The 57,671-nt window shown below is 31.6% G+C and carries 60 protein-coding genes and 1 riboswitch (1 of these 61 cut by a window edge); of the genes, 39 read left to right on the top strand and 21 right to left on the bottom strand.

Annotation, left to right across the window (positions count from 1 at the left end):
* On the top strand, positions 1-1,651 hold the 3' portion of the coding sequence (locus B4A23_RS01825) for an ATP-binding protein (RefSeq protein ID WP_291116152.1). The gene continues 530 nt to the left of window position 1, outside the view; only the last 1,651 of its 2,181 coding nucleotides appear in the window; its start codon lies off the left edge, out of view; it ends in the stop codon at positions 1,649-1,651.
* Positions 1,652-1,654: 3 nt separating this feature from the next.
* Positions 1,655-2,209 carry a biliverdin-producing heme oxygenase gene (locus tag B4A23_RS01820; protein WP_291116149.1) on the top strand — a complete coding sequence of 185 codons (555 nt, stop codon included), beginning with the start codon at positions 1,655-1,657 and terminating at the stop codon, positions 2,207-2,209.
* Positions 2,210-2,308: 99 nt separating this feature from the next.
* On the opposite strand, the gene B4A23_RS01815 is transcribed toward B4A23_RS01820, so the two are convergent.
* The 3 genes from B4A23_RS01815 to B4A23_RS01805 form a co-directional block, all read right to left on the bottom strand.
* A complete protein-coding gene (locus B4A23_RS01815; RefSeq protein WP_291116146.1) occupies positions 2,309-2,647 on the bottom strand; it encodes a DUF6150 family protein in 339 nt (112 codons plus the stop codon).
* Between the two features lie 113 nt (positions 2,648-2,760).
* On the bottom strand, positions 2,761-3,423 hold the full coding sequence (locus B4A23_RS01810; RefSeq protein ID WP_291116144.1) for a DUF2490 domain-containing protein: 663 nt from the start codon (positions 3,421-3,423) through the stop codon (positions 2,761-2,763).
* A gap of 70 nt (positions 3,424-3,493) precedes the next feature.
* Positions 3,494-4,525, bottom strand: a complete 1,032-nt coding sequence (locus B4A23_RS01805) for an LLM class flavin-dependent oxidoreductase (RefSeq protein ID WP_291077747.1) — start codon at positions 4,523-4,525, stop codon at positions 3,494-3,496.
* Between the two features lie 105 nt (positions 4,526-4,630).
* On the opposite strand from B4A23_RS01805, the gene B4A23_RS01800 reads away from it, so the two are divergent.
* Together B4A23_RS01800 and B4A23_RS01795 are read left to right on the top strand one after the other, a co-directional pair.
* Entirely contained in the window at positions 4,631-5,275 is a 645-nt protein-coding gene (locus tag B4A23_RS01800; RefSeq protein ID WP_291077749.1) for an MgtC/SapB family protein, read from the top strand.
* A gap of 5 nt (positions 5,276-5,280) precedes the next feature.
* The gene (locus B4A23_RS01795; protein ID WP_291116142.1) at positions 5,281-5,661 is read left to right on the top strand and encodes a hypothetical protein; all 381 of its coding nucleotides are present in this window, start codon (positions 5,281-5,283) and stop codon (positions 5,659-5,661) included.
* Positions 5,662-5,706: 45 nt separating this feature from the next.
* On the opposite strand, the gene B4A23_RS01790 is transcribed toward B4A23_RS01795, so the two are convergent.
* Positions 5,707-6,288: a tRNA-(ms[2]io[6]A)-hydroxylase gene (locus tag B4A23_RS01790; protein ID WP_115001228.1), complete on the bottom strand. Its 582-nt coding sequence runs from the start codon at positions 6,286-6,288 to the stop codon at positions 5,707-5,709.
* Positions 6,289-6,358: 70 nt separating this feature from the next.
* Positions 6,359-6,760 (bottom strand): hypothetical protein, encoded by a 402-nt coding sequence (locus B4A23_RS01785; RefSeq protein WP_180906228.1) that lies wholly within the window; start codon positions 6,758-6,760, stop codon positions 6,359-6,361.
* 98 nt (positions 6,761-6,858) lie between these two features.
* Between B4A23_RS01785 and B4A23_RS01780 the strand changes: the two genes are divergently transcribed.
* On the top strand, positions 6,859-8,100 hold the full coding sequence (locus B4A23_RS01780; RefSeq protein WP_291116139.1) for a glycosyltransferase: 1,242 nt from the start codon (positions 6,859-6,861) through the stop codon (positions 8,098-8,100).
* Positions 8,101-8,116: 16 nt separating this feature from the next.
* On the opposite strand, the gene B4A23_RS01775 is transcribed toward B4A23_RS01780, so the two are convergent.
* From B4A23_RS01775 to B4A23_RS01760, 4 genes are all read right to left on the bottom strand, one after another.
* Positions 8,117-8,629, bottom strand: a complete 513-nt coding sequence (locus B4A23_RS01775; RefSeq protein ID WP_180906231.1) for a hypothetical protein — start codon at positions 8,627-8,629, stop codon at positions 8,117-8,119.
* Positions 8,630-8,707: 78 nt separating this feature from the next.
* Positions 8,708-10,147 carry an MBL fold metallo-hydrolase gene (locus B4A23_RS01770; protein ID WP_291116136.1) on the bottom strand — a complete coding sequence of 480 codons (1,440 nt, stop codon included), beginning with the start codon at positions 10,145-10,147 and terminating at the stop codon, positions 8,708-8,710.
* A gap of 137 nt (positions 10,148-10,284) precedes the next feature.
* Positions 10,285-10,872, bottom strand: coding sequence for a methyltransferase domain-containing protein (locus B4A23_RS01765; protein WP_291116133.1), 588 nt, complete (start codon positions 10,870-10,872; stop codon positions 10,285-10,287).
* An 8-nt stretch (positions 10,873-10,880) separates the two neighbouring features.
* Entirely contained in the window at positions 10,881-11,684 is an 804-nt protein-coding gene (locus B4A23_RS01760) for a sulfite exporter TauE/SafE family protein (RefSeq protein WP_180906234.1), read from the bottom strand.
* Positions 11,685-11,906: 222 nt separating this feature from the next.
* On the opposite strand from B4A23_RS01760, the gene B4A23_RS01755 reads away from it, so the two are divergent.
* The 9 genes from B4A23_RS01755 to B4A23_RS01715 all read left to right on the top strand — a co-directional run bounded on the left by B4A23_RS01755 (position 11,907) and on the right by B4A23_RS01715 (position 20,343).
* Positions 11,907-13,229, top strand: coding sequence for a M16 family metallopeptidase (locus tag B4A23_RS01755; RefSeq protein WP_180906235.1), 1,323 nt, complete (start codon positions 11,907-11,909; stop codon positions 13,227-13,229).
* A 14-nt stretch (positions 13,230-13,243) separates the two neighbouring features.
* On the top strand, positions 13,244-15,286 hold the full coding sequence (locus tag B4A23_RS01750; RefSeq protein ID WP_291116130.1) for a M16 family metallopeptidase: 2,043 nt from the start codon (positions 13,244-13,246) through the stop codon (positions 15,284-15,286).
* Positions 15,287-15,547: 261 nt separating this feature from the next.
* Positions 15,548-16,381 carry a 1,4-dihydroxy-2-naphthoyl-CoA synthase gene (locus B4A23_RS01745; protein ID WP_125350193.1) on the top strand — a complete coding sequence of 278 codons (834 nt, stop codon included), beginning with the start codon at positions 15,548-15,550 and terminating at the stop codon, positions 16,379-16,381.
* A 94-nt stretch (positions 16,382-16,475) separates the two neighbouring features.
* Complete coding sequence (locus tag B4A23_RS01740) at positions 16,476-17,231, top strand: prolipoprotein diacylglyceryl transferase (protein WP_291116127.1); 756 nt, start codon at positions 16,476-16,478, stop codon at positions 17,229-17,231.
* Positions 17,228-17,461 (top strand): hypothetical protein, encoded by a 234-nt coding sequence (locus B4A23_RS01735; RefSeq protein ID WP_286500865.1) that lies wholly within the window; start codon positions 17,228-17,230, stop codon positions 17,459-17,461. The genes B4A23_RS01740 and B4A23_RS01735 overlap by 4 nt, the downstream gene beginning before the upstream one ends.
* A 269-nt stretch (positions 17,462-17,730) precedes the next feature.
* Positions 17,731-19,140, top strand: coding sequence for a radical SAM protein (locus B4A23_RS01730; RefSeq protein ID WP_291116124.1), 1,410 nt, complete (start codon positions 17,731-17,733; stop codon positions 19,138-19,140).
* A 2-nt stretch (positions 19,141-19,142) separates the two neighbouring features.
* Positions 19,143-19,346 carry a hypothetical protein gene (locus B4A23_RS01725; RefSeq protein WP_291116122.1) on the top strand — a complete coding sequence of 68 codons (204 nt, stop codon included), beginning with the start codon at positions 19,143-19,145 and terminating at the stop codon, positions 19,344-19,346.
* Between the two features lie 53 nt (positions 19,347-19,399).
* On the top strand, positions 19,400-19,720 hold the full coding sequence (locus tag B4A23_RS01720) for a hypothetical protein (RefSeq protein ID WP_291116118.1): 321 nt from the start codon (positions 19,400-19,402) through the stop codon (positions 19,718-19,720).
* 2 nt (positions 19,721-19,722) lie between these two features.
* Entirely contained in the window at positions 19,723-20,343 is a 621-nt protein-coding gene (locus B4A23_RS01715) for an SGNH/GDSL hydrolase family protein (RefSeq protein ID WP_291116115.1), read from the top strand.
* Positions 20,344-20,346: 3 nt separating this feature from the next.
* Here the strand turns inward: B4A23_RS01715 and B4A23_RS01710 are convergent, their stop codons facing one another.
* Positions 20,347-20,550, bottom strand: coding sequence for a hypothetical protein (locus B4A23_RS01710; RefSeq protein WP_291116112.1), 204 nt, complete (start codon positions 20,548-20,550; stop codon positions 20,347-20,349).
* A gap of 148 nt (positions 20,551-20,698) precedes the next feature.
* Positions 20,699-20,826, top strand: a riboswitch (FMN riboswitch).
* A 132-nt stretch (positions 20,827-20,958) separates the two neighbouring features.
* Here B4A23_RS01710 and ribB point away from each other — a divergent pair.
* From ribB to B4A23_RS01690, 4 genes are all read left to right on the top strand, one after another.
* Positions 20,959-21,621: a 3,4-dihydroxy-2-butanone-4-phosphate synthase gene (gene ribB / locus B4A23_RS01705; protein WP_291116109.1), complete on the top strand. Its 663-nt coding sequence runs from the start codon at positions 20,959-20,961 to the stop codon at positions 21,619-21,621.
* 153 nt (positions 21,622-21,774) lie between these two features.
* On the top strand, positions 21,775-23,031 hold the full coding sequence (locus tag B4A23_RS01700; protein ID WP_291116107.1) for an MFS transporter: 1,257 nt from the start codon (positions 21,775-21,777) through the stop codon (positions 23,029-23,031).
* Between the two features lie 45 nt (positions 23,032-23,076).
* On the top strand, positions 23,077-23,892 hold the full coding sequence (locus B4A23_RS01695; protein ID WP_291116104.1) for a hypothetical protein: 816 nt from the start codon (positions 23,077-23,079) through the stop codon (positions 23,890-23,892).
* Positions 23,893-23,947: 55 nt separating this feature from the next.
* Positions 23,948-24,628 (top strand): hypothetical protein, encoded by a 681-nt coding sequence (locus tag B4A23_RS01690; protein ID WP_291116101.1) that lies wholly within the window; start codon positions 23,948-23,950, stop codon positions 24,626-24,628.
* Here B4A23_RS01690 and B4A23_RS01685 read toward each other — a convergent pair.
* Complete coding sequence (locus B4A23_RS01685; RefSeq protein WP_291116098.1) at positions 24,625-25,470, bottom strand: glycoside hydrolase family 25 protein; 846 nt, start codon at positions 25,468-25,470, stop codon at positions 24,625-24,627. The two genes, B4A23_RS01690 and B4A23_RS01685, sit on opposite strands and share 4 nt — an antisense overlap.
* 88 nt (positions 25,471-25,558) lie before the next feature.
* Between B4A23_RS01685 and menA the strand changes: the two genes are divergently transcribed.
* The 5 genes from menA to B4A23_RS01660 all read left to right on the top strand — a co-directional run bounded on the left by menA (position 25,559) and on the right by B4A23_RS01660 (position 30,717).
* Positions 25,559-26,485: a 1,4-dihydroxy-2-naphthoate octaprenyltransferase gene (menA, locus tag B4A23_RS01680; protein ID WP_286511656.1), complete on the top strand. Its 927-nt coding sequence runs from the start codon at positions 25,559-25,561 to the stop codon at positions 26,483-26,485.
* Positions 26,486-26,502: 17 nt separating this feature from the next.
* Entirely contained in the window at positions 26,503-27,183 is a 681-nt protein-coding gene (locus B4A23_RS01675; RefSeq protein ID WP_291074075.1) for a metal-dependent hydrolase, read from the top strand.
* Positions 27,184-27,290: 107 nt separating this feature from the next.
* The gene (locus B4A23_RS01670; protein WP_291116093.1) at positions 27,291-28,922 is read left to right on the top strand and encodes an ABC-F family ATP-binding cassette domain-containing protein; all 1,632 of its coding nucleotides are present in this window, start codon (positions 27,291-27,293) and stop codon (positions 28,920-28,922) included.
* A 101-nt stretch (positions 28,923-29,023) separates the two neighbouring features.
* On the top strand, positions 29,024-29,827 hold the full coding sequence (locus B4A23_RS01665; protein ID WP_291116090.1) for a helix-turn-helix domain-containing protein: 804 nt from the start codon (positions 29,024-29,026) through the stop codon (positions 29,825-29,827).
* Between the two features lie 125 nt (positions 29,828-29,952).
* Positions 29,953-30,717, top strand: a complete 765-nt coding sequence (locus tag B4A23_RS01660; RefSeq protein ID WP_291116087.1) for a hypothetical protein — start codon at positions 29,953-29,955, stop codon at positions 30,715-30,717.
* 33 nt (positions 30,718-30,750) lie between these two features.
* Here the strand turns inward: B4A23_RS01660 and B4A23_RS01655 are convergent, their stop codons facing one another.
* Entirely contained in the window at positions 30,751-31,335 is a 585-nt protein-coding gene (locus B4A23_RS01655; RefSeq protein WP_291116084.1) for a PhnA domain-containing protein, read from the bottom strand.
* A gap of 111 nt (positions 31,336-31,446) precedes the next feature.
* Here B4A23_RS01655 and B4A23_RS01650 point away from each other — a divergent pair, with 111 nt between their 5' ends.
* Positions 31,447-32,298 (top strand): ATP cone domain-containing protein, encoded by an 852-nt coding sequence (locus tag B4A23_RS01650; protein WP_286500854.1) that lies wholly within the window; start codon positions 31,447-31,449, stop codon positions 32,296-32,298.
* A 41-nt stretch (positions 32,299-32,339) separates the two neighbouring features.
* Here B4A23_RS01650 and B4A23_RS01645 read toward each other — a convergent pair whose 3' ends face one another.
* A complete protein-coding gene (locus tag B4A23_RS01645; RefSeq protein ID WP_052217563.1) occupies positions 32,340-32,807 on the bottom strand; it encodes a DUF4268 domain-containing protein in 468 nt (155 codons plus the stop codon).
* Positions 32,808-32,923: 116 nt separating this feature from the next.
* On the opposite strand from B4A23_RS01645, the gene B4A23_RS01640 reads away from it, so the two are divergent.
* The 3 genes from B4A23_RS01640 to B4A23_RS01630 all read left to right on the top strand — a co-directional run bounded on the left by B4A23_RS01640 (position 32,924) and on the right by B4A23_RS01630 (position 34,840).
* Positions 32,924-33,409: a TlpA family protein disulfide reductase gene (locus tag B4A23_RS01640; protein WP_291116080.1), complete on the top strand. Its 486-nt coding sequence runs from the start codon at positions 32,924-32,926 to the stop codon at positions 33,407-33,409.
* Between the two features lie 74 nt (positions 33,410-33,483).
* Positions 33,484-33,939 (top strand): hypothetical protein, encoded by a 456-nt coding sequence (locus tag B4A23_RS01635; RefSeq protein ID WP_291116077.1) that lies wholly within the window; start codon positions 33,484-33,486, stop codon positions 33,937-33,939.
* Position 33,940: 1 nt separating this feature from the next.
* On the top strand, positions 33,941-34,840 hold the full coding sequence (locus B4A23_RS01630; RefSeq protein ID WP_291116074.1) for an MBL fold metallo-hydrolase: 900 nt from the start codon (positions 33,941-33,943) through the stop codon (positions 34,838-34,840).
* 59 nt (positions 34,841-34,899) lie between these two features.
* Here B4A23_RS01630 and B4A23_RS01625 read toward each other — a convergent pair whose 3' ends face one another.
* Positions 34,900-35,841, bottom strand: coding sequence for an NAD(P)H-dependent flavin oxidoreductase (locus tag B4A23_RS01625; RefSeq protein ID WP_291116071.1), 942 nt, complete (start codon positions 35,839-35,841; stop codon positions 34,900-34,902).
* Between the two features lie 170 nt (positions 35,842-36,011).
* Here B4A23_RS01625 and B4A23_RS01620 point away from each other — a divergent pair, with 170 nt between their 5' ends.
* The 3 genes from B4A23_RS01620 (at position 36,012) to B4A23_RS01610 (ending at position 40,100) form a co-directional block, all read left to right on the top strand.
* Complete coding sequence (locus tag B4A23_RS01620; protein ID WP_019976296.1) at positions 36,012-36,233, top strand: DUF2795 domain-containing protein; 222 nt, start codon at positions 36,012-36,014, stop codon at positions 36,231-36,233.
* 128 nt (positions 36,234-36,361) lie between these two features.
* A complete protein-coding gene (secA, locus tag B4A23_RS01615; RefSeq protein ID WP_291116068.1) occupies positions 36,362-39,484 on the top strand; it encodes a preprotein translocase subunit SecA in 3,123 nt (1,040 codons plus the stop codon).
* 115 nt (positions 39,485-39,599) lie between these two features.
* Positions 39,600-40,100, top strand: a complete 501-nt coding sequence (locus tag B4A23_RS01610; protein WP_291116065.1) for a YqiA/YcfP family alpha/beta fold hydrolase — start codon at positions 39,600-39,602, stop codon at positions 40,098-40,100.
* A 45-nt stretch (positions 40,101-40,145) separates the two neighbouring features.
* Here B4A23_RS01610 and B4A23_RS01605 read toward each other — a convergent pair whose 3' ends face one another.
* Positions 40,146-41,504: an acyl-CoA dehydrogenase family protein gene (locus tag B4A23_RS01605; protein ID WP_291116062.1), complete on the bottom strand. Its 1,359-nt coding sequence runs from the start codon at positions 41,502-41,504 to the stop codon at positions 40,146-40,148.
* Positions 41,505-41,570: 66 nt separating this feature from the next.
* Complete coding sequence (locus tag B4A23_RS01600; protein ID WP_286511668.1) at positions 41,571-42,527, bottom strand: NAD-dependent epimerase/dehydratase family protein; 957 nt, start codon at positions 42,525-42,527, stop codon at positions 41,571-41,573.
* Positions 42,528-42,865: 338 nt separating this feature from the next.
* On the opposite strand from B4A23_RS01600, the gene B4A23_RS01595 reads away from it, so the two are divergent.
* The 7 genes from B4A23_RS01595 to B4A23_RS01565 all read left to right on the top strand — a co-directional run bounded on the left by B4A23_RS01595 (position 42,866) and on the right by B4A23_RS01565 (position 49,923).
* Entirely contained in the window at positions 42,866-44,887 is a 2,022-nt protein-coding gene (locus tag B4A23_RS01595) for a M13 family metallopeptidase (RefSeq protein ID WP_286485503.1), read from the top strand.
* Position 44,888: 1 nt separating this feature from the next.
* A complete protein-coding gene (locus B4A23_RS01590) occupies positions 44,889-45,224 on the top strand; it encodes a rhodanese-like domain-containing protein (RefSeq protein WP_236688192.1) in 336 nt (111 codons plus the stop codon).
* A 185-nt stretch (positions 45,225-45,409) separates the two neighbouring features.
* Entirely contained in the window at positions 45,410-45,976 is a 567-nt protein-coding gene (locus B4A23_RS01585; RefSeq protein ID WP_038333651.1) for an RNA polymerase sigma factor, read from the top strand.
* Position 45,977: 1 nt separating this feature from the next.
* Positions 45,978-46,184: a hypothetical protein gene (locus tag B4A23_RS01580; RefSeq protein WP_114999932.1), complete on the top strand. Its 207-nt coding sequence runs from the start codon at positions 45,978-45,980 to the stop codon at positions 46,182-46,184.
* 159 nt (positions 46,185-46,343) lie between these two features.
* Complete coding sequence (locus B4A23_RS01575; RefSeq protein ID WP_280045745.1) at positions 46,344-47,018, top strand: mechanosensitive ion channel family protein; 675 nt, start codon at positions 46,344-46,346, stop codon at positions 47,016-47,018.
* Positions 47,019-47,326: 308 nt separating this feature from the next.
* Complete coding sequence (gene rpsO, locus B4A23_RS01570) at positions 47,327-47,596, top strand: 30S ribosomal protein S15 (RefSeq protein ID WP_038333654.1); 270 nt, start codon at positions 47,327-47,329, stop codon at positions 47,594-47,596.
* Between the two features lie 140 nt (positions 47,597-47,736).
* Positions 47,737-49,923 (top strand): polyribonucleotide nucleotidyltransferase, encoded by a 2,187-nt coding sequence (locus tag B4A23_RS01565; RefSeq protein ID WP_280050083.1) that lies wholly within the window; start codon positions 47,737-47,739, stop codon positions 49,921-49,923.
* Positions 49,924-49,974: 51 nt separating this feature from the next.
* Here the strand turns inward: B4A23_RS01565 and B4A23_RS01560 are convergent, their stop codons facing one another.
* Positions 49,975-50,505: a hypothetical protein gene (locus B4A23_RS01560; RefSeq protein WP_291116055.1), complete on the bottom strand. Its 531-nt coding sequence runs from the start codon at positions 50,503-50,505 to the stop codon at positions 49,975-49,977.
* A 144-nt stretch (positions 50,506-50,649) separates the two neighbouring features.
* Between B4A23_RS01560 and B4A23_RS01555 the strand changes: the two genes are divergently transcribed.
* On the top strand, positions 50,650-52,812 hold the full coding sequence (locus tag B4A23_RS01555) for a S46 family peptidase (RefSeq protein ID WP_291116053.1): 2,163 nt from the start codon (positions 50,650-50,652) through the stop codon (positions 52,810-52,812).
* Positions 52,813-52,907: 95 nt separating this feature from the next.
* On the top strand, positions 52,908-53,642 hold the full coding sequence (locus B4A23_RS01550) for an MBL fold metallo-hydrolase (RefSeq protein ID WP_291116050.1): 735 nt from the start codon (positions 52,908-52,910) through the stop codon (positions 53,640-53,642).
* Between the two features lie 46 nt (positions 53,643-53,688).
* Here B4A23_RS01550 and B4A23_RS01545 read toward each other — a convergent pair whose 3' ends face one another.
* The 4 genes from B4A23_RS01545 to B4A23_RS01530 form a co-directional block, all read right to left on the bottom strand.
* Positions 53,689-54,264, bottom strand: a complete 576-nt coding sequence (locus B4A23_RS01545) for a hypothetical protein (protein ID WP_291116047.1) — start codon at positions 54,262-54,264, stop codon at positions 53,689-53,691.
* 163 nt (positions 54,265-54,427) lie between these two features.
* The gene (locus B4A23_RS01540; protein ID WP_291116044.1) at positions 54,428-54,655 is read right to left on the bottom strand and encodes a DUF6814 family protein; all 228 of its coding nucleotides are present in this window, start codon (positions 54,653-54,655) and stop codon (positions 54,428-54,430) included.
* Positions 54,656-54,669: 14 nt separating this feature from the next.
* Entirely contained in the window at positions 54,670-56,202 is a 1,533-nt protein-coding gene (locus tag B4A23_RS01535; protein ID WP_286477782.1) for an MFS transporter, read from the bottom strand.
* A 36-nt stretch (positions 56,203-56,238) separates the two neighbouring features.
* Entirely contained in the window at positions 56,239-57,471 is a 1,233-nt protein-coding gene (locus B4A23_RS01530) for a hypothetical protein (RefSeq protein ID WP_280045751.1), read from the bottom strand.
* Positions 57,472-57,671: the final 200 nt, after the last annotated feature.

The following is a 57,671-nucleotide window of genomic DNA, read 5'->3' as shown; positions in this document are numbered from 1 at the left end:
TATGGGTTTGCGTTTTCCCGAATTTGATATTCCTAAACAAGCACGTCAACTGTATTTAGAGAAAAAAAGCCGTTTGGTTGCAGATGTTGATAGTAAAAGAATCATTTTAATTGGTAATGAGAATTATCAAAAAATAAACTTGATGTACTCTTCTGTTAGAGCACTTTCTCCTATACATCTACAGTATTTACGCAATGCTAATTGTGAAGCAAGTTTCTCTATTTCAATTGTAATTAACGAAAAATTGTGGGGAATTGTAGCATGTCAGAATTCAGAGCCAAAATTTATTCCAAATCAAGTTCGTTTGCAAACCGAATTATTGACGCGTCAAGCAAGGTTGACTTATGTGAATTTTAAATCAACTGAACGATTAAAGTTCCAAAATCATTTTAACGAAACAGCTATTAAATTGAAAGAGAATCTTTTAACAGAAGAAAATCTTCAGCAATCAATGAACAATAATCTAAAAGAGGTTCTTAATCTTACAAAGGCAGATGGAATTGCATTGGTTAATTTTGACGATGTTTTTGTAGAAGGCGAAACGCCAGATAAAGAAGAAATTTTGAGAATAAAAGAATGGGCATTTAAAAGAAACTCAGCACGTTTATTTACTTCGAATACTTTTTATCTAGATTATGGACAAGAGCTTAGGCTTAGTCCAAGTTCGGCTGGTGTAATGTTTTGTTTTCTAAATCAAACTTACGAACATTTTATTATTTGGTTCAAAAAAGAACAAGTTCAAACCTTAAATTGGGCTGGAGAACCAAGTAAAATTAAAAATGTAGATGTTATAAATGGCGATGAAATACACAGTTTTTCTCCTCGAACTTCTTTCAAAATTTGGCAAGAGAATATTAAGAATAAATCGTTTATTTGGTTAGATAAGGAGAAATATGTTGCGAAAGAAGTGATTAAGTTAATTATAGAAACACTTCATTTACAGTCTTTCAAAATTCATAGTTTATATGAACAATTAAAAGAAATAAATGACGAATTAGACTCGTTTACCTATACAGTTTCTCATGATTTACGTACACCATTATCGGTGATGAAATTGAATTGTCAGATGCTTCAAAGAAGTTTGAAAGATGATGAAATTAAAAATGATCGATTAAAAAGTGTTATTGAAGAAATTGATCGAATGACGCAAATGATGCAGGATCTTTTGGCGTTGAGTAAAGCTAAAAAATCAGAAATTGTATTGTCTACAATCGAAACAAAACCAATCATAGAAAAGATTATACATGATGTTTTGTTGTATTATAAAATTAACAATACTGAAGTTGTTGTAGAAGAAATACATAATGTTTTGGGGGATAAAACGATGTTTTATGAGGTTTTTCTGAATATTATTGGTAATGCAATAAAATATTCTTCTCAAGCAAAACATCCAAAGATTGAAATTTCATCCGAAATCAATAATAAAGAAGTCATTTTCAAAATAAAAGATAACGGAATTGGAATAAAAGAAGAAGATTATAATAAAATGTTCAAGTTATTTAGCAGAATGTCTAACACTGGAAACATTTCTGGAAACGGAGTTGGACTTTCGATTGCGCACAGAATGATGGACAGAATGAATGGTGGTATATCTTTTGAGAGTAAAGTTGGTGATGGAACTACTTTTATATTAACATTTAAAAAAAACTAACTAATGCTATCTGATTATTTAAAAGAAAAAACAGCAATTTATCACAAAGAAATTGAAGATAAATTAGAGTCGAATAAGTTGTTCAACAGCACATTTACAGATAAAAATTATTATAAAATGTTGCAGGTTAATCATATTTTTCTAAAATCGTACGAAGATTCTATTAAACAACTTTTGAATGACAATGATTTAAAAAATTTAGCCTTAACAAAATTGAATAAATTGTCTTTGATTGAACAAGATATCAATGAGTTGGGCTTAGAAGAATTGAATGTGTCAAAACAATTTGAATTACAAAATAGAGCAGAAGCAATTGGAGCTTTGTATGTGATAGAAGGTTCTATGCTTGGTGGAAATGTTATTGCAAAAACACTGAAAAAATATCCATTTTTAGAGAATAAAAGTTTCAATTATTTTGGACATTATGGTGAAAACCTTGGTCAAATCTGGAAAACATTTATTGGTTATATCAATCAAGAATTTACAACTGAAGAAGAGCAACAACAAGTTTTTGAAGGAGCCAAAAAAGCCTACGAAGATTTGATAAGTTTTGCTTAGAAAAAATATTTTTAAATAAGACCTCTTAGTAGAAACTAAAGAGGTCTTATTTTTTTATGAAGTAATTAAAATTATTGATTAGAATAATTATATTAGTAATCAATAAAAATAATGCATTTTACTTTTGTTTCGCCATCCAGCTTGGCTTTCATATTTCACAAAGAAAACTTTAATATCTGCTTGACTGGCTAAATCTACAAAGTAGATGTTGAATTTTGCTTGACTTTCATATTTTGTGAAAAACCATTTTCCGTTGTTACTGTCTACTTTGGAAGAAGAATTTAATTTGAAAACTTTCAAATCTGCTTGTGCTTCTGTCTTTACCACAAATACTTTTACATCAGCCTTACTTTTTAGATTTACACTGAAGACGGTTTGTGCATTTGTTTGTGCAGAAAAAAGTAGAAATGTTATTAAAAGACTTAGTGAAATTTTCATATAATCAATCGTAAATCAAGTTAACTAAGATAAACTATTTTCAGAACAAAAATTAAAAAGAATTACCATTAAATAGAAAATCGATTACATAAGTTTTCGTTATTTCTTAAAATCTAAAACGGATTATTAATCGTCAATCCAATCATCAAATGATCGGTATGCGATGTTTTCTGACTTTGAAGCATATAACCAGCTTCCAAACTAAAAGTTGGCGAAATAACGTATCCAAAGCTTAAACCAAGTCGATTTCTATCAAACGTTTTGTCTTTTACAGCTTGTAAAAAAATTTCGTCATACGCTTTCAAATACCAAGTATTTTCGATCAATTTTGCATTATTTAGCGGAACAGTTGCAGTCAATTGATAACGAAATCTAAATTGTGTATCATTTTCTAAAAAGCGTTCTTCAACACGAAAACGATGCGCAAAATTAAAACGTTGTAACGCATGTTTTGTATTGAATTGTTGATACAAACGATGTTCGTGACTATGAGCATAATCATCTGTAGTAGTAGGAGTTCTGTTTTGAATGTAGGCGTAACCAGCTAAAATTGTATTATTATTTTCGGTTAAATTGTATCCTATTCCTCCTCGAATCAAAAGTTGTTGTAATTGATCTAAATCTTCGTACGAACGATATTGTATATCCGATTGAAAATTAAAATCTTTATTGATTTTTTGATTGATATTTAAGGTACTCCAAGTCCTAAAATTACTTTCTTGTGCCTGTACACCGAAGTTGGCTAAAACAATAAAACTGGCTAATATTTTCTTCATTCATTCAATTTTAACGAAAATAAAAAAAGACACGAAAACGATTCGTGTCTTTTGTCAGTATATTTAAAATTTATTTTGTTGCCTCTTTAACTTTTGGTAAAATATCTTTCCCAAAAATTTCGATAGATTTCATCATATCCAAATGATTTGGTGCTCCAACATCCATATGAGCAGAAAAGCGAGTTAAACCAAACATTTCTTGATATTTCAAAATACGATCAACCGCTAAAGAAGCGTCTCCAACAATCAAATGTCCATTCGTAGAACGTCCATAGTCAAACTGTGGTTTTGTATATTTTGGCCAACCTCTACTTGCTCCAATTCTATTCATTTGTGCACCATAAATTGGAAAATATTCTTCAGCAACTTTTTCGCTATCCTCTCCAAAAAAAGAGTGCATGTGAACGCCAATTTGCATCGTTTTAATATCATGACCATTTTCGATATAAACTTGTTTATAAATTTCGAACAGATAGTTAAAATCGGCTGGATTGCCTCCAATAATCGCAAAAATAATAGGTAAACCTAATGTTGCAGCACGTACAATTGATGATTTTGTTCCGCCAACAGCAATCCAAATAGGTAGTTTTTCTTGCACAGGTTTTGGATAAACACTTTGATTAATAATTGGCATTCTAAAATTTCCGCGCCAATTGATTACTTCGTTATTATTTAAATCTAAAAGTAAACGAAGTTTTTCATCAAAAAGAGCATCGTAATCGTTTAAATCATAACCGAAAAGAGGGAAAGATTCGATGAATGAACCGCGTCCAGCTATAATTTCAGCACGACCATTCGATAAATTGTCAACACTTGCAAAATCTTGATATAACTTTACAGGATCTGTAGAACTGATGACAGAAACGGCACTTCCCAACTTAATATTTTTTGTAACTGTAGACAAAGCAGCCAAAATAATTTCTGGAGATGAAACTGCATAATCAGGACGATGATGCTCTCCAATTCCAAAGAAATCTAATCCAATTTCGTCCATCAATTTTACTTCTTCTATAATCTCGCTCATACGTTGTTGAGGAGTTTGCGTATAACCAGTTTTAGGATCAATATGTAGATCGCCAAACATTCCTATTCCTAATTCCATACTATTTTAGATTTAGTCAAATTTACGTATAGAATTTTAGATTTAAATTGATGTAGGATAGTTAATAAAAGATCAAATTTGTATATTTAATGTATATATTCTGTTATGGAAGAATTTTTAGCAAAATCGGTTCAAAATGATTTGATTTTAATTTGTATATCGATTATAATTGGCGTTTTGATCGGTACGGAAAGAGAATATCGCAACAAATCTGCCGGATTAAGAACATTCATTTTAGTTAGTTTTGGATCTTGTTTGTTCACAATTCTTTCGATCCGAATTGGAGTAGAAAATCCAGATCGATTGGCAGCAAATATCATCACGGGAATTGGATTTCTAGGAGCCGGAGTAATTTTTAAGGACGATAATAAAGTTGCAGGAATTACGACCGCAACTACTATTTGGGCGACTGCGTCGTTGGGAATGTGCATTGGCGCGGGTTATGTTTATTTAGGTTTATTGGGAAGTGTTATCGTTTTGATTATTTTGGTTGGATTAACTTATCTTCAAAATTATATTGATGATTACCATAAAATTAAAAATTATACAATTCTAACAAAGTCGAAAGAAGAATATGAATATTGTCAAACATTATTTAAAAAATTTGATTTAAAATTTTCTGTTGCTAAGCAACATGCTACAGATGGAAATGTTTCTACAACTTGGTTGGTTAGAGGTAAAAGTAAACAACATAAAATGTTGATGAAACAATTATTAGATGATAAAATTATAAAAACCTATCAATTTTAATTAGAATGAAAAACATAACAGATGACAAAAATATTTGGTTAGATGAACCAGAAGAGCACGATTTTCCCGCTGCGCAAGATTATTTGGAATTAATTTTTAAGCCCGAAATAGCTGCTTCGCTTGTAAATAAATTATCGGAAGCTGAAACAATCATAAAAAAATCCAAAGACATTTTCAGAGCGAGTAAATTGAGTTTACTTCCTTTGAAGAATAGGCATGTTCAAGAGAATTTCAAAAAAATAAAAGCAAATAAAAAGCTTTCTCCAATTTTGTTGGTGCGATCTGCAAACGAATTAATCATTGCAGATGGTTATCATCGCTTGTGTTGTAGTTATTATTTGACGGAAGATTTGGACGTTCCTTGTCGATTGATTTATGTCGAATAAAAAAGTGAAATCAAACCTTGATTTCACTTTTTTATTATCTAAATTCTATCCGTGTATCGCTTCTTTATTTCCGTAAGATTGAATCAAATTTCCTTCAAAATCTAACCATTCTTTCCAACGTTTGTCCACATCAACATCAGTGGAAAGTTTTCGTGCAAAATTTAAGAAAGTTGTGTAATGATTTGCTTCCGAAACCATCAAATCATAGTAAAATTTTGCTAATTCTTCGTCATTAATATTTTGAGATAATGTTCTGAAACGTTCACAACTCCTGGCTTCAATCATCGCTGCAAATAACAAACGATCCACAAAAGCCATATTACGAGAACCATCTTTTTTACAAAATTTCATCAACTGACCAACGTAATCATCTTTGCGCTCGCGACCTAATTTGTATCCACGACGCTCGATAATTTCTACAACCATTTTGAAATGTTGCATTTCTTCGATGGCAATATCTGACATTTCCTGAATAAATTCGTCATGTTCAGAATTATACGCAATCATTGTAATTGCATTTGTTGCCGCTTTTTGCTCACACCACGCATGATCCGTTAAAATTTCTTCTAAATTTCTTTCCGCAATATCAGCCCAACGTGGGTCTGTCAAAAGTTTTAATCCAAGCATTTTTCGAAAAATATTAAATCCAAATTTACGAAATTATATTGTTTAAAGATTGAATGTAAAAAATCGTGTATTAAATGATTTTCTTTTCAATCATTTCTAACATCACATCCGATGCGTGTTTGAAAGTTGGTGCTTGTTCCGTCAAACTTGCAGCATTCTTTTTGTTCACTTTAAAAATCAAATCTTTTTCAGTTGTAAATAATAAAGCGTTTGTAAATGGATTTTTGATGTAAGAACTCAAAATCAAAAAAGTCTGGTCAACACTATGAAATTGTTCAACTTCTTCAGTTTTATAACGAAAAGTGAAGGCAAAATTGTACTCATTATTTTCTAAAAGATGTAAACGAACAAAAATATTTTTAAGATCAGTATCTCCAATAGTTTTGGCCATTGTCAATTTTGCAAAAGTTCCTTCTTTGATACTTGATTTTACTTGTTCGAAAAATTCTTCAAAAACAGTTTGATAAGACATTTTATATAATTTTAGCTGCAAATTTACATTAAAATAAGCCAATTGGGCGCATAATATTTAATCTTCCGATTAACAAACAGAAAGCGTAATTTTGTGGGATGAAAAAACTTTTAATCATTGGTCAAGTTTGGCCAGAACCAACTTCTTCTGCGGCAGGAACTCGAATGATTCAGTTAATTGATTGTTTCAAAAAAGCTGAGTTTGAGATAACTTTTGCGTGTGCTGCTTCAAAATCTGATTATAGTTTTGATTTGATTTCGAAAGGAGTAAATGAAGTTGAAATTCAGTTAAATGATGAAAGTTTTGATGATTTTGTTAAAGAATTAAATCCTGAAATTGTTCTTTTTGATCGTTTTATGATTGAAGAACAATATGGTTGGCGCGTTTCGAAAGAATGTCCAAATGCGTTGAAGATTTTGGATACAGAAGATTTACATTTTCTACGAAATGCGCGACAAGAAGCAACTAAAAAAGGAATAGAATTTAGAGAAGATTTATTATTTTCTGATTTAGCAAAACGAGAAATAGCTTCTATTTTACGTTGTGATTTATCGTTGATGATTTCGAAAAAGGAAATTGAAATTTTACAAAATCAATTTAAGATTGATGAAAAAATCTTGTATTATTTACCTTTTTTAGAAAATGAAATTACAGAAGAAAAAATCAATTCTTGGAAAAATTTTGAAGAAAGAGAACATTTTATGTTTATCGGAAATTTTATTCATGAACCTAATTTCAATTGTGTTCAGACCTTAAAAAAAGAAGTTTGGCCAATTCTGAGAAAGAAATTTCCAAAAGCTGAATTACATATTTATGGTGCTTATGCAACGCAAAAAGTTTTGCAATTGAATAATCCTTCCGAACGATTTTTTATCAAAAATAGAGCTGAAAATGCACAAGAAACGATGTCAAATTACAAAGTTTTGTTGGCTCCGATTAATTTTGGTGCAGGTGTAAAAGGAAAATTTGTTGATGCAATGCAAACAGGAACTCCCTCGGTTACGACAACGATTGGAGCAGAAGCAATGAAAGATAATTTTGATTGGAATGGCTTTGTAGAAGATGATTTCGAAGCGTTTGTAGAGAAAGCTGTTTTGCTTTACAATGACGAGAAAGAGTGGAAAATTGCTCAACAAAATGGAATCAAAATTCTGAACGAAAATTACAATAAAACTAAATTTGAAGCTGATTTTTTAGAGAAAGTTAAATCGATTGAAGAAAATTTAATCCAACATCGAAATCTAAATTTTATTGGTCAAATTTTGCAACATCATCATCATCAAAGTACAAAATATATGTCACTTTGGATAGAACAAAAAAACAAAAACCTTCCGAAATAGGAAGGTTTTTTTATGATTATTCTACTTTGAAGCTATTTACAATTTTGACAAAATCGCTTTTCATTATTTCTTGATTTTCGAAACTGCAATATTGTAAAATCTGATAGACAAATTCTTTCGTTTCGATTACAGTTTGTAGGAAATAAATATGTCCAGATTCGGGATCATTTGTTTCAAATTCGGTATAGGCATAATTGAATCCCTGTTCGTAGGCAACATAAGGTTTTTTGATGTAATTAAACCCTTTTTGTGTTTTATATGGCTCGATAGAATTTAGCGTATAATCAATCATATCCAAATTAGAATCTGCTAATTTTAATTCATCTTTGTGTTCAAAAATCACAAAACCATACGAATTTGGCTTTGGAGCAAGACTTTCAAACTGAATAGTTGCATAATCATTTAACCCAACTGTACGCTGAAAATCTTTCGGAATAGTTAACGCAAATGATTCAGCTCCATGTATTTTCTGTTGAGCAAAAGCGGTAATACATGTAAAAAGAGAGGCGATGAATAACAATTTTTTCATTGGATGAATTTAGATGACGAATATAAAAAAAGCCTTGATTATCCCAAGGCTATAACGTTATTATTTAAAATAAATTGTTTATTTCGTTGAACAAGAATTATTTCCTGATTGACAAGGAGAAGTTCCTTCTACAATTTTAACACCTTCAACTTCTTTTATTTTACCAAAACCTCCAGCAACGTCAATCAAATTTTCGAAACCACGAGCGCGTAAAATTGAAGTGAAAATCATCGAACGATATCCTCCTGCACAATGTACTAAATAGGTTTCCTCTGGATCGATTAATTTCATTGATTCATTGATAAAATCTAATGGAGCTGTAATTGCACCTTCTACGTGAGAAGTTTCGTATTCACCTGGTTTACGAACGTCCAAAACTTTTAATTCAGTTTCGTCAACTAATTCTACAAACTCTTCTGGAGAAACCGAAACAATTTCATCGAAATCTTTTTCAGCTTCAACCCAAGCTTGGAAACCATTGTTCAAAAATCCGATTACATTGTCGTATCCGACGCGAGCCAAACGTGTTACTGCTTCCTCTTCTTCACCAATTTCTGCAATTAACAAAATTGGTTGTTTGATATCTGTAATTAATGTACCAACCCATGGTGCAAAATTTCCTCTAATTCCGATATTGATAGAATTTGGAATAAATCCTGCTGCGAAAGTTTGCGGGTCGCGAACATCTAAAATTAAAGCATTTGTATCTTCCGCAACTTGAATAAATTCGTCAGGAGATAAAGCTTTATTTGCACGTTCTTTTACTACATCCAGAGATTCAACACCCAATTTATTCATCATCACATTTTCTGGAAAATAGAATGGAGGCGGCATTAATCCTGAAGTTAATTCAGTAATAAATTCCTCTTTTGTCATAGTAGGATTCAAAGCATAATTCACTTCTTTTTGATGTCCTAACGAATCAAAAGTTTCTTTACTCATGTTTTTTCCACAAGCAGAACCCGCTCCATGTGCAGGATACACGATAATATCATTAGCTAAAGGCATAATTTTGTTTCGTAAAGAGTCAAATAAATAACCGGCTAATTTTTCTTGCGTTAAATCTGTATTTAATTTTTGAGCTAAATCTGGACGACCAACATCACCAATAAATAAAGTATCTCCTGTAAAAATTGCATAATCTTTACCGTTTTCATCTTTCAATAAATACGTTGTACTTTCCATCGTGTGACCTGGCGTGTGCAAAGCTGTAATGGTGATATTTCCTAAAGAAAAAACTTCGCCATCTGTTGCGATATGTGCATCAAAATTTGGCTCTGCAGTTGGTCCATAAATAATTGTAGCACCAGTTTTTTGCGCTAAATCTACATGTCCAGAAACGAAATCTGCATGGAAATGCGTCTCGAAAATGTATTTGATTTTTGTATTGTCTTTTGTTGCTTGATCGATGTAAGATTGTGTTTCTCTCAATGGATCAATAATTGCAACTTCGCCGTTGCTTTCTATATAATAAGCACCTTGCGCAAGACATCCGGTGTAAATTTGTTCAATTTTCATAAGAATGATTTAGTGTGTAAAAATACAAATATTTAAATTTAGAATTTTCCTCTGATGGATGAATTCTGATACTTTTCTTCTATTTAAACTCAAATAAGATTGATAGTTAGCCTAAAATTTATGAATGAAATCATAGGTTATTTGGCAATCTTTTTTAGATTAATAAATAATTCAGTTTTTGCTCTTGGTGGAATAGAATTGTAACAATTTTCCATGACTTTGAAATCAAAATAATCGTTGAAATACGTCTGATATTCAGTTTTATCACCTCCAAAAGGTGGCGTGTCATTTCCGAATTCTCTGTTGAATAATACACCAACTAATTTTCCGTTTTTGGCTAGTAGTTCATTCATTTTGATGCTATAACTTTGACGTAATTTTGGATCTAACGCACAGAAAAAAGTTTGTTCTAAAATCAAATCAAACTCACCATCTAACTCAAAAAAGTCTTGATGAAGAACTTTGATATTGGGATTATGTTTAAATTTTTCTTTAATTTTTTCGACTACAATTTCCGAAATGTCAATCAATGTAATATTCGTAAAACCTTGTTCCAAAAGATATTCTGCTTCATAAGCATTTCCACAACCAGGAATTAAAATACGGATATTTTTATTTTCTAATTGATCGATATACTCTTTTAGCGGAGTAGAAGGAGCTTTTAAATCCCAACCAGTTTGATTTGTGATGTATTTATCGTTCCAAAAATTTTCGTTCAGTTCCATACTTTAAATTATTGAATTATAAATTCTTCGATGAACATAAAAATTGCCATTAAAATAATGAAGATAGCAAATGTTCGCTTTAGAAATTGCACAGGTAAAAATTTGTTGATGTAGGTTCCGACAAGAATTCCAACCATAGAAATTCCAATGAAAACACTCAAGAAACTCCAATCAATTTTGATGTGTAAAGCGTCACCAATAAAAAATCCGATAAGTGAATTGATGGCAATAATTACCAATGAAGTTGCCGAAGCTCTTTTCATATCTAATTTTGCAACCATCATTAATGCCGGAACAATCAAAAAACCTCCGCCAGCACCAACCATTCCTGTTAATCCTCCGATTAAAAATCCTTGAATTAATAAGACAGGATTTAGCTTATCATTTTTCTGATCAATTTGCTCTTCTTTCTTGCCTTTTAACATAGAAATAGCTGCGAAAACCATTAGAATAGCGAATAAACCAAACATTGCCATTCGACGTGTGACGATAAAATCGCCTATAGAAAATAAATTACTTGGTAGAGCAGGAATTAAAAATGCCCGAACCAATGTAATTCCAACAACAGCTGGTAATCCAAATTGAAAAACGACTTTCCAATCAACCATTTTTTGCGAAGCTTGCTTTATTCCTCCAATCAATCCTGTTGATCCAACGATGCATAATGAATAAGCAGTAGCAATTTTTTCGTCGAAATGAAAAATATACGCTAAAATAGGAACGGCTAAAATAGATCCACCACCACCAAGAACTCCCATAATTAGTCCGATGAAGAAGGCGCCTACAAAACCAAAAAACTCTATAAAATCCATTTTTTTTTCTCTCGATTTTTACAAATCTATAGCAAATACAATAACAATTACTATAGGTATATTATGAAATATTGTTGTAAATTAATACAAATGCCTACTAAATCAATAGACGTGTATTATTTTACTTTTTTTAATTATTATGCAAATTTGGTGTAACATTTTCAAAAAAACTGCTACTAATGTTACATAAGCATAATAGATAAAAAACTTAAAAACTACTAAATGAAGAAAATTTTTATGTCTATCTTATTTGCAGGATCAGCGTTATTTGGTCAGCAAATAAAATTTGATGAGTATACTCTACCAAACGGATTGCATGTTATCCTTCATCAAGATAATTCTGCCCCAGTTATTACAACAGGCGTTATGTATCACGTAGGTTCGAAAGATGAGCAAGTTGGAAAAACAGGTTTTGCGCACTTTTTTGAGCATTTATTATTCGAAGGAACAGAGAACATCAAAAGAGGAGAATGGTTCAAAATTGTTTCTTCTCACGGAGGTTCTAACAATGCGAATACAACAACAGATAGAACATATTATTACGAAACTTTTCCATCAAATAATTTAGAATTAGGGTTATGGATGGAATCTGATCGTTTGCGTCAACCAATTATTAATCAAATTGGTGTTGATACACAAAAAGAAGTTGTAAAAGAAGAAAAACGTTCTCGTTTAGATAATCAACCTTATGGTAAATTTTCGTACGGAGAAGCAGTTAATCCTCACGTTTTCAAAAAACATCCTTACCGTTGGAGTGTAATTGGTTCTTTTGAGGATTTGAGTAATGCTAAATTAGATGATTTCAAACACTTTAGTCAAACTTTTTATGTGCCAAATAATGCTGTATTAGTTGTTGCGGGTGATTTTAATAAAGACGAAGCTAAGAAATTAATTGAGAAATATTTTGGTGTAATTCCAAGAGGAAAAGATGTTGTGAAAACTGTTGTGAAGGAAGACCCAATTACATCAGAAATTCGTGCAACAGAATATGATGCAAATATTCAGATTCCTTTATTGGCGATTAATTATCGTACGCCAGATAACAAATCAAAAGATGCTTATGCATTAGAAATGTTATCAAGCTATTTAACAGGTGGAAAATCATCAGTTTTATATAAAAAATATGTTGACGAGAAAAAAGAAGCATTACAAATATTTGCTTTTAATCGTCAAATGGAAGATTACGGAATTTATTCAATCGGAATTTTACCACAAGGAGAAGTTTCTTTGGATAAATTAGAAGGAGATTTACAACAAGATATAGAAAAAGTTCAAACAAATTTGATTTCTGAAGAGGATTACCAAAAAATCTTAAATGGAATTGAAAATAGTTTTGTGGCTTCAAAATCGGGTGTTCAAAACATTGCACATGCTTTAGCGGATGCTTATATGTTGGGCGGAGATACAAATAAAATCAACGAAGAATTGAAAATTTATCAATCTGTAACAAGAGAAGATATTCGCAATGTTGCTAAAAAGTATCTAAACAAAAACCAACGTGTAATTATTCATTATTTACCAGAATCTAAAAAAGCTGCAAAATAAAAAACAACCGAATTATGAAAACAAAAATATTATCTCTTGCAATCGCTTTTATGGCAGTTAGCTTAAATGCACAAGTGGCGATTCCAATGCCAAAACCAGGTCCAGCACCAACGGTTAATTTAGGAAAATCGAACGAATTCAAATTAAAAAATGGTTTAACAGTTATCGTTGTTGAAAATCATAAATTACCACGAGTTTCTGCGACATTAACAATCGATAATCCTCCATTTGCATTAGGTGCAAAAAAAGGAGCAGAGTCTTTGTTAGGCGAAATGTTGGGAACAGGAACAAAAACAAAATCCAAAGATGATTTCAATAAGCGTATTGAGTTTTTAGGTGCTCGCGTTAATTTTTGGGAAGAAGGAGCTTCTGCAAGTTCTTTGACTAAATACTTTAACGAGATTTTTGGTTATATGGCTGATGGAGCTATGAATCCAAACTTTACCGAAAGTGAATTTGCTGATGTTAAAAAACGTTACATCGAAGGTTTAAAAGCTGACGAAAAATCTGTAGAAGCTGCAGCATCTCGCGTTTCGAATATATTAGTTTATGGAAAAAATAATCCTTTCTCAGAATTTGATACACCAGCCCAAATTGAGAAAATTACATTGCAAGATGTGAAGGATTACTACAATACCTACTACAAACCAAACAATGCTTATTTGATTGTTGTTGGAGATATTTCGACAAAAGATGTAAAAGCATTGGCGGAGAAAAACTTTAATTCTTGGCAAACAGGAAAATTAAATATTCCAGCTTTTCCAAAAGTAGAGGAAGTCACAAAAACGGAATTAAATGCGATTAATATGCCTAACGCAGTGCAATCTGTGGTGTCGGTTTCGTATCCAGTTCAGTTGACGAAGAAAGATCCAGATTATTATGCTGTGTTAATTGCGTCGTCTATTTTAGGGGGAGATTTTAATTCGAAATTAAATATGAATCTTCGTGAAGCGCATGGTTGGACATATGGAGCACGTGGTGGAGTTTCTGATTCTCGTTACGTTGGGCGTTTCAATACTAATGCAACTGTTCGTAATGAAGTAACTGATTCTGCAATCGTTGAGACGATGAAAGAAATCAAAGGAATGACGTTAAACAAAATTGATCAACAAACGTTGAATGATGTAAAAGCGAAATTCTTAGGAAACTTTATTTTGACTTTAGAAAGTCCTTCTACAGTTGCGAGTCAAGCTTTAACTAAAAAAACAAATCAATTATCAGATAGTTTTTATGCAGATTATATCAAAAATATTAATGCTGTAACAATTGATGATGTTTTACGAGTTTCGAAAAAATATTTCCGTCCAGATCAAGCAAAAATCAATGTAACAGGGAAATTAGAGCAAATTGCTCCAGCTTTAGAAAAGTTAGGTTACCCAGTTAATTACTACGATTCTTTCGGAAATAAAATAGATAAACCAACTTCTGGTGCAAAAACTACAACAGTTTCAGTTGCTCAAATTACAGATAATTATTTTAAAGCTATTGGTGGTGCGGACAAAGTGAAAGCTGTAAAATCGATTGCTCAAAAAGGAAAAATTGAGACAATGGGTAGAAATGGCGAATATACATCTAAATCTGCTGCTCCTAATAAAACTTTTGTAGGTTATAATATTGGAGGTCTTATTATTAAACAAATTTTTGATGGAGAGAAAGGATTTGTTTTTCAAGGACAAAAGTTTGATTTACCAGCTAAAATGACAGCTCCTTTAAAGAAAACAAATTCTTTGTTTGTACCATTGTCAGAAGGGTATAAAACGGCTAAAGTAGAAGGAATCGTTTCTGAAAACGGAGTTGAATATTACAAAGTTGTTGCTGCAGATATTTCTCGTACAGATTTTTATGATGTAAAAACAGGTTTGTTAATGAAATCTGAGCAAAAAATGAAATCTCCACAAGGAGAAATGGTTGCGACGACGACAAACAAAGGATATAAAACGTTTGAAGGTATTTTAATGCCAACAGAAATTTTAACAGAAGCTGGACCTCAAACAGCTAAAATAGTAATTGAATCAGTAGAAATTAATAAAAACGTTTCTGACGCAGATTTTAAATAAACAATTCTTTTAAATATTTTTCAAATTAAAAAGGCAATTCGTATTTTTCGGATTGTCTTTTTTTATACACAATGATGATTAAAACCACTTAAAGCAAAAAATGAGGTGACTAAAGAAGAATTTTAAGAAATTATAGATCAACGTATATTAGAATTGCGAAGAAAAAGAGCAGAAAAACTTGAGATTAATAACTGAAAATTATTTTTAAAAATGAATAAATCTTATTTTTGAGAAAATTTTAATCAAAAAACAAAATATATAATGGCAACAATCAATTGGCAAACGGTAAAGGAGTACGAAGATATCACGTTCAAGAAATGTGATGGTGTAATGCGTATTGCGTTTAATCGTCCTGAAGTTCGTAATGCATTTCGTCCGAAAACTGTTTTCGAATTATTAGATGCTTTTCAATTAGCAGAAGAAGATCGTGAAGTTGGTGTAATTTTATTGACAGGAGAAGGGCCGTCTGCAAAAGACGGTGGTTGGGCTTTTTGTTCAGGAGGAGATCAACGTGTTCGTGGTGCAAAAGGTTACGAAGGACAAGATGGTGTTGGACGTTTGAATATTTTAGAAGTTCAGCGTTTGATTCGTTTTTCGACTAAAGTTGTTGTAGCTGTGGTAAACGGTTGGGCAGTAGGTGGAGGACATTCTTTGCACGTGGTTTGTGATATGACATTGGCTTCTAAAGAGCACGCAATTTTCAAACAAACGGATGCTGATGTAGCTTCTTTTGATGGTGGTTACGGTTCGGCTTATTTGGCTAAACAGGTTGGTCAAAAACGTGCACGTGAAATCTTTTTCTTAGGATTGAATTACTCTGCACAAGAGGCTTACGATATGGGAATGGTGAATTTAGTTGTTCCACATGACGAGTTAGAACAAGTTGCTTTTGATTGGGCACAAGAGATTTTAACGAAATCGCCAACGGCAATTAAAATGCTGAAATTTGCTTTCAATTTAGTAGACGATGGTTTAGTTGGACAACAAATTTTTGCAGGAGAAACAACACGTTTTGCATATGGAACAGAAGAGGCTGTAGAAGGTCGTAATGCGTTCTTAGAAAAACGTCCAAGAGATTTTTCTAAATTTAGATAAGAAAATTTTCAAAATATAAACGAAAAGCGATGTTTAACATCGCTTTTTTTATTTCTATAAAATCAATTACATTTACCCAAAACCTAATTAATTTGTGACAATAGATTTTCCTGTTTCCATCGAAATTTTTGGACATTCAGTCTTAATTCATCCTATTCTCGAATCGGTCGGAATTTTTATTGCGATGCGTTATTATGCATTTCTTCGAAAACGTAACAAATCAAGTTTGTCTACAATTCAATCTTTCGGGATTATTATTGGCGCTTTAATTGGTGCACTTTTGGGATCCAAAATAATTGGAACATTAGAAAATCCTCAAGCTTTTTTGGATGCAGAAAACCAATTTTTCTTTTTCTGGACAAGTAATACAATTGTAGGAGGATTGACCTTTGGTTTAATCGGTGTTGAGTTAACAAAAAAAATAATTGGTCACAAAGAAAGCACAGGCGATTTGATTGTTTTTCCATTAATTTTAGCGATGATAATTGGTCGAATTGGGTGCTTTTTAACAGGTGTTTACGAACAAACGTATGGCATAGAAACAACTTCAATTTTCGGAATGGATTTGGGTGATGGATTGTTGCGTCATCCCGTTGCATTGTACGAAATTGTTTACCTTATTTTGATTTGGATAGTTTTGAAAATCGTTCAGAAAAAATATATTTATCCTTCCGGATATTTGTTTCAAGTCTTTATGCTGGCTTATTTTTTATTTCGTTTTTGTTTAGATTTTATCAAACCAATTCATCCACTATTTTTAGGTTTAAGTTCTATACAATTAACATGCGTTTGTGTCATAATTTATTATATCTTTAAGTTATTACAAACTAAACCTAAATACATAAAATGATCTACGCAGTTATTTTTGCAGAAGGCGGTCTTGGAAGTGATTTTATTTATATTATCATTGCGATTTTGTTAGTGATTGCGATTATTGGTGGTGCTGTTGGTACATTAATTTCACTAATTATTAACTCAATTTCTGGACATAGAAAAGAAACAAAATATTATTTAATGGTTTTCGGAATGTGTGCATTGATAACACTTATTATTTCGGGAATGATTTGTGGAGGAATGTAAGACGTAGCCAATGATAGCATATATTTTTTTACAAAATTTTATAAGTGAAGGAACTATAGAGTTCATTTTTTTTCTTGTTGTATTAGCTGTAATTCTTATAGCTTTTATAGGCTCAAGTCTTATTACTTTAATTTATAAATTAATTCAGAAAAATGTTAATCGAAAACGATTAATGTTATTGTTTTTTATATCATTTATTAGTTTAATCATTTTGATGTCAACTATTCTATATTTTATTATAGAAGATTTTATATACTCAAACTCATACTATGCCAGTTAGAAATTACTCTTATTACGATTATACAATAAGCCTTTGCCCAGAATGTTTGAAACGAGTTGGTGCAAAAATTATCATTGAAGACGAAAATGTTTTTATGACAAAACGTTGTCCAGATCATGGTTTCTTCAAAACTAAAATTGCAACTGATGTCGATTATTACAAAAACATCAGAAATTATAACAAAGCTTCGGAAATGCCTTTGCATTTTGGGACGGATGTCGAATATGGTTGTCCGTACGATTGCGGTTTGTGTGTAGATCACGAGCAGCATTCGTGTTTATCAATTGTTGAAGTGACGGATCGATGCAATTTGACATGCCCAACTTGTTATGCCATGTCGTCGCCACATTATGGTTCTCATCGTAGTTTGGAGCAGATTGAAGCAATGTTTGACACAATTGTAAAAAATGAAGGCGAACCAGATGTGGTGCAAATTAGTGGTGGCGAACCGACGATTCATCCGCAGTTTTTTGAGATTATGGAAATAGCCAAGTCAAAACCGATTAAACATTTGATGTTGAATACAAACGGAATTAGAATTGCAAATGATCCTGGTTTTGCCGAAAAATTAGCGACTTATGCACCAGAATTTGAAGTTTATTTACAATTTGATTCGTTCAAAAAAGAAGTTTTAGAAGATTTTCGAGGAAAAGATTTGACAGATGTTCGAATGAAAGCTTTAGAAAAATTGAATGAATTAAATCTTTCTACAACTTTAGTTGTTGTGTTGCAAAAAGATAAAAATATTGATGAAATTGGGAAGATTATTGATTTTGCGCTCAAACAAAAATGTGTACGTGGCGTGACGTTTCAACCTGTCGAAATTGCGGGAAGAAATAGAGATGATTCGGCTCACGAAAAAATTACATTGACAGAAGTTCGTCAAGAAATTATTGATCAATATCCACTTTTTAATTCAGATGATATTATTCCAGTTCCGTGCAATCCAGATGCTTTGGCGATGGGTTATATGCTGAAATTGAATGATGAGGTAATTCCGCTTACACGTTATATTAATCCTGCGGATTTGTTGAATAACGAATCAAAAAATACAATTGTATACGAACAAGATGAACAATTGAAAGTACAATTATTAGACATTTTTAGTACAGGAATTTCTGTTGATAAAGTGCAGCCAAAAGTGAATCAATTACTTTGTTGTTTACCAGAAGTTTGTGCGCCCGAATTGGATTTAGATTACGATAATTTGTTCCGAATAATCATTATGAATTTTATGGATGCACATGATTTTGATGTTCGTGCTGTCAAAAAATCTTGCGTACATATTGTCAACAAAGATTTGAAATTAATTCCATTCGAAACAATGAATTTATTTTATCGTGACGAAAAAGCTGCTTATTTAGAAGAATTGAGAAAAGAGGATAAAGTGTTATTTTAGTTATGGAAAATGCTCAAATAGAAGGAGAATTAAAATTATTTTGTGATAATTATAAAGGAATTTATAGAGAAAGAGAATATTGGTATTCGCCAAGAGCAATTATAAAACATAAAAATCAAGAAATTAATTTTATTATTACACAAGCTACAAACAGTCTGGAAATGTATCTTTGTCGTCATGTGATGCAAGAATATTTACGCAAATAGATTTAGTAAAATCAATTCATTTTGAAATTAAAAATAGGGAATTTTTAGATTCATTGGTTAATATAATCAAGCGACGAAAAAAGTTAGATATAATTGATGCTGATTTGAATGAGAAGTTTATTTTTTCTTCAAATAATAATCAAGAATTTCAAAAATTATTTACGGATGAAATTATTTTTCATTTGAAACAAATGAATGAAGTGAATATTTTTATAACAGATCAATTTGGGATTTGGGAAAAACCATATTTGAATGGAGAACATGATTTAGCTGCAAATTACAGCTCGATGAATTATAATGAAATGATTCTTAATCTTAAATTATTTCAATTAATTCTTGATCAAATGGAAAAATTAAATTGGATAAAACAATAAAAATGACAAATTGCTTATTTTTTGGTGATAGTATTACCTACGGCGAATATGACGGAGTTTTGGGAGGTTATGTAGAAATTTTGAAACGTTATTGTCATGCAGAATTTTATAACAACAATGTAAATGAAGTTAATTGTTTTAATCTCGGAATAGGAGGTGAGACAACTGAAGGGTTAATGAAGCGATTTGAAGTTGAGACAAAAGCGCGCTTTTCTCCTGACGAAAATCTAATTTTCTTTTTTTATGGCGCAAATGATTTGGCCGAAAAAAATGATGTAGAATTGGTTTCACTCGCTAATTTCGAATCAAATGTTTTTGAAGTAATTTCTCAAGCAAAAGAATTTACAGCTAACATTTATGTGATAAGTATTTTACCTATTTCTAAAACGATTGATGGAATAAAAGTTCCTGAATGTAAATTTCGTACAACTCAAAAAATTGAATTATTCAATCAAAAGCTAAAAGATTTAGCGCTTCAAAATCAAATAGAATTTATTGATATTTTCTCACGTTTTAATTCAACTAAAGAAGAATATCTTTCAAAAGATGGTATTCATCCAAATGAAAAAGGGTATAAATTTATCGCAAATCAAATAAAACCGATTGTTGAGAAATATTTGTAAAGTCTATTTTTGTTGAATTTGACTTCTGTAATAAGGAATGATATAATCTTTAAAAAATAAAAAAGTCATTGATCCAACTATACAGGTAAAGGGTGCGTTTTGGCTTGTTCCAGTTGGTGAGATATATGAAATTAATAATCCAACTAAATATCCGCATAAAGCGTAATAACTAAATTTTAGAATTATTTTTAAAGCTTTGTTTTTCATTTAATTAGTATTTTAATAAAGATATGATTTTAATTGATAGCAAACAAAATAATCTTTATTCATTATAAATAACTCATTTTGGTTTTGTAACTTTGTTCGTGAAAGTCTATGGTAATTTTTCAAATAAAAAATTAGTATTAACAAACGAAATTTTCTTCGGGGCAAGGCGAAATTCCTTACCGGCGGTAATAGTCCGCGACTCCTTTAACTTTGTTATGGGACTGATTTGGTGAAACTCCAAAACCGACAGTATAGTCTGGATGAGAGAAGAAAATTGAACACAACTGAAAGTCATGAGTGATAAGTATTAAGTTCTGAGTAAAAAACTCATGACTCGCAACTTTGAACTTATTACTTAACAATGTGTTTCGCCCTGAAGTGATGTTTCATGATAAAAACAAAAATCAAATGAAAACAATCACACAATTTGGCTCAACAGCCAACGAAAGAATTGCAAATGCAATTAAAGATCTACAAAACGGAAAAGGAATTTTATTAATTGATGATGAAAACCGCGAAAACGAAGGTGATATCATTTTTCCAGCTTCCACCATTACAGCACCAGATATGGCTTTGATGATTCACGAATGTAGCGGAATTGTTTGTCTGTGTATTTCGCAAGAAAAAGCAAATGAATTGGAGTTAAATCCGATGGTGGAGAATAACAATTCGCGCTTTCATACAGCATTTACAGTTACAATCGAAGCAAAAGAAGGTGTAACAACTGGTGTGTCTGCTGCGGATCGTGTACAAACGATTAAAACCGCGACTCATCCTCAAGCAAAACCGACTGATCTTAATCGTCCTGGACATGTTTTTCCTTTAATTGCTCGTCCAAAAGGCGTAATGGAGCGACGTGGACATACAGAAGGAAGCATTGATATTGTAAAATTGGCAGGTTTGGGGAATGAAGCAGTTTTGTGCGAATTGACAAATGTTGATGGTACAATGGCGAAAGTTCCGCAAATTATAGATTTTGCCGAAAAACATGAAATGACTGTTTTGACAATTGAGGACATTTACGAATATCGTCTTCAATTAGAGGAGAAAAAACAATTAGAATTCGCTTAAATTAAACAATAAAATACATCATAAACTTTCAAAAATCTTCGGGTAGAAATGCGCGAAGATTTTTTTTGATTTTATACAAATTTATTATCCAAAATCAAGGTAGTTTTGAATAAAATCAGTGTACATTTAAAAACTTAAAATTCAAATTACAAAATGACATCAGAGGAGAAAGTTCCATCCGTATGGAAAAATAAAGAATTTATTCCATTCATATTTTTAAGGTTTTCCTTAATCTTTGCTTTATTTATTCAGAGTACATCTGTTGCGTACGAAATTTTTAAAGTCACTCAGAAAGAAATTTTTCTTGGATTAATTGGTTTAGCCGAGTTTTTACCAATTCTTTTAACTGCTTTTTATGCGGGACAATTGGTTGATAAATTGGATAAACGGATGATCTTGGTACGAAGTATTGGTTGTTTCATGACCGCTTCTTTTGTATTGATGATTGTTAACTTTCCGTCTGTCAGAGAAGCAATAGGAATTCCTGTCTATTTGGGTATTTGTTATTTTGCATTTTTCATTTTGGGATTGACAAGATCTTTTAGTGGTCCAGCTTTATTTGCACTTTTAGCTTTAGTTGTCCGTAAAGAAAACTATACAAAAGCAATTCCAGTTTCTTCGTCTGCATTTATGATTGGATCAGTTTTAGGGCCTTTGGCAGGAGGAGTTATTTTAGCAAAATTTGGTATTGAAGCTGCTTTGATAACCGCTTTTACAATTATGTGTATTTCGATGGTCATGATATTGTTGATCTCTAAAAAACCAGCAGAAATATCTGAATCAGAATCAACAGAATCGCCAATGACACGTATCAAAGAAGGATTGAGATTTATATGGGGAACACCAATTATCTTAGCTGTTTTGAGTTTGGATATGTTTGCGGTTTTCTTTGGTGGAGCAGAATCGTTGTTGCCAGCTTTTGTAGAAAAAGTACTGAATCAAGGTTCTGAAGCTTTTGGTTTATTACGTTCAGCACATGGAATTGGATCTATTATAATGATGTTTTTCTTGTCAATGATTCCAAGTTTATTGAAAGGGAATGTTGGGCCAAAATTATTGGGAGCAGTCGCAATGTTTGGTGTTTGTATTATCTCTTTCGGATTTAGTCAAAATCTGTATTTATGTTTTGTTATTTTGATGTTTGGAGGTGCTTTTGATGCAATTTCGATGGTAATTCGTCAAAGTATTTTACAAATCAAAACGCCCGAAAATTTGAAAGGTCGTGTTTCATCTGTCAATTCAATATTTGTGAGCTCTTCTAACGAATTAGGAGCTTTAGAAAGTGGAATTGCCGCAACATTTTTAGGGTTAGTTCCAGGAATTATTTTTGGTGGAACAATGACAATTTTAACCGTAATTTTAATTGCATTTTTCATCAAACCTATTCGAAAAGTAACATTGGATAATTAAACTAGAAATTTTAAATAGTTTACTATTTTTACAGAAATTAACACAATGAAAAAGCTACTGTATTTATTGCCACTATTTTTGATTTGGTCTTGTAACGATGATGAAGAAACTATTCCTATAGACAATAATTCTTTTACAACTTATCCTAAAGGGTATTTTGTTGCGACAACAACTGGAATGGATACGATAAAATTAGAGTATCAAAATAACCAAGTTACAAAAAGAATAGGCGAATGGATAGCAGTTTATAACTCTATTGGATACGATAATATTTTTTCTAAATTGATAGAAACTCAAATTACTTATTCTGGTAATCAAGCTATTTTAAATAAAATTTCGAAAATGGAAGGTTATACAACGAAAGATTTGCTGACTTACAACCTTAATGGAAAACAAATTTTAGAAGGAATTTTTACTTATGAAAATAAACCGAATTACACAGAAAAATACGTTTATACTTACGAGAATAATCAAATAAAACATATTGATTTATTGGTTTCAGATAATAATTATAAAAATGATTTGAGAAGTCGTCGAGATTTTTATTTCAGTAAAAATGGAAATTTAGACAGTTTAGTTTTTCGTGAATCAACACATGATTACAATGATATCGTCTCTCCATTCATTGATTATAAAATAAAAAAACGAAATGTGACTACGTTTTCTAATTATGATCAATCTCAAAATCCTTTTCAGAATTTAAGTTTATTTTTAGATTTATACTACAAGTCTTTATCGAAAAATAATTTTAGAAAAATGGAAACGATTCAATATGATGAAGAAGGCAAGCCTTCGCTTGGAATTTCGACATCAACTTGGGATTATGAATATATTAATGGAGAAGTAAAGGTTTTAAAATAAAGGAAAGCGAATCAAACGATTCGCTTTTTTGTTATCTTTAAGAAAATAATTATCAATGAAATCTATTGTTTACTTTTTACTTTTAGGATTTGTTTTGTTAAGTTGTAAGCGAGAATTATCGCAAGATGAACTCGATAAATTGCGTCAAGATTCTATTAATCAAAAGATTTTGGCAATGGGAATGAATGCAGATTCTTCGTTTTCTTATAGAAAGTACGAGAAAGCTTTAGATGATTATTATAGTAAAGATTCTTTAATACCAGAACCTCCTTTTGATTTTGCTGAAGATCAATTTATATTTTATAATGATACTTTAATCTACTATTATAATAATGAGTTTCCTTATGATGAAATGTGCGGAACCGAAGCATTATCGAATTTTAATGATAAAAAAATCACAGAGCTATTTAAAGTTAAAAAGAAAGATTTAATTCTAATAAAATCAGATACAATAATTGATTTTATTAAAAGAATTGAACAGAAAACTGAAAAAGATAGAAGAATTCCAAAATCTATTATTATAGGAATAAATAAAGATTCAATTAAAAGTAAAGAGCTTCAAAAATTAAGAAATTATCTGATAAATACTAAATTACGTTACACTTATCGTCCACTTTCAACGCGCGAACGTTTGGTAGCCGATGTGAAATTCAATAATACTTCCGAAGATTTTTCTAAAATAAATTGGGATAGTGCTTATCATGTAGATTTTAGGAAATTTTATCCAGAAAACTAAAGTGTCAATCCTTCCAAATCATCAATGGTTCCGTTGTAGATATTCACATCAACTTTATAACGTTTTACACCATCTATGGTTGCTTTTTCGGTAAATTGCCAAAAATCCCAATGACCTTTCATTTCTTGCACCCAAAAATTGTAATTGGCAATCCAAATAATATAACCATCAAAATGATCTTGTAAATAATCTTCGAAATATTTGTCCGACGTATAAATAATCGGTTTGATATCGTAATGCTCCTCAACAATTTTGCACCAATTCTTGATTCCTTCCACCAAACGATCCATAGATTGTGTTTTCGGTAAGGTTTCAATATCCAAAACTGGAGGCAAATCACCATTTTCTAATTTTACTTTTGCGATAAAATTTTGTGCTTGTAAAGTCGAATTTTCATCTGGACGATAAAAATGATAAGCGCCACGCAAAATATTATTTTTTTTAGCACCTTCCCAATTATCTTCAAAAGTCTCATCAATAGACGAAGTTCCCATCGTAGAACGGATAAAAGCAAAATTTATCGGATACAAATTGTAAATCGTATGCATTTTCGTCCAATCAATTTTTCCTTGATAATGCGAAACATCAACACCAAAAGTTTTGAGATAATATTTATCCATCACCTCAATATTTCGGATATCAAACTTTGTAACTTTATCATCAACCAATTTTTCACCTTTCAGCGATTTTTCTACAACAGAAAAATAGTAATGTATACCATGGCGATAACGATACGCAAAAAAAATAACACACAAAATCAGCAAACTAATCACATAAGTCGAAAGTTTGATTTTTTTTAATGTATTAAAAATAGATTGTTGTGTTTTCTTTTTACGAGGCATTTTAGTAGTTGAAATAGATAAATTCTATGCAATATTACTTCAATTTTCGATGATAAAAAAAGTAAAATCTTCATTATCTTTGTTCAGTATGAAAAAATGGATATTAGCCGCAAGGCTTCGCACATTACCACTTTCTTTGAGTGGATTATTATTGGCTGGATTTATTGCAAAATCAGAAGGAATCTTTCGAAATGATATATTTTTCTTATCACTTTTAACAACTTTGGCTTTCCAAATTTTATCAAATTTCGCAAACGATTATGGCGATGCGGTAAAAGGAACAGACGCAAATAGAGTAGGAGAACAGCGTGCTGTAGCATCTGGATTGATTACACAAAACCAAATGAAAGTTGCCATCGGAATTATGATTGCGATTTCTTTAGTTTGCGTTGCAGCATTGTTGTATGTTTCTTTTTATCCAAATGATATGAAATATATTTACATTTTTCTTGGCTTGGGTGTTGCGTCTATTTTTGCAGCAATGGCTTATACAATGGGAAAAAAACCATACGGATATATTGGTTTAGGTGATGTTTTTGTGTTTTTATTCTTTGGAATTTTAGCTGTTGCGGGCGGGGAATTTTTATATTCTAAAGTTTTTCAATGGCAAATTTTATTACCTGCAGCTTCGATGGGATGTTGGAGTGTGGCAGTGTTAAATTTGAACAATATGCGCGATGTGAAAAATGATGTCAAAAACAATAAAATTACGGTTGCATCAAAATTAGGATTTCAAAAAAGTAAATATTACCAAATGGCTTTAATGACGATTCCTTTTGCATTAAGCGCATTATATGTAACGATGTCACCACTTAAACAAGGTAAATTATCTGGTTTTGTATTTTTAATTTTAATCTTTTTTGCGAACGCCATTCGTCGTCAAATTTTCGCAGTAAAAGACCCAAAAGATTTCGATCCATTCTTGAAACAAGTAGCAATGTTAGCTTTATTTTTCGCTGTATTATTAGGATATAGCTTAATCGGTTTCGATTTTATTGATACTTTAATTCGTTAATCACAAAAAAATATATAATGAAAATTCAATACTTAGGACATGCCTCGCTTGCGATTGAAGCAAACGGCAAACACATTGTTGTTGATCCATTTATTACACCAAATGAATTAGCAAAAAACATCGATTTCAAAAGTTTAAAAGCGGATTATATTGTCATTACGCATGCGCATCAAGATCATGTGTATGATGTGGAAGAATTGGCAAAACGAACAGGCGCTTTGATTATTTCGAATGCAGAAATTGCTTCTTATTATTCGGAAAGAGGTTTGAAAGCACACGGAATGAATACGGGCGGTAAATTTAGTTTTGACTTTGGTTCGATTCAATCGACGATTGCATTTCATTCGAGTTCATTTGCTGATGGAACGTATGGAGGAGATCCAAATGGCTACATTATCGAAAGTGAAGGAAAGCGTGTTTACATCGCTGGTGATACAGCTTTGACGTACGAAATGAAGTTGATTCCAGATACAATTGGACAACTTGATTTAGCAATTTTACCAATCGGAGATAACTTTACGATGGGTGCAAAAAGTGCTTCTATTGCGGCAGAATATGTACAAGCAACTAAGGTTTTGGGTTATCATTACGATACATTTCCACCAATTAAAATTGATAAAGCAGAAGCAAAATCTATTTTCTTTTCGCGCCATATTCAATTGATTTTATTAGAAATTGGTGAAGATTTAACAGTTTAAGAAATTCTTTACAACATATTAAAGCTCGAGATTATCTCGAGCTTTTTTTATTTAAATTATTCTCACTCGAAAAAGATTATCTTTGCCGCAATTATTCGATAAAATTTATGATTACAGTTAATGATATTGCCGTTCAATTCGGTTCTTCAACGTTGTTTAGTGGAGTTAGTTTTGTGATAAACGAAAATGACAAAATTGCCTTAATGGGTAAAAATGGAGCAGGAAAATCTACTTTACTTAAGATTGTTGCAGGAATCAATAAACCTTCTTTGGGAAATATTTCAGCGCCAAAAGATGCGGTAATTGCTTATTTACCACAACATTTGTTGACCGAAGATAATTGTACTGTTCGCGAAGAAACGTCGAAAGCTTTTGCTGAATATTTATCAATGAAAAATGAAATTGATGAATTAAATGAGCAGTTAACTGTACGAACTGATTATGAAAGTGATGATTATATGAAGTTAATCGAACGCGTTTCGGAAGTCAGTGAAAAATTTTATTCGATAGAAGAAGTGAATTACGAAGCCGAAGTGGAAAAGGTTTTGAAAGGAATGGGATTTGCGCAAGAAGATTTGGATCGATCAACTTCTGAGTTTTCGGGAGGTTGGCGTATGCGAATCGAATTGGCTAAAATTCTTTTGCGCAAACCAGATTTGATTTTATTAGATGAGCCTACAAATCACTTGGATATCGAATCTATTCAATGGTTAGAGGATTTCTTGAAAAATCAAGCCAAAGCTGTTATGGTGATTTCGCACGACCGCACATTTGTTGATAATATTACGAATCGTACAATCGAAGTGACAATGGGGCGAATTTATGATTACAAAGCCAAATATTCTGACTATTTAGTGTTGCGTCAAGATCGTAGAATTCATCAACAAAAAGCTTATGATGAACAACAAAAATTCATTGCTGAAAATAAATTATTTATCGAACGTTTTCGTGGAACTTTCTCTAAAACAGAACAAGTGCAATCGCGCGTTCGTATGTTGGAAAAGCTAGATATTATTGAAGTTGATGAGGTTGATACTTCAGCTTTGAAATTGAAATTCCCTGCAGCTGCTCGTTCGGGACAATATCCTGTTGTAGTCGAAAATTTAGATAAATCGTATGGCGATCATATTGTGTTTAAAGATGCGAATATGGTAATTGAACGAGGACAAAAAGTAGCGTTAGTTGGTAAAAATGGCGAAGGAAAATCAACAATGATTAAAGCTATTATGAATGAAATTGATTTCGAAGGAAAATTAGAAATAGGTCATAATGCACAAATCGGATATTTTGCTCAAAATCAAGCTGCTTTATTAGATGAAGATTTAACTATTTTCGAAACTGTAGACCGCATTGCAGAAGGTGATATCAGAACACAAATCAAAAGTATTTTGGGCGCATTTATGTTCAAAGGTGATGATGTCGACAAGAAAGTAAAAGTGCTTTCTGGTGGAGAAAAAACGCGTTTGGCAATGGTAAAATTGTTGTTAGAGCCTTATAATGTCTTGATTTTAGATGAGCCAACAAATCACTTGGATATGAAAACAAAAGATATCATCAAAGATGCATTGAAAGAATTTGAAGGAACGGTAATTTTAGTTTCCCATGATCGTGATTTCTTAGATGGGTTGGCAGAGAAAGTTTTCGAGTTTGGAAATAAACGTGTCAAAGAACATTTTGAAGATATCAAAGGTTTTCTTGCAACAAAGAAAATGGAAAACTTGAAAGAAATAGAAAAATAAATTCAATTTTAGATATACAAAAAATCCTTAAAATGAGTTTTAAGGATTTTTTTAATGTTTCAAATTACCTTTACATTTAAAGAGATTACGGACTTTCTATTATGAATATTGAATACTACAAGCCGAAAAATAAAATTTTACAGAAATATGTAGATGGATACTATTTTATACAAGAAGATAAGCAATCTGAAAGTGTAGAATATGAGACATTTCCGAATAATAATATCTTTTATACAATCAATAAAAATACCATTGTAAAGGAGGAAAAAGAGAATATTTTTCTTAGTTTTTCTGACGATAATACGATTATTGGTTCTTTGGTTTTGAGTTATTCGAAGCCGATGAGAATTTTTTATACGAATTTGTTCGACGAAATTACGATTTGTTTTAAACCATTAGGAATATTTCATTTTGATGTAACTAATTTTAATTCAGGAAGTAAAAAGACATTAATTGATTATAATTTGTTTGAAGATATAACAGAGTTTTCTGCCAAATTATTTGATTTAACGAGGAATGAAAAGGCAATTGAGTTAGAAAAATATTTGATTTCAAAGTTGATAGAAGTTGATTTATCTTTTATGGAAAATATAATTAGAGATGTTGAAAATGAAATTAAAATCGAAGATATTTCAACTAAATATTCAATTTCAAGGCAATATTTGAACCGAATTTTCAAGAAACATTTAGGAAAATCTCCTTCTGAATATAGAAAAGTGTATCGATTCAGAAATTCTTTACTCAATAAAAAAGAAAGTAAAAATTTAACTGAATTGTCATCAAATGATTATTACGATCAATCACATTTTATCAAAGATTTCAAATCAATTACAAAACTAAAACCAAATCAATTTTTTAAGGAAGTTGATTTAGAAAAGGACACACTTTTGAAATTTTTTGATTAGTTTACATTCTTACAATTTTGAATCTTTTTATTAAAATAGTTTAGCTAATAAATTATTGTTACATGATCAATTGGAAAAAGATTCACTATTTTACTTATACATTTTGTCGCTATTTTTTAGCAACCATGATTATTTCTTACGCTTTTGCAAAAATTTTTGAAACTCAATTTATATCGCAACCAAGCGTCTATGACAAACCAATAGGAAATCTTTCAGGATTTGAACTTACGTGGTTTTATTATGGTTATTCATATTGGTATGGTTTAATCATCGCCTCAATGCAAATTATCAGTTCTTTGCTTTTATTTTTTAGGCAAACAACAAGAATTGGAATCATTATTTTCTTAACGTTTATGGTTAATATTTTGCTGATGGATTTTGCTTATGATATTGATGGGGCAAAAGGAATGGCAGTCGTTTTAACGATGATGGCGTTATTTGTTTTTCTGTCTGATTATAAGGAATTGATTAAATATTTTTTTAAAACTCCTCCTTTATTTGAGGAGCAAAGAACTGCTAAAATCAATAAAATAAGTAAACTGAAATTTATCTATATTCCTCTAGTTTTCATTGGATTCTTTGTTTTGATTACAACGTTAAAAGATAAATTTTTAAGTCAAAATCAATTTTTTGGAGCTTGGGAAAATGTAGAAAATAATGAACGAATTTATTTTGAATCTGCTAATACATTTCTAAAAGTGAATAATTCTACATTTAAACCAATTAATTCAGGAATGTATGATTTTGAAAAAGATTCAATTTATTTAAAAGGAATGCAAGAGGAAAATCAAACTCCTGAAATTATTCTTAAAGGAAAATTTAGTATCAATAATAATGTATTGAAAATAGAGACTGCTAAAGGAGTTGAAATTTATAAAAGAATTAGATAAAAACAAAAAATCCACTCAACTGAGTGGATTTTTTTATGCTTGCTTCTTCACGAACTTCGTTAAAATAACGATTAATTGTCCGTCAACTTTACCTTCAATTTGTTCGGTATTATGATGAACTAGACGAATATTTCTTACAGCAGTTCCAATTTTTGCATTGATAGAAGAACCTTTTACATCTAAGTCTTTAATCAATGTCACCGTATCTCCATTCACCAAAATATTTCCGTTGCTATCCTTGTGCAAATCGACACTTCCGTCACCTTCGTGATCACCAGACGCTTTTGCCCACTCCATATTTTCGTCATCCAAATACATCATATCCAAAGCATCAGCAGCCCAAGATTCGTTTCTAAAACGATTTAGCATTCGCCAAGAAATCACTTGTACAGCAGGAATTTCGCTCCACATAGAAGAAAGTAAAAATGATTCCCAAAATGAAGCATCTAATTCCTCTTTCTTTTCAATTTGGTTGATACATTTTTGTGTAATGTAAACATTTCGATCAGGATTGCTACTCGCATCAGGATTTACTTCATAAATAGCTAAATTTTCTGTAACACCCGTCAATTCGCATTGGTTACCACTTCTTTCTTGTAAAAATGTATCTAATTTCATGTATTGATTTTAAAACTTTTGCAAAGATAACCTTTATTTAGAATTTAAACTTTTGAGGTATTTTAATCAGAATTATTTAAATTCGTTAAGAATAAAATTCAACCTTAATATATGTTAGTAAAGAAAAACTCGGGCGAGTTAATCCCATATGATCCAAAAGCTTTAAAACGTTCATTAACGAAATCTGGTGCAAAAAAAGAGGAAGTTGAAGAAGTTTTCGAATTAGTTTCGAAAGATCTTTATGACGGAATTCCGACAAGAGAATTGTATCGTATAGCTTTTGCTCATCTCAAAAATTATAGAAATTCGTATGCAGCGCGTTATAGCCTAAAACGAGCTTTGAGAGATTTGGGACCAGAAGGTTATTATTTCGAAAAGTGGATTGGAAAAGTGATGCAAGCAGCAGGATATCAATCGTTGCATTCGGAAATTGTGCAAGGAAATGCGGTGACGCACGAAATAGATGTGGTGGCTTCTAAGGGAGATCAATTGCTTTTCTGTGAATGTAAATTTAGAAATGACGAAGATGCCAAAATTTCGGTGACAACGCCGATGTATTTTTTATCGCGAATGAAAGATGTAGAAAGTCATACGTATCATTTTTTTGGACGAGATATGAAACCAACAAAAGGTTTCTTGGTAACGAATGCGTATTTAACGACGGATAGTATAGATTTTGCAAATTATTATGGAATTGGATTGATTTCTTGGGATTATCCTGAAACAAATAGTATCAAATATTTGGTTGATAATGCGGCTTTATATCCAATTACGTGTTTAACGACTTTGACGCCAGAACAAGAAAAAGTTCTTTTGTCAAAAGAATGCATTTTGGTGAAAGATTTACAACAAAATAATAAGTTTTTAGATTCATTAAACTTATCTAAAGAACAACGAAACGAAGTTTTGGAAGAAACGAATGAATTATTAGAAATCGAGAATTTTACGTGCGAAATTGCTTAAACTGAAATAAAAAAGAAGCTCAATATTGAGCTTCTTTTGCTTTATAATTCTTTGAAAATCTCAAAACTATCTTTGTGATCGCACCAAAATTCGTCCAAATTAATCATTCGATCTTTTAGAAACGGAATAATTTGCGGCCAATCAGTCTCTCTAAAAATACTAATGTTTTCTAAACGCATTTTTATCGTCGAAATCATTTTTCCATCTTCGTCATAATCTTCTTTTGTCCAAATCCATTTTTCGCCAAGATAACTTTCCAAAACATTTTCATATTCCTCAAACTGTTCATAAATCATCAGTTGAACGGACGGATCTGGATGTGAAATTTCAATAGAAACCTCCGCAAACTTGCGTTCGACATCTGTTCTAAAATAAACACCTTTTACATCCGTTTTGTAATTTATCCAATTAATACGCGTTCCTTCGGCATTCATTTGCAATTTCATATACGTTCCATACGAAATCCAAAAATCCTTTTTTATGCGATAAGCATCTTCTTTTGAAAACAAATTGATTATTTTTTTACAAAAATCGGTTTAATATTCTATTCAACAAAATTTCGAGAAAAATAGCTTGGATTGATTCTTGTTCTATAAATTTGAACAAATATTTTTAAAAAATAAATATGAAACTATTTTCTTTCCTAGGTTTAATGGGAATTTTGGCTTTTTCTACTGTAAATGCACAATCTGTAGAAACGGTAAAATATGAAGCTTTGCACGAAAAAATAGCAAATTATAAAGATCAAGTTGTGGTGGTTAATTTTTGGGCAACGTGGTGTGCGCCTTGTGTAGAGGAGATTCCAGCGTTTATGGAAATTAATGAAAAATACAAAGACAATCCAAATTTCAAGATGTTGTTGGTTTCGTTGGATCGACCAAAAATTATCGATAAAGTAAAGAAATTTATGCTTGACAATAAGATAAATGCAGAAGTTGTTTTGTTGGATGATACCAAACGAATGAATGAATGGATTCCGTCATTTGATTCGAAATGGGCAGGAAATATTCCTGTAACAATCATTTATAATAAAGGCGAGAAAAAGGTTTTCCATGATCAAGCCATGACAAAATTCGAATTAGAAGATTACATTACCGAATATCTTAATTAAACGATAAAACTCCTGAAAATACTTTTAGGATTTTTTTATTTTTTGTAAGTTTATACTAATATAAAACTACAAAAATGAATAAAAAACATATCAGAAAAGATGTTATTCAACATTTAATTCAATTGAAACAAGATGAAATTAATGCGTTGAAAGAATCTGAACGAATTTATGCAGAAGGTGCAGATTTAGACGAAGAATCAAGTTTAGAGTTAGATGATTTTGCGCAACAGAGTCAGTCAACTGATGCAGCGAGAAGTTTACGAGTTCGTATCAATCAAGCAACTGAAGATTTAGAAAATTTCAAAGCGTTAAAACCTGAATTGATTGACGAAATTACAGAAGGAAATGTTGTGTTTACAGATAAAGTGAATTTTGTAATTGGTTTATCTTTCAAAGATTTTGAATGGGAAAATAAAAAGTTTGTTGGGATTAGTACGCAAGCACCCATTTTTGATGCTTTAGTTGGAAAACGAGCTGGAGATAAATTAGAATTTAATGGAATCAATTATACCATAGAAGAAATATTATAACATGCCAAAAATACATACAATCGATCTTAATTTTCAGAATGAAAACGAAGCAATCGCAACTTATTTAATCGAAACAGAACAAGGACCAATTTTGGTTGATCCAGGACCATATTCAACTTTTGAAAATTTGAAAGCGGGAATCGAAGCGTTAGGTTGGCGAGTAATCGATATCGAAAACATATTAATTACACATATTCATTTTGATCATGCTGGTGCTGCATGGAAATTTACAGAACATGGCGCAACAATTTTCTTAAATCCGATTGGTTTACCACATCTGAAAAATCCTGAGAAATTGTGGGAATCTGCAAAAATGATTTATGGCGATGATATGGATCGTTTGTGGGGAGAAATGAAACCAATTGACGAAGAATATTTGGTTGGTTTGGCAGATGGACAAAGTGTTGAGTTTGGCGATGCTGTTTTTCAGACTGTTTATACGCCTGGACACGCTGTTCATCACAATGCTTATGTGTTGGATGATGTTATTTTTACAGGTGATGTAGCAGGAGTGAAGATCGAAAACGGACCTGTTGTGCCGCCTTGTCCGCCACCAGATATTAATATCGAATTGTGGAAAGAATCGATTGCTAAATTGAAAAAAATTAATGCAAAAGGAATTTATCCGACGCATTATGGCTATCACGAAGATTTAGAAAATCATTTTGATCAATTAGAAAAATCGTTGGATGATTGGTCAAATTATATCAAACCAATGTATGATGATCAAATTCTGACCGAAGAAATTGTCCCAGTTTTTGTTGATCATGTCACAAAAAACTATAAAGATTTAGGTTTGACAGAAGATCAAATTCAGGTGTATGAATATGCCAATCCATGCTGGATGTCTGTTAATGGACTAATGCGTTATTGGAAATTAAAAGAACAAGGAAGATTATAAAACGAAAAGCTGTCAAATTTTGACAGCTTTTTTTATATTGTTTAAAAGTTAAATGATGGTTATAATCGAATTAATTTATCTTTTGCAACTTGATAATCTACTAATAAGTCGTCAAAAACTTCTGCAACTGTCGGAATAGAATCTATTAATGAAGAAACTTGACCAATTTCTAATTCTCCATTCACCAAATCACCTTCAAACATTCCTTTCTTAGAACGGCCTCTACCCAAAAGCTCTTTCAATTCTTCAGTGGTTGTGCCTTGTTGATATTTTTCTTGAACTTGTGTATAAAATTCGTTTTTAATTAATCGAACAGGAGCCAATTCTTTCAATGTAAGTTGCGTATCACCTTCTTGAGCATTTACAATCACATCTTTGAAAGCTTGATTCGCAGACGATTCTTGCGTTGCAGCAAAACGAGAACCAATTTGTACTCCATCTGCACCTAATGCAAATGCTGCCAAAATTTGAGAACCTGTTCCAATTCCTCCAGCAGCAATTAACGGAATATCGATTTGACGTTTCACATTCGGAATAAGACAAAGTGTAGTCGTTTCTTCTCTGCCATTATGTCCACCAGCTTCAAAACCTTCTGCCACGACAGCATTGACACCTGCATCTTGTGATTTTTGTGCAAATTTGGCACTACTGACAACATGCGCAACAGTTATTCCTTCTTTTTTTAAAGTTTCTGTCCACGTTTTTGGATTTCCAGCAGAAGTAAAAACAACTTTTACATCTTCCTCCACAATAATCTGCATAATTTCTTCAATATTCGGATAAAGCATTGGAACATTAACGCCAAAAGGATGATTTGTAGCAGCTTTACATTTCTTTATATGCTCGCGTAAAACATCAGGATACATGCTTCCAGCACCTATTAAACCTAGTCCTCCAGCATTACTTACAGCTGACGCTAATCGCCAACCACTATTCCAAATCATACCACCTTGAATAATTGGGTATTTTATTGCAAATAATTTTGTTATATTCGTGTCCATTTTCGTTATATTTAGGCATAAAATTAAATAAATATAGAGAACGAAAAAATTTAATTTTAACATAAATACTGACAGTTTGACTTTGGCAGATTATTTGATTTGCAAAAAATCAAATTTTAGAAAATAAATTAGAGTTTAATTGTCTCTACTAATAATAAAAAATATAAGCTATGTATTGGACTTTAGAATTAGCATCTTATTTAAGTGATGCACCTTGGCCAGCAACAAAAGATGAATTAATTGATTACGCAATTCGTACTGGTGCACCTTTGGAAGTTGTAGAAAACTTACAATCTATTGAGGATGAAGGAGATTCTTACGAAAGCATTGAAGAAATTTGGGCTGACTATCCAACGGACGACGATTTCCTTTGGAACGAGGACGAATATTAAAAATAAAAAAGCCCAAATTGGGGCTTTTTTCGATTCTATAATCTATAACTAACATAGTTAACGTATATTTGCATCTTAATTAGTCTCAAATATATTGTGGCTAATTTTGACGAAGAACGCAGAAAAATATGAATATTTTAAACAAAATTTTACAAGGTTTCTTAGGTGATAAGAATGCCAAAGATGTAAAAGAATTACGAAAATATGTTGACTTAGCGAATGAAGCTGGTCAAAAGCTTAGTTCATTATCAATTGATGAATTAAGAGAAAAAACAGATGGATTTAAAGCTCAATTAGTTGAAGCTACAAAAGATCTTAAAACTCAAATTGAGGAGTTAAAAAAACAAGTTGAGGAAACAGAAGATTTTGGTGTAAAAGAAGATTTATATGCTAAAATCGACAAAATCAATAAAGAAGCTTACGAAATAGAGGAGAAGATTTTATTAGAAATCTTACCAGAAGCTTTCGCTGTAATGCGTGAAACAGGTAAACGTTTTACTGAAAACGAAACGTTAGAAGTGACAGCTTCTGAGTTTGATAAAGTTTTGGTTAATCGTGGACACGATTTCGTTTCTCTTAAAGATGATAACACTGCAATCTGGAAAAACTCTTGGGATGCAGCTGGTCGTCAAGTAACATGGGATATGTCTCATTACGATGTTCAGTTTATTGGTGGTACAGCTTTACACTTAGGTCGTATTGCGGAGATGCAAACAGGGGAAGGTAAAACTTTGGTTGCAACTTTACCTATTTACTTAAATGCATTAACTGGTCGTGGAGTTCACTTAGTAACGGTGAATGATTACTTGGCAAAACGAGATATGGCGTGGATGCGTCCAATTTTCTCTTTCCATGGTTTATCAGTAGATTGTATCGATAATCATCAACCAAACTCTCCAGGACGTCGTGATGCGTATGCATCTGATATTGTTTATGGAACAAATAATGAATTTGGTTTCGATTATTTACGTGACAATATGGCAAACACTCCAGATGCTTTGGTACAACGTGAATTAAATTTTGCGATTGTCGATGAGGTCGATTCAGTTTTAATTGATGATGCTCGTACACCATTGATTATTTCTGGTCCAGTTCCACAAGGAGATCGTCACGAATTTGATGTATTAAGACCAAAAATTGATCGTTTATATCAAATGCAACGTGAGATGTTAGGAAAAACATTGAACGAAGCAAAAACATTATTCAAACAAGGAGATTTAAAAGAAGGTGGTTTCAAATTATACCAGGTTTACCGTGGTTTACCAAAATACAAACCATTAATCAAATTCTTATCTCAAGATGGTATTCGTGCTCAATTACAAAAAACAGAAGCGCATTTTATTCAGGATAATAACCGTGAAATGCCAAAAGTTGATGAGCATTTATACTTTGTTATTGATGAAAAACAAAATCAATCAGATTTAACAGATAAAGGAATCGAGTATTTGTCTAAAGGTATGGAAGATGAAAATTTCTTCATTTTACCAGATGTTTCGACAAATATTGGAGCGATTGAAAATTCAGGAAAAACGAAAGAAGAAATTCTTCAAATGAAAGAAGAATTTTTCCGTGACTTCTCAATCAAATCTGAGCGTATTCATACATTAAGCCAATTGTTAAAAGCATATACATTATTCGAAAAAGATATCGAGTATGTTGTGGTGGAAGGTGAAGTGAAAATTGTTGACGAATCGACAGGTCGTATTATGGATGGTCGTCGTTATTCTGATGGATTGCACCAAGCAATTGAAGCAAAAGAGAATGTAAAAATTGAAGCAGCTACACAAACGTTTGCAACAATTACATTACAAAACTACTTCCGTATGTACAACAAGTTAGGAGGTATGACTGGTACAGCGGAAACTGAGGCAGGTGAGTTCTGGGAAATTTACAAATTAGATGTTGTTTCTATTCCAACAAACCGCCCAATTTTACGTAACGATAAAAATGATATTGTTTTCAAAACAAATCGTGAAAAATATAAAGCAGTAATCGAGGAAATTGTCCGTTTATCTCAAGATGACAAACGTCCAGTTTTAGTTGGTACAACTAATGTTGAGATTTCTGAATTATTATCAAAAGCTTTAAAATTACGTGGAATTAATCACAATGTTTTAAATGCAAAACTACACAAAAGCGAGGCTGATATTGTAACAGAAGCTGGTAAACCAGGAGCTGTAACTATTGCAACCAATATGGCTGGTCGTGGTACTGATATTAAATTGACGAAAGAAGTAAAAGAATCTGGAGGTTTAGCAATTATTGGTACAGAACGTCACGATTCTCGTCGTGTAGACCGTCAGTTACGTGGTCGTGCTGGTCGTCAAGGAGATCCAGGATCATCTCAATTCTTTGTTTCATTAGAAGATTCATTAATGCGTTTATTCGGTTCAGAAAGAATTGCAAAATTAATGGACCGTATGGGACACAAAGATGGAGATGTGATTGAACATTCTATGATTACAAAATCTATCGAGCGTGCACAGAAAAAAGTAGAAGAAAACAACTTCGGTATTCGTAAACGTTTGTTAGAGTATGATGATGTAATGAACAAACAACGTGAAGTAATTTACAAACGTCGTCACAATGCATTATTCGGAGATCGCTTGGAAGTTGATATTGCAAACATGATTTATGATGTTGCAGCTTCTGTTGTGAAATCTAACAAAGATTTCGAAGATTTTGGTCAATATGAATTAGATTTAATTAAATTCTTTACAATGGGAACTCCTGTTACAGAAGATGAATTTAGATCTAAATCAATCAAAGATTTAACAAATATTACGTACGACGCAGCAATTGAAGATTACAAAGCACGTATGAAATATGTTGCAGAAACAGCTTTCCCAGTAATTTCGAATGTTTTCGAAAATCAAGGACATATGTTCTCTCGTATTCAAGTGCCATTTACAGACGGAATTCGTCAAATGACAGTTGTTTGTGATTTGAAAGAAGCATACGAATCTCAAGGAAAAACTTTAATCAAAGATTTCGAGAAATCAGTTGTATTAAGTTTAATTGATGATAACTGGAAAGAACATTTACGTGATGTTGATGATTTACGTAAAACGTCTCAAAATGCGGTTTACGAACAAAAAGATCCGTTGGTTGTTTACAAACAAGAGTCTTTCCATATTTTCCAAAGAATGTTGGATACAGTGAACAAAGAAATCATTTCGTTCTTATTCAAAGGAGAATTACCAAATACTCAAAAAGAAGAATCTGTAGAGGAAACTGAGACAGTAAACTAAAAGATTTTTTTATATAACTTTAACCCTTTCTGAAATTTTCGGAAAGGGTTTTTTAGTATTTTTACATCAACTACTGAACTTGTTTTCAGTATCAAATTATTAAAATTTTAAACAAATGAAATTTGCATACTTACACGGCTACCAAGGTTTTGTAACAGATGAAAAGAGAGAATATTTAGACTCTTTGGGAGAATGTTACGCACCAACAATTGATTACGATAATGCACCAACTTTGATTCAAGATTTGGTAGAGCATTTTACAAAAGAACCAATCGAATTTATTGCAGGAACAAGTTTAGGCGGAATGATAAGTTATTATTTGGGATTATTATTAAATGTTCCAGTTTTGATGTTTAATCCTGCTGTAATTGCGGTAGAACGTTTAAAACCATTTTTGCCAGAACAATTATTAAAAGGAGTTCCAACACAATCTAATTTAATTTTTACAGGTTTAAAAGATGATGTGATTGAACCAAAATTTCAGATTGAATTTGTAGAAAATATTCAAAAACAAAACGGAAATATCGAACAAATTTTTGATGCTGAAATGACACATTTAATCACATTAGAAGAATTCGAAAAAGCATTTGAAGTTTTTTTGGAGAATAAAAAGTAGATAAAAAATCCCAATAAATTATTTATTGGGATTTTTAAATTTTATTTAAACAAATGCACTAAATCCTGTGATAGAACGACCTACAATAAGTGAATTGATTTCTTTTGTGCCTTCGTAGCTGTAAATAGCTTCGGAGTCGGCAACAAAGCGAGCGACGTCATGCTCTAATAATATTCCATTTCCACCCATTACTTCTCGTGCTCGTGAAACGACATCTCGTGTTCTCATTGTACAAAAAACTTTAGCTAAAGAAGCGTGTTCGTCTAGTAAAATTCCCTCGTCTTGCATTTCAGATAAGCGAAAAACTAAAGTTTGCATTGCTGTTAAATTAGATAACATTTCGACCAAATGTCCTTGTATCATTTGAAAAGAAGCAATTGGTTTCCCAAATTGTTTTCGATTTCGAGTGTAATCTAAAGCGCTTTCATATGCTCCGCGCGCGCAGCCAGTTGCCATCCAAGCAACTCCAGCTCTTGTCATTCGCAATACTTTTGCTGTATCTTTAAATGAATTAGCATTTTGTAAACGATTTTCTTCTGTAATTAAACAATCTTTCAGAGTAATCAAGCCATTCTGAACAATTCGTAAAGCCATTTTTCCTTTGATTTTTTCTACAGAAAAACCAGGATTATCTTTCTCTACAATAAAACCTTTTACTTCTCCATCATCCAAATCTCTTGCCCAAATAATGACTAAATCTGCAAAAGTCGCATTCCCAATCCATTTCTTCTGACCGTTTAAAATCCAACCTTCTTCTGTTTTTTTACATGTAGTGGTCAAACCTCCTGCCGCACCAGAACCAACTTCGGGTTCAGTTAGTCCAAATGCTCCGATTTTATCAAATTTTTGCATTTGTGGTAACCACTTTGCTTTTTGTTCTTCCGATCCGCACATATAAATTGATCCCATTGATAGGCCAGATTGTACACCAAAAAAAGTGGCAATCGATGCATCTATACGAGCCATTTCCATAGCTAAAACGCCTTCCATAATAAAAGGTAAATTTGGACAACCATAACCGTCGTAAGTGACGCCGCAAATGTTAAGTTCTTTAAATTTTGGAATTAATTCGAAAGGAAATTGATCACGAAGCCAATAATCATTAACGATTGGTTTAACTTCTTTTTCCATAAAAGCTCTTACTTTTAACTGTAATTCGCGTTGTTCTGGAGTTAAAGTGTGGAAAACATCGTAGAAATCCCCATCAATTGGAGGAAGATCTTTGTGTTTTTTATTTGGATTTAACATTTTCATCATTCCTTGAAGTTGTTTATCATCAAGTTTCGAAAAGTTTTCCATTAAAAGAGGTAAATCTACTTTTTTAGAAATTTTATTTAATTGCTCTAAATCAACTGATTTTAATAGATGGATGATATTTTTTAAATTAGAAAATGCTCCTGACATATTTTGTGGTTTTTAACCAAAAAATTATCAAAGAGCATTCCTAAAATATTGTATTGTAAGAAAAAATTAAGCTTTACCTAATTTTATTTTCAAATTATCTAACATTGTTGTTGTCATTTTATCGATATCAAATTTTGGTTCAAATCCCCAATCTGCTTTTGCAACAGAATCATCGATAGAAGAAGGCCAAGAATCTGCAATAGCTTGACGGAAATCTGGCGCATAATCGATTGTGAAATTTGGAATGTGTTTTTTGATTTCTGCTGCTAAATCTTCGGGAGCAAAACTTAAACCTCCTAAATTATAAGATTTAAATTCACCTAATTGTTTTGGATCAGCAGACATTAATTCAACAATTGCATTAATAGCGTCATCCATATACAACATGGGTAAATAAGTTCCCTCTTTCAAGAAAGAAGTATATTTTCCATCCTCGATTGCTTTGTAATAAATATCAACAGCATAATCTGTAGTTCCACCTCCAGCAGGAGTTTTCCAAGAAATAAGACCAGGGAAACGAACAGAACGAACGTCTACATTATGATTTTGTTGGTACCATTTGCACCAGTATTCTCCTGATAATTTAGAAATACCATAAACTGTAGAAGGGGTCTGAATTGTATTTTGTGGTGTATTGTTTTTTGGTGTATCTGGACCAAAAACGCCAATAGAAGAAGGCCAAAAGATTTTATCGATTACTTTATCTTTCGCTAATTCAAGGAAAGTAAGTAAAGTGTCCATGTTTAATTTCCAACCAAACATTGGATTTTTTTCAGCTGTACCAGAAAGTAGAGCCGCTAAATGATAAACAGTTTTAATATTGTGTTTTGCAATGACTTCTTTTATTCGATCAGCATCCATTACGTCAATTACTTCGTAAATCCCATCGTAATCAACATCTTTAGGATCACGTATATCAGAAATAATTACATTATTTTTTCCATGAATGGTTTTTAATTTCTCAGCCAATTCAGAACCAATTTGTCCTAAAGCGCCGGTGATCAAAATCGTATCGGTTTCCATCTTAAAAAGTTACTTTTGTTTGGTCCCAAATTTAAAGATTTTCTATTGAATATGGATATAACAAAATAATATTTAGATATTAATAAAGAAATCGATTGTTTTTTGTTAAATATATAAATATGGAATGATATATATAGAAAAATTTTCTGTTTAATAAGCTTTTTACAATATAAAATATCTTAAATAATAAAGAGTTTTGGTTTGAAAGTTTTAAAAATGTTAATTTTTATCCTTAAAAGTGTTGAAAATTGCACGAATTATTAATACTTTATTTAGTAAATTTGTAACAAACGTCGTATTAATTTCGACATATCATATCAAAAATACTTAGTAGAAATATGAAAAAACAACTATTTGTTGCTGCATTTGCATGTACTTCTGTTTTAGCAATTGCGCAAGAATCATATCAGGCTTTTAATCCAAATTATATGGATAAGTCTGTTCGTCCTCAAGATGATTTATATAATTATGTAAATGGTAATTGGATGAAAATTACAGAAATTCCTTCTGATAGAGCAAGATGGGGAAGTTTCGATGAGTTGAGAGAGAATACAGATAAAGTATCGTTGAAATTGGTAAAAGATTTATTGAATAATAAATATGCTCAAGATTCTAATGAACAAAAAATTTCTGATTTATATTCGGCTTATACAAACATGGAAGCTAGAAATAAAACAGGAATTGCTCCAATTCAGAAATACTTTAAGCAAATTGATGCAATCAAAAATTTGACAGATTTACAAGCGTATTTAACAGAGGTTACTCCAATTGGTGAGAATCCATTTTATGGTGTATCTGTTTATACTGATATGAAAAATAGTACGCAAAATGCTGTTTATTTAGGAAGTGTTGGATTAACTTTAGGTAAAACATATTACCAAAAAGAAGATGCTAAAAACACTGAAACTTTAGCTAATTTAAATCAATATATCGATCAAGTTTTTCCTTTTACAGGATCTAAAACTCGTGATTTAAAAGGGCCAAAAATTGTTGCTTTCGAGAAAATGATGGCAAAATATATCAAAACTGTTGAAGAAAGCCGCGATCCAAATAAATCGTATAATTTAGTAACATTATCAGAAGCAGGTGCTTTTTCTAAGAATGTTGATGTTGTTAAGTTTGTAAAGTCTTTCGGAATTAACCCTGATAAAGTAATCATTCGTGAATTAGATTATTACAAAAACTTAGATAAAATAATTAATCAAGAAAATTTACCAATCATCAAAGATTATTTGAAATTCAAATTGATTGATTCTTTTTCTAATTCTTCTACAACTGAATTAGAAAAAATTAATTTTGATTTTTATGGAAAAAAATTATCTGGCCAAAAAGAACAAAGAGCTTTAGATAAAAGAGGTTTGGCTTATGTAAATGGAACAGTTGGTGAGTTATTAGGACAAATTTATGTGAAAGATAATTTTCCTCCAGAGGCAAAAGCAAAAGCGCAAGAATTGATCAGTTATTTATTTAAATCGTTTGATATGCACATCAATAATTTGGAGTGGATGTCAAAGGATACAAAAGTAAAAGCAATTGAAAAGTTAAATAAATTTACGGTTAAAATTGGTTACCCTGATAAATGGAAAGATTATTCTGGATTTAAAGTTAAATCAATTAAAAATGGAGGTTCTTTAATTGAAAATAACTTAGCTTACAGTCAATGGAGATTTCAAGATAATTTGAAAGATTTTGGAAAACCAGTAGATAAAACGCGTTGGGGAATGTCTCCGCAAACAGTTAATGCTTACTTTAATCCAACAAATAACGAAATTGTATTCCCAGCAGCAATTTTACAAGCTCCATTCTATGATTATAGAGCAGATGCAGCTGTAAATTTTGGAGGAATTGGAGCAGTTATTGGTCACGAAATTTCTCATGGATTCGATGATTCGGGAGCTAAATTTGACGGAGATGGAAATTTAGTAAACTGGTGGACACCTCAAGATGAAGAAAAATTTAAAGCAGCAACAGGTGCTTTAGCAAAACAATATGATGCTTACGAACCAGTAGCAGGAACACACGTTAATGGAATCTTTACTTCTGGAGAAAATATTGGAGATTTAGGAGGAGCTTCTGTTGCTTTTGATGCATTACAAATGTATTTGAAAGATAAAGGAACTTATGGAAATATAGATGGATATACTCCACAACAACGTTTCTTCTTATCTTGGGCAACTATTTGGAGAACAAAAGCGACTGACGAAGCTTTAGTAAATCAAGTGAAAACAGATCCACATTCGCCTGGATATTACCGTTCTTTTGGACCAATCGTTAATATTGATGCGTTCCACGATGCGTTTAAAACAAAACCAGGGGATAAATTGTACAAAGCACCAAAAGACCGTATTAGAATTTGGTAAGATGCTTGGCAAAATTATTGATTGGATAAAAAATAGAAATAGAATTATTAAAATGACAACAGTTGAAGCAATAAACAATGCTAATGTAACATTAGTAGATGTTCGTGAGCCTTTTGAATTGGATACAGATGGATTTGTTCCAAATGCGATCAATATTCCATTAGGAGAAGTTCCTACAAGAGTAGAGGAGTTTAAAGCAATGTCGAGACCTATAGTAGTTTTTTGTAGAAGTGGTAACCGTTCAGGTCAAGCAGCACAATATTTACAAGCACAAGGTGTAGACGAAATTTTTAATGGAGGAGGTTTTCAGGATGTCTTAGATGTTTTGGAGAAATAATTCGTAATTAATTATTATTCATAAAAAACCGATAAATTTTTATTTGTCGGTTTTTTTTATATATTATTGTATTTTAAATAGATATTCGTTTAAGTTAAGATTATTTTAAAAATTTTCTAAAAAAAACTAAAAAAATGAGTGACCAAATAGGAATAGGTGTGTCATACTAAATGTAAGCAGTTGAAATGTCAAAAGATTCTATAGAAAATATTGCAGATGACATTTTGGTGTATAAGATTGTCGAGACAAAAAATCAACATTTGTTCGGGATATTGTATGATAGGTATGCACATACGGTATATAATAAATGTTTGAGCTTTGTAGAAGATCAAGCTGAGGCACAAGATATGACGCACGATATATTTGTAAAGTTGTTTGTAAAACTGAAAACATATCAATCAAAATCTAAATTCTCTACTTGGTTATATTCTTTTACATATAATTTTTGTGTCAATCATGTGCAACGAAAGATAAAAGAAGAAAGAAAAAATTATTCGGTGACGGATGATTTGGTTGATAACTATAATGACGAAATTATTGATGACAAAGAAATTTTTGAATTAAAAATCGAAAAACTAACGCAGTCCCTAAAGGAATTGGATGTAGAAGAGAAATCTATATTACTTATGAAATATCAAGATGAATTTTCAATCAAAGAAATTTCAGAAACTTTAGAGATTGGTGAAAGTGCAACTAAGATGAGATTGAATCGAGCAAAAAATCGTTTACTAAAAATTTATAACGCTTTGTAAAATGGAAAATCCTTTTAAGACTATGCTAGCCAATGAAAAGCTTCCAGAAACAATAAAGCAAAAAGTTATGGATGATGTTGCTTTAATAAAATTATCGTTGGAAGTAGCCGATTTGGTTTCAGTAAAATATCCAAGCACAATTGGAAATTTCTTCGGAATCGGAAAGAAATCAATTAACAAACCGAACAAAAAAGATAAAGAAGGTTAACTATAAATAGATAATATGAATATAGGTTTAAATTTTAGCTTGTTAGAAAGCTTATATCAAGAAATGGTACTTGTTTTTCCTAAAGTTGTAGGAGGTATCATATTCATTATCCTGTCGTATATCTTGCTAAAGTTGATTCTGATATTGACCAAGTACATATTGAAACTATCTAAAATAGATAAATTAAAAAAAGCATTAAATAATAACGAAGCATTAAAAAATTCGTCAATAGAAGTCGATCCATCTAAGATTATATTACAGTTTGTAAGATTGTTTATCATCTTATTGATTATTATTATTGGCTCAGATATTTTTGGTTTAACAGTTGTTTCTAACCAAATAGGACGAATTGTAGATTATCTTCCACAATTTTTTAGTGCAGTATTGATATTTGCTGGAGGGTTTTATTTAGCTAACTATATCAAAACTTTTTTGAGAAGTTTAATAAAATCAATTGATTTAAACGGAGCAAATATTATTAGTAATATCATTTTTTATATCATTTTGATATTTACAATTGTTACTTCATTAAATCAAGCTGGAGTTAATACAGATTTAATTACGAATAATTTATCCTTAATCTTAGGATCGGTGTTCTTGACATTAGCCATCGCGTTTGGATTAGGGTCAAAAGACGTTATTTACAGATTATTATTGTCTTTTTATACCAATAGGAATTTTGAAATTGGACAAAGAATTATCATCGAAGATGATGTACAAGGTGTGATAATTGCTATTAACAATATATGTATGACAATACAAACTGCGGACGAAAAAGTAGTTTATCCGATTAAAATAATAACAAATAAAAAAATACGAATTATAGAAGATTAATCTTGCCTACCTAAACCTATTTTAATAATTATTAACTAACCTATATTTAATTATTGAAATAAGCCGACTTTTTAACCTACCAACCAAAAATCGTGAAAGCAAGTCTTTTACAACTAACAAACCTATACGATTTAGTAGAAAATTAAAATATCACTTTCTATTATCTATCTAAATCAAACTAAACCAAATTTTTAAAAAGTGACCGAATTAACCAATCGGTCACTTTTATTTTTGTACAAAGTTTATTATTTCATATAATAGTTGTACATTTGCACCTCATTACATAATAATTATTAAATAATATTGGCATGTACTTAACATCAGAAGTAAAAAGCGAATTATTCGCAAAGCATGGTAAATCTGCAACAGATACAGGATCTGCAGAAGGGCAAATCGCATTATTCACTTACAGAATTAACCACTTAACTGGTCACTTGAAAAAAAATCACAAAGATTTTAATACAGAAAGATCATTAGTTATGTTAGTTGGTAAGCGTAAAGCGTTATTAAACTACTTAAAGAAAAAAGATATCACAAGATACCGTGCGATTATCGCTGAATTAGGATTACGTAAGTAATTTTAAACACAATATAAAAGGGCAATTACGTAGAAATTGCCTTTTTTTTTGTTATAAATTAAAATAAGATATATATCTTTATATAATGCGGTTAAAGCAAACGGCTTTAACTTTAGACGAATTAAATACTAAGAAGACGAATGATTCCACAGGCGATCACAGAAAAAATTACTCTTTCAGACGGAAGAGAAATTACAATCGAAACAGGGAAATTAGCAAAACAAGCTGACGGATCTGTGGTTGTACGCATGGGCGACACCATGTTATTAGCTACAGTTGTAGCAAACAAAGAAGCAAATCCAGGTGTAGATTTTTTACCTTTAACAGTAGATTATAGAGAAAAATTTTACGCTGCAGGACGCATCCCAGGGAATTTCTTCAGAAGAGAAGCAAAACCATCAGACGATGAAGTATTAACAATGCGTCTTGTAGACCGTGTTTTACGTCCAATGTTTCCAGAAGACTTCCATGCTGAGGTTCAGGTCATGATCTCACTTATTTCTTACGACAAAAATGTAATGCCAGAAGCTTTAGCTGGTTTAGCTGCATCAGCAGCCATTGCAATTACAGATATTCCTTTCACATTAATTTCAGAAGCTCGCGTTATTCGTTTGAATGGTGAGTTAATGATTAATCCTTCAAAAGAGCAATTAGATCAAGCTGATATCGACATTATGGTTGGTGCTTCTAAAGATTCTGTTGTAATGGTAGAAGGAGAGATGAGCGAAATTTCTGAGCGTGAAATGTTAGACGCAATTGAGTTTGCTCATGCTGAAATTAAAAAACAAATTGAAGCACAAGAAAGTTTAGCAGCGAAAGTAGGTAAATCTTTACCAAAACGTGAATATAGCCACGAAACACATGACGAAGAAATTCGCGAAAAAGTGTGGGCTTATGGATATGATAAATTTTATGATATCGCTAAACATCCATCTGATAAACACGAAAGAGGTGATAAATTTGCTCAAGTTGAAGCAGATTTTTTAGCTCAATACGAAGGAGATGAAGAAGAGTTAGCTCGTGTAACTCCTTTTGCTCACATTTACTTCCACGATGTACAAAAAGAAGCTGTACGTCAATTAATCTTAAACGAAGGAATTCGTTTAGATGGTCGTGATCCAAAAACGATTCGTCCAATTTGGACAGAAGTTGATTATTTACCATCAACTCACGGTTCTGCAATCTTCACACGTGGAGAAACTCAAGCATTAGCTACAGTAACTTTAGGTTCTTCTAAAGATGCTAATATGGTTGATGGAGTTGTAACAAACTTCGACGAAAAATTCTTTTTACACTATAATTTCCCACCATTCTCAACAGGTGAAGCTCGTCCATTAAGAGGAACTTCTCGTCGTGAAGTTGGTCACGGAAACTTAGCACAACGTGCTTTAGCGCAAATGTTACCAGACGATTGTCCTTATACAGTTCGTATCGTTTCTGAAGTATTAGAATCTAACGGTTCTTCTTCTATGGCAACAGTTTGTGCAGGAACATTAGCAATTATGGATTCAGGTTTACAAATGAAAAAACCAGTTTCAGGTATTGCAATGGGATTAATCACAGATACTAAATCAGGGAAATTTACAGTATTGTCTGATATCTTAGGAGACGAAGATCACTTAGGAGATATGGACTTTAAAGTAACAGGAACTGCAGACGGTATCACAGCTTGTCAAATGGATATTAAAGTACAAGGTTTATCTATGGAAATCATGGAAACAGCTTTGTTACAAGCAAAAGAAGGTCGTGAGCACATTTTAGGTAAATTGTTAGAAACTTTACCAGCGCCTCGTCCACAATTGAAACCAAATGCACCAAAAGTTGTTGTAATCGAAATTCCTAAAGAATTCATTGGAGCAGTAATCGGACCTGGAGGAAAAGTAATTCAAGAAATGCAAAAAGAAACTGAAACAGTTATTGCAATTACTGAGTTAGATACGACAGGACGTGTAGAAATCAATGGTGTGATTCAAGAAAACATCGATCGCGTTGTAGAAAGAATCAAACAAATAGCTTTCGTTCCAGAAGTTGGAGAAACATATCATTCAGTTGTAAAATCTATCAAACCATTTGGAGCGTTTGTAGAAATTGCTAAAGGTGTTGAAGGTTTAGTTCATATTTCTGAATTAGAGCACAGACGTCTTGAAAAAGTTGAAGATTCTGTAAACATCGGTGATAAAATTGATGTTAAATTCTTAGGTTACGATGATAAAAAGAAAATGAAATTATCTCGTAAAGCTTTATTGCCAAAACCAGAGAGAACAGAAAAACCTGCCAAACCAGCAGAGAAAAAAGAGGATAAACCTCAAGATAATAAAGAAGCTTAATTAAGTTTTGATATAAAGTAAAAAGTCCGAGATTTTCTCGGACTTTTTTTGTTACATAAATTCTAAATCTGTCTTTTTAAGATGTTTGATTTTATCATTTTTGTCTAAAATGCTATTTAGTTCATTAATAAAATTGATTAATTCATTATAATCTTTTTTATTCGATAAATAATTATTTTCTTCAAAGGAAGAAGTTAGAACAAAATGTCTATTGATAGTTTTATCACTAATAATAATATTTTTTCTTAGATTAGGTAGTGTGACAATTATTTCATGACCTGTTTGATAAATAGAGTCTAATTTAAAAATATTTTTATCTCTAATTAAGGAAATTATCTTTTCTTTTTCTTTTTGATCAAGAACGTTTTTTATTACAATAGTATCTTCAATATAATATTGCTCGAATTGATTTTTTTCAAAATTATATTTTCTAATTTCATCTATATATTCAAATGATAAATTAGTTTCATCAAAAAAATATTCAGGTTTTGATTTAGTTTGATTATTCAAAATAATAATGAAACCAACCATTCCAATAAAACCAATTAGGAAGCAAAGTAGATTAATGATTTTAATTTTCATTATTCAAATTTTGTGTTAATTAAATAAAAGTAATCGTTTTTTTACAATAAAATCTCAATTAAACTTTATTAAATACTTAAAGATTAGGAGAACTTCAGATAATCAATTATTTTAGCAAATCGTAAAATTGAAGACAAACAAATAATGAAAAAAATTTTATTATCCACGCTTTTAGCGGTTATGCTTTTTCCTTTTAAAGTGAAAGCTGACGAAGGAATGTGGTTTTTGATGTTCATCGAACGTCTGAATCACCGTGATATGCAAAAACAAGGTTTACAATTAACTTCAGAAGAAATTTATAGTATCAACAATAACTCTTTAAAAGATGCTATTGTACAATTTGGTGGTGGATGTACTGCTGAAATGGTTTCTGGTCAAGGTTTAGTTTTGACAAATCACCACTGTGGTTATGGTGCGATTGCTGAATTATCTGCTCCTGAACATGACTATTTAAAAGATGGTTTTTGGGCAAAAGATAAAGCTGCTGAGTTAAAACCAAAAAGTTTAAAAGTACGTTTCTTCGTTCGTATGGATGACGTTTCTAAACGTATTTTAGGTGTTGTAAATGATAAAATGTCTGAGTTGGATCGTGAAAAAGCGATTAACCAAGAGATTGCAAAAATTGAGAAAGAAAACAGCGAAAACGGAAAATATGTAGTTTCTGTTCGTTCATTCTTCCAAGGAAATGAGTATTACTACTTCGTTTACCAAGATTATGAAGATGTACGTTTAGTAGGAACACCTCCAAGTTCTATCGGAAAATATGGTGGAGATACAGATAACTGGGAATGGCCACGTCATACAGGAGATTTCTCTATGTTCCGTGTTTATGGAGACAAAGATGGAAATCCTGCGGCTTATTCTACAAACAATGTTCCGTTGCAACCAAAACATCATTTACCAGTTTCTTTAAAAGGATATCAACCAAATGATTTTGCTATGATTTTAGGTTATCCAGGTCGTACAAATCGTTGGATGCCAGCGCAAGGTGTTGCTCAAAATGTAGAGTACGCTTATCCTGCTTGGGTTGAAGCTTCTAAAGTGACAATGGATCAAATGAAAAAATATATGGAGCAAAATCAAAAAGTAAATATTGATTATGCTTCTAAATATGCTGGAGTTGCGAACTATTGGAAAAATCGTGATGGAATGATCGAAGCTTTAAAACTTCATGGAACTGTTGCGAAGAAAACAAAAGAAGAAGAAAAATTCAATAAATGGGCTCAAAAAGGAGCAAACAAAGCTGAATATGGTGATGTTGTTTCGAATTTGAATAATTATTATGCGAAAACAAATTTAGATGCTCGTCATAACAATTACATCAACATTTTATTACGTTACTCAACTTTAGCAAGTGCGCCATATTCTATTGGAAAAGCATTAGAAAATTATGCAGCTGCAAATGATGCAAAACGTGACGAAATGCGTCCAAAAATTCAGAATGCAATCAATGCATACTACGAAAAAATGTACTTGCCTTTAGAAAAAGATTTATTGGCTGCTCAATTAAATCTTTATGCTTCTAAAGCGAACGAAGCTGGTTTAGCTCCTTATGTTGCTGATTTAGCGAAGCAAAATAACAAGAACTTTACAGCTTATGTAAATGATGCAGTTGAAAGAAGTTTCTTCGCTGATCAAAAACAAGTTGAGAATTTCTTGATTTCTCCAGATGTAGAAGTGTTGAAAAAAGATCCTTTATATGTTTTATCAAATGCTTTAGTAGAAAGAGCTTCTAAGCAAACTGATGAGCAAGCAAAATTGAATGATACTTATTCTAAAAATTTCCGTTTATTAGTAAAAGGTTTACGTGAGTCTAAAATCGGGAATATTTTATATCCAGATGCAAACTCTACGTTACGTTTAACTTACGGTTCTATCCAAAATTTACCAAAAAGTACAAATCCTAAACGTCAACCAGATGTTGCTTCTAACTACTTTACAACATTAGAAGGTACAGTTGCAAAACACATCGCAGGTGACGAAGAGTTCGAAAATCCACAACGTTTATTAGATTTAGCGAAAGCAAAAGATTATGGACAATATGGAGATAAAGATGGATATTTACACGTAAATTTCCTGTCAAATAATGACATTACAGGTGGTAACTCAGGTTCTCCAGTAATGAATGGTAAAGGTGAATTAATCGGTATTGCATTCGACGGAAACATAGAAGCAATGGCTGGTGATGTAATCTTTGATCCTAAATTACAACGTACGATTTCTGTAGATATTCGTTATGTTTTATGGGTTGTTGATAAATTTGCTGGAGCAAAACACATTGTTGATGAAATGACAATTGTAAAATAAGATTTGAATCATAATATTTTTAAGGCTTCCTATTTTGGAAGCCTTTTTTTGTGGAAAAAATCTAAACGAATTACCTTTGTGAAAAATAAAAGTTAATGAAAGTTATTTCTCTTTTAGAAGGTGTTTTTCATGTTGATGCGAAAAAAGAGTTTCATTATTTAGGTGATGATATTGATGTTAAAAATCCCGCTGACGGATATAATCTTATTGTTCGTCCATTTTTGATACAAGTTGGAGAGGATAATATTTTGATTGATTGTGGTTTCGGAACTGAAATAGATTGTGAACCAATAATTTTAAGGAAACTACGTGAACATAATATTAATCCAAATCAAATTACAAAAGTATTAATTTCGCATTTACATAAAGATCATATCAACGGAATTGGAAGTTGGGTAGGAGAGCAGTTTGTATGTAATTTTCCTGAAGCAAAAATTTATATTCAACAACGCGAATATGATTATGCGGTTGCTCAAACAAATAATTCTTATAACTATAATCGTTTAGAAAAGTTGAAATCATTCAAAAATATTGTATGGATGAACGATGAAAATTCAGGTTTTATTTCAGAAAATATCAAATTCGAAGTAACGGGAGGACACGTTCCTTTTCAACAAGTTTTTTGGATAAAAGATGAAGAAGATACCGTTTTTTATGGTGCAGATAATTTGCCTCAACTTAATTATTTTAGATATCATGCAGCTTTCAAAAATGATGTCGATGGTGTAAAAGCGATGGAAGATCGTTTGCGTTGGGAAAAAGAAGCGAAAGAAGAACATTGGAAAATTCTTTTTTATCACGGAAAAAGAACAGATATAAAACAATTTTAGAAATATAATTCAAATACAAANNTTTGTATTTGAATTATATTTCAGTTTAATTATGTCCCAAATAAATTTGGAAACCAACTGCTAATCCCAAACCGTTTTGAGCTTGAGCATTTGCTAAATTAGATTTAGAATAATTGTATCCAACCATTCCTTCTAAAGCTACATTTCTAGAAACGAAGTGAGCGTAACCTGCGTTAACTCCAAAACCAAAAGAAGTGTCAGAAACTCCACCGCTTTTAGCTCCAGTTATACCTACTTCACCTTGTCCAAAGAAACGCCCTGTAGAACTTGCTCCTTCAGGAAAATAGTAACGAGCAAATGGCATTAATTTGTATTGATAAATATTATCACCACCTTTTACTGTTTGTAAACCAAAACCAGTTGTAAGTCCGACAGCAATTCCATCAGAAACAAAATATCCAGCTTGAGGATTCAAGTTAATATTAAAGTTTTCACCTTCAAAAGAATATCCTAAAGATCCAATAGAACCTCCAACTAGCCAATTTCCTTGTTTGATAGGTGTAGAACCTACATTAGCAGATGTTTGAGGAGTTGTAATTTCTTGTGCAAATGCTGAAGTAGCAAATACTCCGAGCACCAATGTTAAAAATACTTTTTTCATAATTTGTTGATTTTAAAATTAACTGACATAAACTATGCCAAAACTCTTAAAAAGATGTTAACGTTTTACAATTCGCTTTTTATGGATTTAATAACAACGTTTATAGAAAATACATTTATATAAAAAAATCCCCAACATGTGTTGAGGATTTCGTTATAGTTTTTTACATTTTTTCTTCGCTATATTCGCCGAGTAAAGCATAATAGCCAAAAAGCGCCATTCCAATAACTATAATTGGTGTAAGGACAAATAGAATAATAATTCCGAATACTAAATCATCTTGAGAGCCTGATGATAATTTTGGAATTCCAAATTCCATGATACAAAAGTAGGCTACAACAAGTGATAATGCGATCCAAACGATTCCTAATATTTTTTTAATTGCTTCCATTTTTAATAGTTTTTTTAGTTAACATTTCTGTCTTTATTACTGATATAAATTGCTCCGATGATAAAACAAACAGCCGCAATTCCGATAGGATACCAAAGACCTTCTAAGTAAAATTGCGGATCTCCGTTGTTTTTTGCATTTGTTACCAAATAAGTAGAAACAGCAGGAAGAAGACCTCCAAAAATTCCGTTTCCTACGTGATAAGGCAAAGACATCGATGTATATCTAATTTTAACAGGGAACATTTCTACTAAGAACGCAGCAATTGGACCATAAACCATTGTGATAAAAATAATTTGAATCCAAATTAATCCAACTAATTTCCATTTATCACCACTATTAATATGTGTCGATTTTTTTACAATTTCACTTACTTTTCCATCTACAATTTTTGCTTGACCATTTTCTAAATGACGCGTCGTAACTTGTTTGTAAGTTGTACCATCTGTAAATGATTTTTGAATTGTATAAATAGAATCAGATTTTTCGTCAACATTTTTGATTTCAGCTTTTTCAATTGTTTGTGCTGCAATTACTTCTTTGTTTTCAAGATTTGTTGTTTGATACATTGATTCGTAAATTGGTCGATACGAGAATACAGCGACAATCATTCCGATTAACATCACCCATTTTCGACCAACTTTATCACTCAGCCATCCAAAGAACACAAAGAAAGGTGTACCAAATAATAAAGCAATTCCTAATAAAGAATCTACTTGATCAGATTCTACATTCATCACCGTTTTCATGTAACTCATCGAGTAAAACTGACCTGTATACCACACAACTCCTTGTCCCATTACAGCTCCAAAAAGTGCTAATAAAACGAACTTCATGTTGTAACGATTCCCGAAAGATTCTTTCAAAGGATTTTTAGAAGTTGTTCCTTCATCTTTTGCTTTTTTGAAAGCTGGCGATTCGTCCATATTTTTACGAATCAAGTATGAAACGTAAACCATCAAGATTGATAAAATAAATGGAACTCGCCATCCCCAAAGGTCAAATTGTTCTTCTGATAAAAGTGTTTTTGTTAATAAAATAACCAGTAAGGAAACAAATAAACCGACTGTTGCAGTGGTTTGTATCCAAGAAGTCCAATATCCTCTTTCTCCGTCTGGTGCGTGTTCTGCCACGTATGTTGCAGCACCTCCATATTCGCCTCCAAGTGCTAAACCTTGTAATAAACGTAAGATTAATACTAATAAAGGTGCGATAAAACCAATTGATTCGTAAGATGGAATACATCCTATTAAAAAAGTTGCTCCTCCCATTAATACTAAAGTTGCCATAAACGTATATTTACGACCGATAATATCACCTAATCGACCAAAGAATAATGCGCCAAATGGACGTACAACAAATCCAGCAGCAAATGTTGCTAAGGTCGATAAAAAGGCAGCTGTAGGATTGTCAGCTGGGAAAAATTTAGTAGAAATTACAACAGCTAAACTTCCAAAAATAAAGAAGTCATACCATTCAATTAGCGTTCCCATAGAGGAAGCACCAATCACTTTCCAGATTGTTTTTTTGTTAGCAGTTTCGCTCATAAATAATGTGTTTTTGTGTTAATTCTTGTGTGTGTTTTATAATAATATCATTGCTTGTATTGTTATCATGTCGTCCATGTGTTTTGGTTGATCGAAAGATTTTTGATATTCTACAGAAATTTTAGCATTCTGACCATCAATGTACCAGTTTCCACCTAATTTTAATTCGTTTGCAGGCTTTACTAAACCTTTGAAATCTCTGTAAGAATACCCTACATACGGCTGAATTCTATTGCGGAATTTTCCTTCGCCTTCTTTGATGTTTTTAGGCAATAAGTACCCAACATGTCCAGAAAACTGATTTCCATCTCCTACAACATTACCTTGTACATAATTTTCGCCCATGTCAGAGTTTTGATATTTCGCATAAGCTGTTATCGAAGAAGATTTTCCGATTGGCGCATCATAAAAAGCATCAACTGCAAGATGAGTCACATTTTCTCCAATCAAATTATCATTTTCTTTTTTGACAATTGCATTACTCTGATTGAAAAATCCTGCTCCGATATTGAATACTTTTTTAGTTCCTAAATAGGTTCCAACGCGATAAGGTAAGGCATTCGATTCTTGATCTAAGAATTGATAATCAAAATATCCTGAAACGGCATATTTACCTTCTCCAAGTATCGCTTTTCCTAAATATTTTTCTTGTCCGTTTTGTAAAACTGTCGAAGAGTTTCCGTCCAAAGTATTCGTAATAGCATCACTTAATGCTAAACGATAATTTAGTTTTCCAATTCGCCCTTTTGCAAACATGCCCAAATGATTTGAAAATTGATCAGACAAACCAAGTGTAGACCAGTCAGCTCTGTTATTGTCTAGTGTCAACATATTGATAGAACCTTGACCATTTCCACGAGAAATTCCACCAAAATTGTGAACTCCTGCACCAATTGCTAAATTATTTGTTACCTTATATTGTAAAAACATTTCATGCAAGAAAAATGATACATCTGTACTTTTTCCCATCGGAGAAAGATTATTATCATAGATTCCATTTGCACCAAAATGTGTTAAAATCATAAATCGATCATTGATTTGCGAATAGGCGAGAACGCGTGCTCGTTTGATAGAAAATCCATCATTTGCGTGTTTTCCTTCGTAATCCTGAAACCAAGTTTGTCCCCAAAGAATAAATCGGACATATTTACTTCCTTCTGGATTTAACTTAACGACCAAACCGCCATCATATTCAGAAGCGTATTGAGCCTTCAATTCCGTGGCTCCAAAAATGGATAGTAGAGCAAGTGCGACAAAAATTTTTTTCATTTTTTAATAAATGGTGTTAGTTGTACATTATTTGTGATTTTGTGTTGACTTAATAAATAGACTTAAGTTTATCTAAAATAACGTATTGAAAAATAATAATGCTTTTTTTGATAAAGAATTTCTTTTTTATTTTATTAGTGTAAATAATACGCTAATATTTTTTTTAATTTCTTAAAAAAATGTCAAGAAAAATTTTAAGT

The organism is Empedobacter sp. UBA7248 (genome assembly GCF_002472945.1).
In the GTDB taxonomy this organism is placed as follows: domain Bacteria; phylum Bacteroidota; class Bacteroidia; order Flavobacteriales; family Weeksellaceae; genus Empedobacter; species Empedobacter falsenii_C.
This window is presented reverse-complemented; position numbering and strand designations above follow the sequence as displayed.

Coding starts and splice junctions, on each gene's coding strand:
- B4A23_RS01620 (WP_019976296.1), top strand. CDS start 36,012: ATGTATTGGACTTTAGAATTAGCATCTTATTTAAGTGATGCACCTTGG.
- B4A23_RS01810 (WP_291116144.1), bottom strand. CDS start 3,423: ATGAAGAAAATATTAGCCAGTTTTATTGTTTTAGCCAACTTCGGTGTA.
- B4A23_RS01585 (WP_038333651.1), top strand. CDS start 45,410: ATGTCAAAAGATTCTATAGAAAATATTGCAGATGACATTTTGGTGTAT.
- B4A23_RS01710 (WP_291116112.1), bottom strand. CDS start 20,550: ATGAAAAACAAAGCTTTAAAAATAATTCTAAAATTTAGTTATTACGCT.
- B4A23_RS01785 (WP_180906228.1), bottom strand. CDS start 6,760: ATGTCTTATCAAACTGTTTTTGAAGAATTTTTCGAACAAGTAAAATCA.
- B4A23_RS01610 (WP_291116065.1), top strand. CDS start 39,600: ATGAAATTTGCATACTTACACGGCTACCAAGGTTTTGTAACAGATGAA.
- B4A23_RS01635 (WP_291116077.1), top strand. CDS start 33,484: ATGAATAAAAAACATATCAGAAAAGATGTTATTCAACATTTAATTCAA.
- B4A23_RS01695 (WP_291116104.1), top strand. CDS start 23,077: ATGAAAAAGCTACTGTATTTATTGCCACTATTTTTGATTTGGTCTTGT.
- B4A23_RS01630 (WP_291116074.1), top strand. CDS start 33,941: ATGCCAAAAATACATACAATCGATCTTAATTTTCAGAATGAAAACGAA.
- B4A23_RS01745 (WP_125350193.1), top strand. CDS start 15,548: ATGGCAACAATCAATTGGCAAACGGTAAAGGAGTACGAAGATATCACG.
- B4A23_RS01655 (WP_291116084.1), bottom strand. CDS start 31,335: ATGAAATTAGATACATTTTTACAAGAAAGAAGTGGTAACCAATGCGAA.
- B4A23_RS01625 (WP_291116071.1), bottom strand. CDS start 35,841: ATGGACACGAATATAACAAAATTATTTGCAATAAAATACCCAATTATT.
- B4A23_RS01770 (WP_291116136.1), bottom strand. CDS start 10,147: ATGAAAATTGAACAAATTTACACCGGATGTCTTGCGCAAGGTGCTTAT.
- B4A23_RS01605 (WP_291116062.1), bottom strand. CDS start 41,504: ATGTCAGGAGCATTTTCTAATTTAAAAAATATCATCCATCTATTAAAA.
- B4A23_RS01815 (WP_291116146.1), bottom strand. CDS start 2,647: ATGAAAATTTCACTAAGTCTTTTAATAACATTTCTACTTTTTTCTGCA.
- B4A23_RS01660 (WP_291116087.1), top strand. CDS start 29,953: ATGATTATTTCTTACGCTTTTGCAAAAATTTTTGAAACTCAATTTATA.
- rpsO (WP_038333654.1), top strand. CDS start 47,327: ATGTACTTAACATCAGAAGTAAAAAGCGAATTATTCGCAAAGCATGGT.
- B4A23_RS01775 (WP_180906231.1), bottom strand. CDS start 8,629: ATGAAAAAATTGTTATTCATCGCCTCTCTTTTTACATGTATTACCGCT.
- B4A23_RS01700 (WP_291116107.1), top strand. CDS start 21,775: ATGACATCAGAGGAGAAAGTTCCATCCGTATGGAAAAATAAAGAATTT.
- B4A23_RS01750 (WP_291116130.1), top strand. CDS start 13,244: ATGAAAACAAAAATATTATCTCTTGCAATCGCTTTTATGGCAGTTAGC.
- B4A23_RS01565 (WP_280050083.1), top strand. CDS start 47,737: ATGATTCCACAGGCGATCACAGAAAAAATTACTCTTTCAGACGGAAGA.
- B4A23_RS01595 (WP_286485503.1), top strand. CDS start 42,866: ATGAAAAAACAACTATTTGTTGCTGCATTTGCATGTACTTCTGTTTTA.
- B4A23_RS01530 (WP_280045751.1), bottom strand. CDS start 57,471: ATGAAAAAAATTTTTGTCGCACTTGCTCTACTATCCATTTTTGGAGCC.
- B4A23_RS01665 (WP_291116090.1), top strand. CDS start 29,024: ATGAATATTGAATACTACAAGCCGAAAAATAAAATTTTACAGAAATAT.
- B4A23_RS01535 (WP_286477782.1), bottom strand. CDS start 56,202: ATGAGCGAAACTGCTAACAAAAAAACAATCTGGAAAGTGATTGGTGCT.
- B4A23_RS01550 (WP_291116050.1), top strand. CDS start 52,908: ATGAAAGTTATTTCTCTTTTAGAAGGTGTTTTTCATGTTGATGCGAAA.
- B4A23_RS01555 (WP_291116053.1), top strand. CDS start 50,650: ATGAAAAAAATTTTATTATCCACGCTTTTAGCGGTTATGCTTTTTCCT.
- B4A23_RS01600 (WP_286511668.1), bottom strand. CDS start 42,527: ATGGAAACCGATACGATTTTGATCACCGGCGCTTTAGGACAAATTGGT.
- B4A23_RS01545 (WP_291116047.1), bottom strand. CDS start 54,264: ATGAAAAAAGTATTTTTAACATTGGTGCTCGGAGTATTTGCTACTTCA.
- B4A23_RS01540 (WP_291116044.1), bottom strand. CDS start 54,655: ATGGAAGCAATTAAAAAAATATTAGGAATCGTTTGGATCGCATTATCA.
- B4A23_RS01760 (WP_180906234.1), bottom strand. CDS start 11,684: ATGGATTTTATAGAGTTTTTTGGTTTTGTAGGCGCCTTCTTCATCGGA.
- B4A23_RS01670 (WP_291116093.1), top strand. CDS start 27,291: ATGATTACAGTTAATGATATTGCCGTTCAATTCGGTTCTTCAACGTTG.
- B4A23_RS01755 (WP_180906235.1), top strand. CDS start 11,907: ATGAAGAAAATTTTTATGTCTATCTTATTTGCAGGATCAGCGTTATTT.
- B4A23_RS01730 (WP_291116124.1), top strand. CDS start 17,731: ATGCCAGTTAGAAATTACTCTTATTACGATTATACAATAAGCCTTTGC.
- B4A23_RS01795 (WP_291116142.1), top strand. CDS start 5,281: ATGAAAAACATAACAGATGACAAAAATATTTGGTTAGATGAACCAGAA.
- B4A23_RS01725 (WP_291116122.1), top strand. CDS start 19,143: ATGGAAAATGCTCAAATAGAAGGAGAATTAAAATTATTTTGTGATAAT.
- B4A23_RS01800 (WP_291077749.1), top strand. CDS start 4,631: ATGGAAGAATTTTTAGCAAAATCGGTTCAAAATGATTTGATTTTAATT.
- B4A23_RS01650 (WP_286500854.1), top strand. CDS start 31,447: ATGTTAGTAAAGAAAAACTCGGGCGAGTTAATCCCATATGATCCAAAA.
- B4A23_RS01675 (WP_291074075.1), top strand. CDS start 26,503: ATGAAAATTCAATACTTAGGACATGCCTCGCTTGCGATTGAAGCAAAC.
- ribB (WP_291116109.1), top strand. CDS start 20,959: ATGAAAACAATCACACAATTTGGCTCAACAGCCAACGAAAGAATTGCA.
- menA (WP_286511656.1), top strand. CDS start 25,559: ATGAAAAAATGGATATTAGCCGCAAGGCTTCGCACATTACCACTTTCT.
- B4A23_RS01805 (WP_291077747.1), bottom strand. CDS start 4,525: ATGGAATTAGGAATAGGAATGTTTGGCGATCTACATATTGATCCTAAA.
- B4A23_RS01690 (WP_291116101.1), top strand. CDS start 23,948: ATGAAATCTATTGTTTACTTTTTACTTTTAGGATTTGTTTTGTTAAGT.
- B4A23_RS01735 (WP_286500865.1), top strand. CDS start 17,228: ATGATCTACGCAGTTATTTTTGCAGAAGGCGGTCTTGGAAGTGATTTT.
- B4A23_RS01715 (WP_291116115.1), top strand. CDS start 19,723: ATGACAAATTGCTTATTTTTTGGTGATAGTATTACCTACGGCGAATAT.
- B4A23_RS01765 (WP_291116133.1), bottom strand. CDS start 10,872: ATGGAACTGAACGAAAATTTTTGGAACGATAAATACATCACAAATCAA.
- B4A23_RS01790 (WP_115001228.1), bottom strand. CDS start 6,288: ATGCTTGGATTAAAACTTTTGACAGACCCACGTTGGGCTGATATTGCG.
- B4A23_RS01820 (WP_291116149.1), top strand. CDS start 1,655: ATGCTATCTGATTATTTAAAAGAAAAAACAGCAATTTATCACAAAGAA.
- secA (WP_291116068.1), top strand. CDS start 36,362: ATGAATATTTTAAACAAAATTTTACAAGGTTTCTTAGGTGATAAGAAT.
- B4A23_RS01780 (WP_291116139.1), top strand. CDS start 6,859: ATGAAAAAACTTTTAATCATTGGTCAAGTTTGGCCAGAACCAACTTCT.
- B4A23_RS01580 (WP_114999932.1), top strand. CDS start 45,978: ATGGAAAATCCTTTTAAGACTATGCTAGCCAATGAAAAGCTTCCAGAA.
- B4A23_RS01560 (WP_291116055.1), bottom strand. CDS start 50,505: ATGAAAATTAAAATCATTAATCTACTTTGCTTCCTAATTGGTTTTATT.
- B4A23_RS01590 (WP_236688192.1), top strand. CDS start 44,889: ATGCTTGGCAAAATTATTGATTGGATAAAAAATAGAAATAGAATTATT.
- B4A23_RS01685 (WP_291116098.1), bottom strand. CDS start 25,470: ATGCCTCGTAAAAAGAAAACACAACAATCTATTTTTAATACATTAAAA.
- B4A23_RS01640 (WP_291116080.1), top strand. CDS start 32,924: ATGAAACTATTTTCTTTCCTAGGTTTAATGGGAATTTTGGCTTTTTCT.